The organism is Kitasatospora sp. NPDC058046 (assembly GCF_042885595.1).
Taxonomy (GTDB): Bacteria; Actinomycetota; Actinomycetes; order Streptomycetales; family Streptomycetaceae; genus Kitasatospora.
In genome coordinates this window covers 1-57,671 of the sequence record NZ_JBHVRS010000033.1, presented here as the reverse complement: position 1 = coordinate 57,671, position 57,671 = coordinate 1, and the positions used below count along the sequence as shown (strand labels likewise).

Annotated in this window: 44 protein-coding genes, 1 tRNA gene and 1 pseudogene (1 of these 46 running past the window's edge); 12 read left to right on the top strand and 34 right to left on the bottom strand. The window is 73.9% G+C overall.

The window, feature by feature from the left end; all coding sequences use genetic code 11:
- From ACFVU7_RS40770 to ACFVU7_RS40760, 3 genes are all read left to right on the top strand, one after another.
- A protein-coding gene (locus ACFVU7_RS40770; protein ID WP_388051280.1) for a helix-turn-helix domain-containing protein crosses the window boundary here: on the top strand, window positions 1–33 show its 3' end. It extends 276 nt beyond the left edge of the window; only the last 33 of its 309 coding nucleotides appear in the window; its start codon lies beyond the left edge, outside the window; its stop codon occupies window positions 31–33.
- Window positions 34–1,275 (top strand): tyrosine-type recombinase/integrase, encoded by a 1,242-nt coding sequence (locus tag ACFVU7_RS40765; protein WP_388051278.1) that lies wholly within the window; start codon window positions 34–36, stop codon window positions 1,273–1,275. It begins immediately after the preceding gene.
- Between the two features lie 460 nt (window positions 1,276–1,735).
- The gene (locus ACFVU7_RS40760) at window positions 1,736–3,247 is read left to right on the top strand and encodes a restriction endonuclease (protein ID WP_388051275.1); all 1,512 of its coding nucleotides are present in this window, start codon (window positions 1,736–1,738) and stop codon (window positions 3,245–3,247) included.
- Between the two features lie 101 nt (window positions 3,248–3,348).
- Here the strand turns inward: ACFVU7_RS40760 and ACFVU7_RS40755 are convergent, their stop codons facing one another.
- The 10 genes from ACFVU7_RS40755 to ACFVU7_RS40710 all read right to left on the bottom strand — a co-directional run bounded on the left by ACFVU7_RS40755 (window position 3,349) and on the right by ACFVU7_RS40710 (window position 15,529).
- Window positions 3,349–4,383 (bottom strand): hypothetical protein, encoded by a 1,035-nt coding sequence (locus ACFVU7_RS40755; protein WP_388051272.1) that lies wholly within the window; start codon window positions 4,381–4,383, stop codon window positions 3,349–3,351.
- Between the two features lie 97 nt (window positions 4,384–4,480).
- Window positions 4,481–6,145: a UvrD-helicase domain-containing protein gene (locus ACFVU7_RS40750; RefSeq protein WP_388051269.1), complete on the bottom strand. Its 1,665-nt coding sequence runs from the start codon at window positions 6,143–6,145 to the stop codon at window positions 4,481–4,483.
- Window positions 6,142–8,046 (bottom strand): hypothetical protein, encoded by a 1,905-nt coding sequence (locus ACFVU7_RS40745; RefSeq protein ID WP_388051266.1) that lies wholly within the window; start codon window positions 8,044–8,046, stop codon window positions 6,142–6,144. The genes ACFVU7_RS40750 and ACFVU7_RS40745 overlap by 4 nt, the downstream gene beginning before the upstream one ends.
- A gap of 103 nt (window positions 8,047–8,149) precedes the next feature.
- Window positions 8,150–9,433, bottom strand: a complete 1,284-nt coding sequence (locus ACFVU7_RS40740; protein WP_388051263.1) for a hypothetical protein — start codon at window positions 9,431–9,433, stop codon at window positions 8,150–8,152.
- Between the two features lie 495 nt (window positions 9,434–9,928).
- A tRNA-Pro gene (locus ACFVU7_RS40735) sits at window positions 9,929–10,002 on the bottom strand.
- Window positions 10,003–10,139: 137 nt separating this feature from the next.
- Entirely contained in the window at window positions 10,140–11,483 is a 1,344-nt protein-coding gene (locus ACFVU7_RS40730; protein WP_388051260.1) for an MFS transporter, read from the bottom strand.
- Window positions 11,484–11,610: 127 nt separating this feature from the next.
- The gene (locus tag ACFVU7_RS40725) at window positions 11,611–12,402 is read right to left on the bottom strand and encodes a DUF1684 domain-containing protein (protein WP_049658848.1); all 792 of its coding nucleotides are present in this window, start codon (window positions 12,400–12,402) and stop codon (window positions 11,611–11,613) included.
- A gap of 179 nt (window positions 12,403–12,581) precedes the next feature.
- A complete protein-coding gene (locus tag ACFVU7_RS40720; RefSeq protein WP_049658849.1) occupies window positions 12,582–13,451 on the bottom strand; it encodes an acyl-CoA thioesterase II in 870 nt (289 codons plus the stop codon).
- 187 nt (window positions 13,452–13,638) lie between these two features.
- Entirely contained in the window at window positions 13,639–14,328 is a 690-nt protein-coding gene (locus ACFVU7_RS40715; RefSeq protein WP_388051338.1) for an alpha-ketoglutarate-dependent dioxygenase AlkB family protein, read from the bottom strand.
- 376 nt (window positions 14,329–14,704) lie between these two features.
- Complete coding sequence (locus ACFVU7_RS40710) at window positions 14,705–15,529, bottom strand: transglycosylase family protein (protein WP_388051256.1); 825 nt, start codon at window positions 15,527–15,529, stop codon at window positions 14,705–14,707.
- 591 nt (window positions 15,530–16,120) lie between these two features.
- Here ACFVU7_RS40710 and ACFVU7_RS40705 point away from each other — a divergent pair.
- Both ACFVU7_RS40705 and ACFVU7_RS40700 read left to right on the top strand, forming a co-directional pair.
- Window positions 16,121–16,975 carry a hypothetical protein gene (locus ACFVU7_RS40705; RefSeq protein WP_074004696.1) on the top strand — a complete coding sequence of 285 codons (855 nt, stop codon included), beginning with the start codon at window positions 16,121–16,123 and terminating at the stop codon, window positions 16,973–16,975.
- Between the two features lie 281 nt (window positions 16,976–17,256).
- A complete protein-coding gene (locus ACFVU7_RS40700; protein ID WP_388051253.1) occupies window positions 17,257–18,075 on the top strand; it encodes a hypothetical protein in 819 nt (272 codons plus the stop codon).
- A gap of 138 nt (window positions 18,076–18,213) precedes the next feature.
- Here ACFVU7_RS40700 and der read toward each other — a convergent pair whose 3' ends face one another.
- The 3 genes from der to ACFVU7_RS40685 form a co-directional block, all read right to left on the bottom strand.
- Window positions 18,214–19,668: a ribosome biogenesis GTPase Der gene (gene der / locus ACFVU7_RS40695; RefSeq protein WP_049658414.1), complete on the bottom strand. Its 1,455-nt coding sequence runs from the start codon at window positions 19,666–19,668 to the stop codon at window positions 18,214–18,216.
- Window positions 19,669–19,899: 231 nt separating this feature from the next.
- Window positions 19,900–20,613, bottom strand: a complete 714-nt coding sequence (cmk, locus tag ACFVU7_RS40690) for a (d)CMP kinase (protein WP_049658412.1) — start codon at window positions 20,611–20,613, stop codon at window positions 19,900–19,902.
- Window positions 20,614–20,840: 227 nt separating this feature from the next.
- The gene (locus ACFVU7_RS40685) at window positions 20,841–21,926 is read right to left on the bottom strand and encodes a prephenate dehydrogenase (protein WP_049658411.1); all 1,086 of its coding nucleotides are present in this window, start codon (window positions 21,924–21,926) and stop codon (window positions 20,841–20,843) included.
- 336 nt (window positions 21,927–22,262) lie between these two features.
- Here ACFVU7_RS40685 and ACFVU7_RS40680 point away from each other — a divergent pair, with 336 nt between their 5' ends.
- Genes ACFVU7_RS40680 through ACFVU7_RS40670 form a run of 3 tightly spaced genes read left to right on the top strand, consistent with a single transcriptional unit; the run spans window position 22,263 to window position 26,499 of the window.
- On the top strand, window positions 22,263–24,512 hold the full coding sequence (locus ACFVU7_RS40680; RefSeq protein WP_388051250.1) for a mucoidy inhibitor MuiA family protein: 2,250 nt from the start codon (window positions 22,263–22,265) through the stop codon (window positions 24,510–24,512).
- Between the two features lie 3 nt (window positions 24,513–24,515).
- Window positions 24,516–26,081, top strand: coding sequence for a mucoidy inhibitor MuiA family protein (locus ACFVU7_RS40675; protein ID WP_388051248.1), 1,566 nt, complete (start codon window positions 24,516–24,518; stop codon window positions 26,079–26,081).
- 55 nt (window positions 26,082–26,136) lie between these two features.
- Complete coding sequence (locus ACFVU7_RS40670; RefSeq protein ID WP_049659481.1) at window positions 26,137–26,499, top strand: DUF952 domain-containing protein; 363 nt, start codon at window positions 26,137–26,139, stop codon at window positions 26,497–26,499.
- A gap of 18 nt (window positions 26,500–26,517) precedes the next feature.
- Here the strand turns inward: ACFVU7_RS40670 and ACFVU7_RS40665 are convergent, their stop codons facing one another.
- The 10 genes from ACFVU7_RS40665 to ACFVU7_RS40620 form a co-directional block, all read right to left on the bottom strand.
- The gene (locus ACFVU7_RS40665; protein WP_049659479.1) at window positions 26,518–27,525 is read right to left on the bottom strand and encodes a helix-turn-helix domain-containing protein; all 1,008 of its coding nucleotides are present in this window, start codon (window positions 27,523–27,525) and stop codon (window positions 26,518–26,520) included.
- 335 nt (window positions 27,526–27,860) lie between these two features.
- Window positions 27,861–29,141: a pseudouridine synthase gene (locus tag ACFVU7_RS40660; RefSeq protein ID WP_117490105.1), complete on the bottom strand. Its 1,281-nt coding sequence runs from the start codon at window positions 29,139–29,141 to the stop codon at window positions 27,861–27,863.
- A gap of 62 nt (window positions 29,142–29,203) precedes the next feature.
- Window positions 29,204–30,043 carry an SMC-Scp complex subunit ScpB gene (gene scpB, locus ACFVU7_RS40655; RefSeq protein ID WP_375875580.1) on the bottom strand — a complete coding sequence of 280 codons (840 nt, stop codon included), beginning with the start codon at window positions 30,041–30,043 and terminating at the stop codon, window positions 29,204–29,206.
- Window positions 30,040–30,957 carry a segregation and condensation protein A gene (locus ACFVU7_RS40650; protein WP_388051243.1) on the bottom strand — a complete coding sequence of 306 codons (918 nt, stop codon included), beginning with the start codon at window positions 30,955–30,957 and terminating at the stop codon, window positions 30,040–30,042. The genes scpB and ACFVU7_RS40650 overlap by 4 nt, the downstream gene beginning before the upstream one ends.
- Window positions 30,958–31,320: 363 nt before the next feature.
- Window positions 31,321–31,884 (bottom strand): hypothetical protein, encoded by a 564-nt coding sequence (locus tag ACFVU7_RS40645; protein WP_074004691.1) that lies wholly within the window; start codon window positions 31,882–31,884, stop codon window positions 31,321–31,323.
- A gap of 41 nt (window positions 31,885–31,925) precedes the next feature.
- Entirely contained in the window at window positions 31,926–32,993 is a 1,068-nt protein-coding gene (locus tag ACFVU7_RS40640; protein ID WP_369808367.1) for a ParA family protein, read from the bottom strand.
- Between the two features lie 425 nt (window positions 32,994–33,418).
- Entirely contained in the window at window positions 33,419–34,534 is a 1,116-nt protein-coding gene (ald, locus tag ACFVU7_RS40635) for an alanine dehydrogenase (RefSeq protein WP_049659955.1), read from the bottom strand.
- Between the two features lie 261 nt (window positions 34,535–34,795).
- On the bottom strand, window positions 34,796–36,994 hold the full coding sequence (locus ACFVU7_RS40630; protein WP_388051240.1) for a tetratricopeptide repeat protein: 2,199 nt from the start codon (window positions 36,992–36,994) through the stop codon (window positions 34,796–34,798).
- A 217-nt stretch (window positions 36,995–37,211) separates the two neighbouring features.
- Window positions 37,212–37,859 carry an NUDIX hydrolase gene (locus ACFVU7_RS40625; RefSeq protein ID WP_117490101.1) on the bottom strand — a complete coding sequence of 216 codons (648 nt, stop codon included), beginning with the start codon at window positions 37,857–37,859 and terminating at the stop codon, window positions 37,212–37,214.
- A gap of 95 nt (window positions 37,860–37,954) precedes the next feature.
- On the bottom strand, window positions 37,955–39,634 hold the full coding sequence (locus ACFVU7_RS40620; RefSeq protein ID WP_375875575.1) for a CTP synthase: 1,680 nt from the start codon (window positions 39,632–39,634) through the stop codon (window positions 37,955–37,957).
- 716 nt (window positions 39,635–40,350) lie between these two features.
- Between ACFVU7_RS40620 and ACFVU7_RS40615 the strand changes: the two genes are divergently transcribed.
- Window positions 40,351–42,348, top strand: a complete 1,998-nt coding sequence (locus ACFVU7_RS40615; RefSeq protein WP_388051237.1) for a glycoside hydrolase family 15 protein — start codon at window positions 40,351–40,353, stop codon at window positions 42,346–42,348.
- An 8-nt stretch (window positions 42,349–42,356) separates the two neighbouring features.
- Here the strand turns inward: ACFVU7_RS40615 and ACFVU7_RS40610 are convergent, their stop codons facing one another.
- From ACFVU7_RS40610 to ACFVU7_RS40600, 3 genes are all read right to left on the bottom strand, one after another.
- On the bottom strand, window positions 42,357–43,535 hold the full coding sequence (locus tag ACFVU7_RS40610) for a glycosyltransferase family 4 protein (RefSeq protein WP_181970711.1): 1,179 nt from the start codon (window positions 43,533–43,535) through the stop codon (window positions 42,357–42,359).
- Window positions 43,536–43,700: 165 nt separating this feature from the next.
- Entirely contained in the window at window positions 43,701–45,434 is a 1,734-nt protein-coding gene (gene recN, locus ACFVU7_RS40605; protein ID WP_198959457.1) for a DNA repair protein RecN, read from the bottom strand.
- An 88-nt stretch (window positions 45,435–45,522) separates the two neighbouring features.
- Window positions 45,523–46,221, bottom strand: a complete 699-nt coding sequence (locus ACFVU7_RS40600) for a hypothetical protein (protein WP_074004685.1) — start codon at window positions 46,219–46,221, stop codon at window positions 45,523–45,525.
- A 131-nt stretch (window positions 46,222–46,352) separates the two neighbouring features.
- Here ACFVU7_RS40600 and ACFVU7_RS40595 point away from each other — a divergent pair, with 131 nt between their 5' ends.
- Window positions 46,353–47,852, top strand: a complete 1,500-nt coding sequence (locus ACFVU7_RS40595; protein WP_375875572.1) for a PLP-dependent aminotransferase family protein — start codon at window positions 46,353–46,355, stop codon at window positions 47,850–47,852.
- Window positions 47,853–47,971: 119 nt separating this feature from the next.
- Here the strand turns inward: ACFVU7_RS40595 and ACFVU7_RS40590 are convergent, their stop codons facing one another.
- The 4 genes from ACFVU7_RS40590 to ACFVU7_RS40575 form a co-directional block, all read right to left on the bottom strand.
- Complete coding sequence (locus ACFVU7_RS40590; protein ID WP_049654720.1) at window positions 47,972–48,877, bottom strand: NAD kinase; 906 nt, start codon at window positions 48,875–48,877, stop codon at window positions 47,972–47,974.
- Window positions 48,878–48,970: 93 nt separating this feature from the next.
- Window positions 48,971–49,777, bottom strand: coding sequence for a TlyA family RNA methyltransferase (locus ACFVU7_RS40585; RefSeq protein WP_388051233.1), 807 nt, complete (start codon window positions 49,775–49,777; stop codon window positions 48,971–48,973).
- Between the two features lie 36 nt (window positions 49,778–49,813).
- Window positions 49,814–50,056: a hypothetical protein gene (locus ACFVU7_RS40580; protein WP_074004682.1), complete on the bottom strand. Its 243-nt coding sequence runs from the start codon at window positions 50,054–50,056 to the stop codon at window positions 49,814–49,816.
- Window positions 50,040–50,939, bottom strand: coding sequence for a hypothetical protein (locus ACFVU7_RS40575; RefSeq protein WP_388051230.1), 900 nt, complete (start codon window positions 50,937–50,939; stop codon window positions 50,040–50,042). The genes ACFVU7_RS40580 and ACFVU7_RS40575 overlap by 17 nt, the downstream gene beginning before the upstream one ends.
- Window positions 50,940–51,118: 179 nt before the next feature.
- Between ACFVU7_RS40575 and ACFVU7_RS40570 the strand changes: the two genes are divergently transcribed.
- Complete coding sequence (locus tag ACFVU7_RS40570; protein WP_388051227.1) at window positions 51,119–51,466, top strand: SCP2 sterol-binding domain-containing protein; 348 nt, start codon at window positions 51,119–51,121, stop codon at window positions 51,464–51,466.
- 36 nt (window positions 51,467–51,502) lie between these two features.
- On the opposite strand, the gene ACFVU7_RS40565 is transcribed toward ACFVU7_RS40570, so the two are convergent.
- Window positions 51,503–52,540 (bottom strand): HAD-IIA family hydrolase, encoded by a 1,038-nt coding sequence (locus tag ACFVU7_RS40565; protein WP_049654729.1) that lies wholly within the window; start codon window positions 52,538–52,540, stop codon window positions 51,503–51,505.
- A 143-nt stretch (window positions 52,541–52,683) separates the two neighbouring features.
- Window positions 52,684–53,382: a M48 family metallopeptidase gene (locus ACFVU7_RS40560; protein ID WP_107086519.1), complete on the bottom strand. Its 699-nt coding sequence runs from the start codon at window positions 53,380–53,382 to the stop codon at window positions 52,684–52,686.
- Window positions 53,383–53,474: 92 nt separating this feature from the next.
- On the opposite strand from ACFVU7_RS40560, the gene ACFVU7_RS40555 reads away from it, so the two are divergent.
- On the top strand, window positions 53,475–54,845 hold the full coding sequence (locus ACFVU7_RS40555) for a DUF1015 family protein (protein ID WP_082345921.1): 1,371 nt from the start codon (window positions 53,475–53,477) through the stop codon (window positions 54,843–54,845).
- A 119-nt stretch (window positions 54,846–54,964) separates the two neighbouring features.
- Here the strand turns inward: ACFVU7_RS40555 and ACFVU7_RS40550 are convergent, their stop codons facing one another.
- The gene (locus tag ACFVU7_RS40550; RefSeq protein WP_375877814.1) at window positions 54,965–55,849 is read right to left on the bottom strand and encodes a hypothetical protein; all 885 of its coding nucleotides are present in this window, start codon (window positions 55,847–55,849) and stop codon (window positions 54,965–54,967) included.
- A gap of 177 nt (window positions 55,850–56,026) precedes the next feature.
- Window positions 56,027–56,734: pseudogene (locus ACFVU7_RS40545) on the bottom strand (tetratricopeptide repeat protein); the annotation flags it as partial.
- Window positions 56,735–57,671: the final 937 nt, after the last annotated feature.

Below are 57,671 nucleotides of genomic sequence, written 5' to 3'. Positions count from 1 at the left end.
CAGAAGCGCACCGACCCATCCGAGGCAGCCTGAATGCCCGACCACACCCAGCTCATCCCCATGGGTGTCGACCTCACCGACGACATCGAGCACCGCCCCGACCGCCGCCCGCAGTTCCGCTACCGCGCCCGTGTGCGCTGGACGGACCCCAACGGCGGCGGCCGCAAGTCGGCTTCCTCCTCCCTCCCCACGGAGGAGGAAGCCAAGGCCTGGATCGCCCGCATGAAGCGGGCAGCAGCACGCGGCATCACCCCCAAGACCCTCACCATGACCCTCGCCGAGTACGGCGACGAGAACTGGGACCTGGCGATGCGCGGCCTGGAGACCACCACCCTCGACCCCTACACCGCCGGCTGGAAGCTGCGCGTCACCCCAGTCCTCGGCCACATACCCGTCACCAGCATCACCAACGGCATCACCGACCGGGCCCTGCACTCATGGATCGCCGACGGGCTCAGCATCTCCTCCGTCAAGAACAGCCTCGCCCCGCTCGTGCGCATCATGGAGCAAGCCGTCCGCGACGGCCTCATCGACTCCAACCCCTCCCGCATGAGCGGCTGGCAGCGTCTCTACAAGAGGGCCGAGGACGAACTCGACGATCCCCGATCCCTCGCCCTCGCCGACTGGGACGCCCTCGACGCACTCGCCAACGCCCTGGTCGAGCGCTCCCACAACCACTACCGCGGCTGGGGTGACATCGTCCGCTTCGCCGCCTGCACCGCCGCCCGCATCGGCGAAGTTTCCGGCGTCCGCGTCAAGGACATCAACCGCTTCGACTGGACCTGGGACCTGTGCCGCCAGACCACCACCGGCCCCGGCGGCCTCATCGACAAGGGCACCAAGGGCAAGCGGCGGCGCACCGTCCCCATCATCGAAGAGATCCGCGATCTCGTGAGCTGGCGCATGACCGTGGTCGGCAACGACCCCATGGCCCGCCTGTTCACCGGACCTCGCGGCGGACGCATCACCACCGCGATCCTGCGCGACGCCACCCACTGGGACGAAGTCGTCGTCGGCCTCGGCTACGAGTACCTGCGCCGACACGACCTCCGGCACACCGGCCTCACCTGGCTCGCCGACGCCGGTGTCCCCATCCACGTCCTCCAGAAGATCGCCGGGCACGGGCACATCACCACGACCCAGCGCTACCTCCACCCGGACAAGAGCTCCATCGAAAAGGCCGGCCAGACCCTCAGCAGGCACCTGTCGGCCGACCGGCACAACCCATCGGCGGCAGCAGAAGCGCCAGTGCGCCATCTGCGTCTCGTCCAGTAGGCGTCCTCACCCGGCATCCATCGGAAGTCCCCACTGACCAGCGCCGCACAGCAGCGATCCCGTCATCGTCAACCACCCTGCTATAGAAGTGGCTTGTGAAAGACGATGAAGAAGCTACGGAACCCTGGGTCCGGCTGCTGCGCCGCGAGCAGACGGCACGCAACATCCATGGCAGCCTCCGAGCCTCTGGAATCACCGTGCCACTGGACGCCGTCCTCGACCGGTGCAACCTCCCGGTGGAGACGCACGACGGTGGCTCTTCCCGGCTCCCGCCCGCATGAGCGTTCCATCTCCTCGGTGGTGCCCGCACGTTGCGCCCCAGTGTCGCTTGGTTCGGCCTTCGCTCGCACCGCGCGGCGGATTTCCGGTGGCCCCAGCCGGGTAGGGCTGCTGGCATATCGCGCAGGCAGCGCGGACCCCCATGCGGGTCCGCGTTGCCGTGGACCAGGGGGTGGACTGGGTGGCACGCCGGAAGACCGTGGCGGAAATCCTCGCCGAGGCGTACCGCTTGAAGCAGCAGGCGAGAGCCGCGCAGGCGCAGGGCGGTGCCCAACAGGCGACCGGCCACGCTGCCGCCCCGGCGGCTCACCCCCGCCCCAGGAAGCGGAAGGTGGACCCGGCCGTCGAACACGCCCTGCTCCTGGCCGTCGGCGAGAAGCACCTCCAACGCGAGGAGGCCGCCCGCGCCAAGGAAGCCGCCCGCGTGGAAGCCGAGTTGGCCAAGCGCCAGACGGCTCGCCGCCGGGAGGAGGAGGCGAAGAAGCGCGCGGACGCCCAGGCCTCGAAGGAAACCGAACGGCAAGCCCGGCAAGCCGAGACGGCCCGACTCAAGGCCCAGGCCGAGGAGAGCACCGCCGAGTGCAACCGACGCCGTGAGGAACTGGAATCAGTCCTGCTGCTGCGTCCCGAAGGCCTGGAGGCGTGGCACCCGCACGTCGAAGAGGCCTTCGCCCACGAGGGCCCTCAGGGCGTCGCCGAGCGGATCGAGGACCTGCTGCGGCGCTCTCCTGTCCCCCCGGGCTGCCGGACCGCGGCCCAGGCGGTCTACGTCCCCGAGGCCCAGCAGCTCCTGGTCGACGTCGAGCTACCCAACCACGAGATCGTCCCCTCGGTGGCCTCCTACCGCTACGTCGCGCAGCGTGCCGAGGTCGTCCCCCAGCCCGCCAAGCAAGCCGAGATCCACGAGGCCTACGCCCGACTGGTGGCCCGCCTGGCCCTGCGCGCGCTGGACGAGGCGTTCTCCGCCACCCCGGCCGCGTTCGTGGAGACCGTCATCCTCAACGGCCGCGTCAACACCACCGACCGGGCGACCGGCCAGACCGTCCGGGCCTGCGTCGTCAGCGTCGTCGCTGAGCGCAAGGACTTCGCCGAACTGGTCCTGGACGAGCCCCGGCTCGACCCGCAGCAGTGCCTCCACCGGCTCGGCGCCACCGTCTCCAAGCACCCCCACGACCTGGAACCGGTCACACCCGTCGTCGAGGCCGACCTATCCCGCTACCGCATCACCACCGACACCGCCGTGGTCGCCACCCTGGACAGCCGGCCCGACCTGCTCCAGATGAACCCCTACGACTTCGAACGCCTGGTACGCGAACTCTTCGAAGCCATGGGCTACGAGACCTGGCGCACCCAGGGCTCCCGCGACGACGGTGTGGACGCCGTCGCGACACTGACCGACCCAACCGGATCCACCGTCTTCGCTATCCAGGCCAAACGCTCCAAGAACGTGGTCCCGGTGAACACCGTCCGCGCCATGTCCGGCGTCATGCACGACAAAGACGCCGGCTACGGCATCGTCGTCACCACCTCGTGGTTCGGCAAGGACAGCTACGACTTCGCCCACCGTAACGGCCGCCTCCGCCTCATCAACGGTCGCAACCTCAAGTCCCTACTCGCCGAGCACCTGAACATCGACGCCCTGATCGGACTGCCCAAGGTCCCCCCGGGCTGGCAGGCCGGCGACCTCGTGTAGGCGCGGCCACGGGGCCGCCGAAGGTTGCGGCCGCCCCGCAGCCAGCAGCTGTAGCCCCTTTTTGTCACCAGCAGTTGACCGCTCGCCAGCGGAACAGCTGACTACAGGTAGACCACGACCAGACCGTCGACATGCTCGGCCAGCTGCGCAGGGACACCGTCGGCCGGGTTCCGCAGGGCTGCCTCGACGTAGTCGGGGAGCCCGGTGCGCAGGCCCCGCAACACATGCTCGAAGAACGAGCGGCCGAAGTGCCCCCGTGCTCCGGGCAGCGTGTCGAAGACCCGACCGCCGACTTCCGTCTGGTCGACGTGAACGTCTGGCAGGACCGCCGTCTCGAACGCGCCAGCCGCCTGCTGGGCGAGCTTGTCGGTCATGAACCGGGCGACCTTCCGCGCCCCGATTTGCCCCGGGGTCAGCAGCTCGCGCAGACCGTTCATGCCCTGGCCCAGCCGCATCCGGTAGTAGCGGATGAAGGCGGGGTCGTCGTTGGCGAGGCCTGGCGCGGTGAGCCTGCTGAGGGGCTCCGCGTGGTGGAAGACGTCCTCGATCGGATCGAAGCCGCCGAGGAAGGGCAGCTTGCTCGGCGGGGCCGTCGCGCGGAGCTTCGCGTTCTCGACCGTACGCTGTGCGTTGAGTGCGGGCAGGATCGTCACACCAGCACCCTGTCGCTGGTGGCACGAAACAACCTGGTGCCGCTTGGAGCATTTCATGGTGCTGCGGTAGGCGTCATCGCCGACGTAGAAGGTGTAGGCGGCCGGGACCTCGAAGTAGTCAGAGGACGCGAGGAGTTGGTCCATCTGCAGGCCGGTCCGGGTCTCGTGATGAAAGCCGATCTTCCACCCCCGGCCCTTGCGATGAATGACCTTGGCCTGGACAAGGCAGCCGAACGCCTCCCCGCCCCGGTCGACCCACCACCAGAGGTAATCCCCTCCGACCTGGCTCTCCTGCTTCTTCGAGAACTTCACGTAAGTGACCTCGGGCACCAGGCGGCTACACAGCAGCGTGGTGATGTACTCCTCTTCGAACATCACGTCCTGGGCGACCAGGAAGCCCATCTCCTTCTCGGCCGCAGCGGTAGCCCGCAGGAAGGCCCGGTGCACGGGCGGCAGGTAGGGAACGGGCTGCTCGGCACTCACTGACGCCTCCACGGACAAGGTACAAGCACTCTGTCACTCCCATGGTGCAGTCCGCCGCCATCGGCCGGCCGGGTGCCACTCCGGAAAGCCCGGTCGTTCATCGGAGGGCGGCCACCAGCGGCCTCCAGAGCGGGTGGGCCAGGTCGGGCACCACGAGGTGTGCGGTCTTCCTGGCCCGGGTCATCACGACGTACAGCAACTTGGAGCCGGTGGGGAAGGGCTCGCGTTCGGAGCCGTGGTACTCGTCGCTACCAAGCAGGAGGATCGTGGTGTCGGCTTCGCGGCCCTTGGTCTGGTGGAGGTTCATGACCTGGATGGGAGCGCGCCGGGCCGTGACCGTGCCGACAAGGGCGTCGTCACGGGCCCGGAGCATCTCTTGCTCAACCGCTACGACGTCTGTTCCGTCGGCCAACTTGCTTAGGGCAAAACGGGTTTGGCGGGCAGCCTGGAGCCAGGTCTCCTGCCCACGGGAGGCTCCGACCGTGCTGTAGGCGCTCGTGATCACCTCAGCGAGCCGCGTGATGTCAGGACGTTCCCCGTCTCTCACTGCTTCCTGCAGGTCGCGGGCCAGCCGCCTCAGCGCGTTCCGCAGAACGAGGTTGGTCGATGGGTCGAGCATCTGGTTGGCGAGCGGAACGCGGAACTTGTTGCCCTTGCGCTCAGTGGCCTGGACGTAGATGGCGAGCGCGCGCAGGACGTTGGAGTTCGGGAGGTTCAGGGCGAACTTGAGCAGGGCGAGCTGGGCGGCGAGGGCTTCGCCGTATGCCTCAGTGAGGCCGACGAGTTCGTGGGTCATGCCCTCGACGCGAAGCGCGTCGGAGAGGCTGAACGTGGCCTGGTTGGTGTGGGTGAAGATCGCGACCGTGTGGCCGTCCTTCCGGGCTGTCCGGACGAGGTCGATGACCTCGGGGTGTCCGTGCCCGGTGGTGTAGTCAGTGACGGAGATCCTGCCGGCGTCAGCGGCGGTGCGGATGGCGGGGTGCGCGAAGTCCCGCCGCAGGGCGGCTTCGGCGGCGGCCGGGAGTGTGCCGCTGGGGTCGCGGTAGCTGAGCGGCAGCAACGGGATCTTCTCGGCGCCGGGCAGGAGCATGGCGGTGGCGATCCGGGCATCGGCGTCGATCTTCTTGAATCCGGCGTAGATGCACTGGTTGGCGTCGCCTAGGAGGATGCGGCGTGCGGCCGGTGCGATGCGCTGGAGGAACTGCCACTCTTGATCGTCGGTGTCCTGGAACTCGTCGCAGATCACGAGCCCGTACCGACTGCTGTAGTGGTCCTGGACCTTTTCCAGTGCCAGCAACCGGTTCGCGGCCGGGAGCAGTTGGTCGTAGGTGAGCCCGGATCCGGATGCGGAGGCACCGAAGAGGCGTTGTGCCTCGCTCAGCACCGTCTGGGGTGCGGGGTAGCCGTGGTACTGGCCGAAACTGGTGATGATGCGCCAGGCGAAGCCGTGGAAGGTCGCTAGCTCCAGGCGCGGCGCCCAGGGGCCGATCACCCGGGAGGAGCGGTCCAGGATCTGGGCGACCGCGGTGCGGGAGAAGGAGAGGAAGAGGGCCCGCTCGGGGGCGGGCAGCTTCGTCCGCCGCCCGGATCGCTGAGCGGCCTGGCGCCGGAGTGCAAGCTTCTCGTCCGCTCCGTCGAGGTGGCGGCGGGCGGCGGCAACGGCGGTGGTGGTCTTTCCCGTCCCCGCTCCGCCGAGGACCACGAGCACCGGCGCGGTGCTGTCGATGACGTCGCGCTGCGCTCCCTGCGCTTCGTAGGTCACGCCGTGCCCCCGGTCGGTCGGGGAACGTCCGGCAGGTCGATCATGGCAGGGCCGCTGTAGGCGGGGGCCGCCGCACGGGCGATAGCGTCCAAAACCGCCTCCAGAAGAGGCGGATGGACCACGGGCTGCTCGTCGTCGTCCTCAGCTGCATTCTCCTCCGAATCCGCCGGTCCCGGCTGCAGTTCCTGGTAGAGGGCATCCAGGAACGGCTCGTGAAGGCCCTTCTTGTGGAGACGGTCGCAGAGCTTCGTGACAGTACCCTCGGTCGCTCCGCCGGCCAGGGGATCGGTCTCGCCGAAGGCTGTGAGGACTGAACTGGCCGCAGTCAGCTGCGGGAAGGCGATGCCGGCCGTCATCGCGCGTTCGATGGCGGTCTTCTCCGGCAGCCTGATCACTGCGTCGCACGCCTGCTGCACCTTGGCCACCTGGGCGTCGGTCTGCGGCCCCGGCTTGTCCCGGTCGATCACCCCGACGACGCGGAAGCCGAGCTGCTTGGCAAGGTCGGCGATCCGCGGAACTTGATCGATACCGCCGTCTCCTCCCGTTCCCGCCGCGACGAGGCGGACACCGCACGCGGACAGCGGCAGCTTGGCCGGCGGGTACCGGCGATTGGCGGCGGCGAGCACCGCGACATCGTGCGGACCTTCGGTGACCGCGACGGCCGGCGCGGTGATCGCGGGGAGCAGTTGCGTGTGGAGCTGGCGGTGGGCGATCAGTTCCTTGCGGTCGTTGACCTGCGGAAGCTGGTGGTGAGTACGGGCGCCGTTGTGGCGCACGAGGCGGACGACCTCAGTGGGCTCGAACGCGCGCGCCACGTCGGGCCGGCGGGTGGACAGCCAGGTCTGGCCGGAGCGGTTGCGGATGAGCGAGGCGAGGTGCTCGGCGGTTGCGGCGTCGAGCTGGTCGCCGAAGTCGTCGGCGAGCACGATCGCGCCGGGGACGTTCGCGAGGAGCATCGCTTCGGCCATGGAGAGGATCGCGGTGACGGTGCTGCCGTGGTTGGCCAGCGCCAGCGGCCCGGCGGTGTCCAGCCGAAGCGAGGCCCGGAGGGTACGCAGGAGAGCCGCGACCGAGCCGTCCTCCGCGAGGAAGCCGACGTCCGTGGCGGCGATCGGGGTGTCACCGAGGCGGGTGCCGGTGCCGCCGACCGCCAGCACGGCGTCGACCGCTTCCGTGATGGCGGGGTCCGCTGATAGGGCGGCCACCGCGTCGCCGACCGCGTCGCGGAGGACCTCGAAGGCTGCGGTGGCAGCCTTGGCGTCGCGCTCCTCGATGTACCGCCGCAGGTTTCCGCCAGCACGCAGCTGGAGTGGTACCCCGGCATTGAGGGTGATGACCGGGAGTTCTCGGCGGACGGCGGCCGGCACCCGGATGTACTGTCCGGTCTCTGGGTTGCTGCGGTCCGGATAGTAGACCGCGCTCTCCCACGTCTCGGCCTCGGTGTCGTAGCTGAGGCGGTAGGCGATGCGCACGCACTGGGGCGCGGTGGGGTCGGCGTCGTCGCTCTCAGCCGCGGCTCCGGACGGCTCCAGCGGCTGGAGGTGGCCGTCGACGAGCTGCTCGATGGCTGGGTCGAGGTCGGTCAGCGTGACCTCGACCTCCGCGAAGTCAGCCCGGACGAACGGCTCGGTCTGCCAGAGCACTACGCCGGGGCTGCTGTCGGCCGGGAGCACCATCTCGTCGTCCAGCGGGGCGTCCGTCTGCGCAGCGGGAGGCTCCTGATGGAGGTCGGAAAGGCGGGGGCTCTGCGCGGCGTCCGGGTCAAGCACGCGGGCCAGCGCCTCGACGATGTCGCTGCGGCCGGCGCGGGGGACTCCCGCCAGCACGACGTGGTCACGCGGACGCAAGTCGAGGGACTTCCAGCCCCGGAAGTTCGAGATCAGCAGGCGGGTAACTCGCACCACGCCATCATCGCGGACAACGGCCCACCCTGGCATCGCATTTAACGCACGAGGTGCCAGAACGGACGTTCGGGGTCGATCTGCCTGTACGGGCCGACCCGGCTTAGCCGAGGGCCTCCTCGGCGATGCGGCCCCAGCTGGGGCGCGGTTCGCCGACCGGGTGCACGAGCGTCAGCAGGCGACCTTCGAGGAACAGGTCCAGCCGGGTGCCCATCCCTGCCTCAAGACGCCTGCGCTGGGCCCGGAGGTCTACGGGGACACGCTCGCCAAGGACTCCGACCATTACCTCGTGGCGTGCGGGCCCGACGGCGTCCGCCCTGAGCCAGGTCCCGCGCACCGGCACGCCTTCGAGCGCACCCAGCGGGGCCTCGTCTCGGCTGAAGGCGCGGTCCATCGCCGCCTCGACCATCCGCTGGGCACGGTCAGCCCTTGTCCCGCCCGCGCTGGCTGCCGGGTCGGGGAAATCCGCCTCGAACTGCTCCAAGGGGGAGAGCGGGCCATCGACGCGGACCATGTCATGAGTGGTCCCGGTCGGCACCGGGTCGTCAGCCATCGTCATGCCCGGGGAGTCGGTGGCCGGTTCGTCCACGACGAAGGTCTGCCCGGGGCCGCGCTCCGGATCGGTCGCGTTCCGCCGGCGGGGTTCGGGGCGCGGAACACGGAAGTGCCAGGGCTGCTGGCTGCCGGGCTCCTCGATCCACCCGGTCTTCAGGCCGGCCGTGGCCGGGGAGTCCTCGGGCAGGAAGATGTCGACGTAGACGCCGCCTGTTCCGAGCCACACCCAGCTCATGAAGTAGTCGTGGTCGCCGTGCTTCACGGACCAGGTGGCGAGCTTCTGCAAGCGTTCCTTCTGCTGCGCGGTCCCCTTGACCGCCGGGAGCATCTGCTTGGCATCCCGGCGCCGGCCGCGCGCCTCGCCAGCGAGCGGGCCGGCGGCGAGGTCGTAGAGCAGGTCCGGGCGGACGCCTGTCCTGGCGTAGGTGCCCACGAGCTTGTCGGGCAGGACGTCGAAGCTGCTGAGCCCGTCCGTGCCGGACTTCCAGTCGAACAGGGTCTCGCTGGCGGCGCTCATGACGCCGAGCCCGGTGCACTCGCTGATGAAGCGTCGGATGTGGCCGGAGCTGGAGTCGAGGGCATCGCAGTCGACGCCGAGCGGCCCCGGTCCGGTATCCCCGCGCAAGTAGCTGGTCAGGAGGCTGATCTCGTGGTTGCGCACGCGCTGGTCGACGGTGCGGCGCAGGTCGCAGGCCAGGGCATTGATGTTGACGAGCGCAGCCAGCGCCACCGGGATCGGCCCCTGGCCGACCTCGACGGCCCGGACCGCCTCCGGCCCGTCGGGCCCCTTCTCGACCGCGAAGCGCCAGACCCTGGCGTGCACCGTACTCATGTGCGAAGCCTACGGCCGGCCTACGACAGCCCGACGGCCCGCCGGTGCCGCCCGCTTGTGGAGAGCGAACAACCGCGCAGAGGCGCGCCGGTGAGGCTGATTTCGGCCGACGGGCATGCGTTCCGGAACGGGAAAGGGCAGGCAGGCCCCCCTCTGGCCCCCGGTCGGATTCCTTCCGCGGCCCGGAGGGAATCCGCTTCCCGCGCGCGTCTGGTGTCATGGGGCGCGCTCGCGGAATCACCACGGGAATGTTCCGGGGAGGGTGTCCATACGGCTTTCCCAGCGGCCATTGTGGCCGGGAGGGGACGACTGGGCCTTCGGCCTGCGGCCCCCGGGAGCAGCTCCTCAGGACCCGCCTGGAGGGCGCCGGTCCCCAGCTGGTCCCCGACAAGATCGTTTAGGGATGTTCGCAGGTGACTCGCTCCCCTGACGGGGCGTCATACAAAAGGCCGTTGACCTGGGATTCCTCCCGGCCAACGGCCTTCCGACACAATGTCGGGACGACAGGATTTGAACCTGCGACCCCTTGACCCCCAGTCAAGTGCGCTACCAAGCTGCGCCACGTCCCGTGGTCTCGGTGCCTGCAGCGGGGCCTGGGGGGCTCTGCTGTGGGCTTCTCGACCTTGTCTCCGGTTGTCCCGGCGACGTGGAAAACAATACAGCACGTCGGGGGGTGCTCGCTGCCAGGTTCGGGGGGTGGGGTGGGTCAGGGGGTGGGGTGGCGGGCGTCGTAGGTGAGGAAGGCGGGGCGGCGGGCGGCGAGGAGGAGGACGGCGGCGACGCAGGCGAGGCCGCCGGTGATCACGGAGGTGGCGGGGTTGGTGAGGGCGGCGACGGTGCCGGACTCGAAGTCGCCGAGGCGGGGGCCGCCGGCGACGACCACGATGAAGATCCCCTGGAGGCGGCCGCGCATCTCGTCCGGGGCCGCGACCTGCATCATCGTGTTGCGGAAGATCATGCTGACGGTGTCGGCGCAGCCCGCGACCGCGAGCAGCAGGAGGCCGAGCCAGAGGTTGTGGAGGGCGCCGAAGGCCGCGATGGCCAGGCCCCAGGCGGCGACGGCGGCGAGGACGGCGACGCCCTGGCGGTGGACGCGGCCGACCCAGCCGGAGAAGAGCGCGCCGATCAGGGCGCCGACGGCCGGGGCGGAGACCAGCAGGCCGACGGTGCCGGCGTCGCCGCCGTAGAAGGTGACCGCGATGGCCGGGAAGAGGGCGCGCGGCATGCCGAAGACCATCGCGGCCAGGTCGGCGAGGAAGCTGGTGCGCAGGTTGGGCTGCTCGCGCAGGAAGCGGAGGCCGTCGAGGACGGAGGCGCGGCCCTTGCGCTCGCCGAGCGGCCGCATGGCGGGCAGGCGCCACATCGCGTAGAGGGTGCCGGTGAAGGCGACGGTGTCGACCAGGTAGGCGGCCTGGGATCCGTAGGCGCCGATGAGGACGCCGCCGAGCATCGGGCCGACGGTGAGGCCGAGGTTCATGCTGACGGTGTTCAGGGCGTTCGCCGCCGGGAGCTGGTGGCTGGGCACCAGGCGGGGGATCATCGCGGAGCGGGCGGGCGAGCTGATCGCGAAGAAGCCGGCCTGGACGGCGACGGCGGCGTACAGGACGGCGACCAGGCCGAGGCCGGCCAGCGCCTGCGCGGCCAGGGCGGCGGAGACGACCGCCAGACCGGCCGAGCCGAGCAGGCCCAGCCGGCGCCGGTCGACGGTGTCGGCGATCGCGCCGCCGTAGAGGCCGAAGGCGACCAGCGGGACGAGGGAGAAGATGCCGACCAGGCCGGTCGCGAAGGCGGAGCCGGTCAGGTCGTAGACCTGGACGGAGACGGCGACGGCCGTCATCTGCTGGCCTATGGAGGAGACGGCCTGCCCGGCCCAGACTCGGCGGTAGTCGGGGTGGTCGCGCAGCGGGCTGAGGTCGGCGAAGGCCCGCCGGTACCAGGGTGAGCCGGCGGTTGCCTCCGGCCCGGGTCCGTCCCCCGGTCCGGGTTCCGGTTCGGGTTCGGGATCAGCGGCGGAGGATGCGGGGGACGGGCCGGGCGCGGGGGACGGCATGGAATGTTGATTGTTCGACATAGTCCCTCATGCTCCGCTCCGCCCCCGGACGGCCCCGCACCGGGGCCGCCCCAGCGAAAGCCCCGCCCCTGCCCGCGACGCCCCGGCCCCACCCGCGAGGCCCCCGCTACCGGCTCAGCACCTGCCTCTCCCCCGCCTCCACCGCGAAGTCCAGCCGGTTGCCCGGCGGCGGGAACGGGCAGATGAAGTGGTCCGAGAAGGCGCACGGCGGCAGGTAGGCCCGGTTGAGGTCGAGGACGGTGCGGCCCTCGGCGTCGGGCGCGGGCAGGGTGATGAAGCGGAAGCGGTAGGTGTCGATGCCGCTGGTCGTGTCCGCGATCACGCCGCTGAGCCGATCGCCCGACCGGCTGACGGTCAGGGTGCGGTGCTCGCCCGCCACCGTGAAGGCGATCTGCCCGGAGACGGCCAGCGGGCGCTCCCGGCCGTCGGCGTTCGGGACGACGACCGACCGGGCGTCGTCGTCCTCGAACGGGGTGAAGACGGCGGGCACGGCCCACTCGGGCGCGTACGGGAAGGCGGAGATGCCCGCGAACGCCGTCCGGCGGGGTGCGGCCGGGTCGAAGACCCGCAGGGCCAGCTCGCCCTCGCGCTCGATCGGGACGAGCAGCAGGTCTCCCAGAACGGCGGTGTCGGCGGCCGGGTCGCTGTCCGGGCGCAGCAACGCCTCGCCGTCCACTGGCGCGTCGGCGCCGTCGACCGTGATGCCGTCGGACGCCGCCGCCCGGACCCGGACGCCCTCGGCGTCGGCCCACCAGCGCCCGGGCAGGCCGGGGATCTCGGCGGGCTCGGGCTCCAGCCAGTGCGTGCCGGTGAGTGCGAGCTGGCCGTGCTGCGCGCTCACCGACGCCGCCCGGCCGTCACTCCAGTGCTTCCAGTCCTCCGCGGCCGTCTCCGTCATCGGTCCACCCTCCCGGTCGGTCCGTGGACGGCCCGCCGTTCGGGCCGCCCGTCCTCCGTCATCCACAACACCGTCCGCGCGGACGGATCATTCCCGTCGGCCCGATGTCGCCGAAACCGCAACACGGCGGCAACGCGCCGACACCGGGCACAACACGGGGCACCACTCCGGCCACACACCTACCCCTCACGGCGCTTCAGCGGACGGAACAGCCCCTCCTGCACCACGGACACCACCAGCCGGCCGTGCCGGTCGAAGATCTGCCCGCGGGCCAGGCCGCGCGCGCCGTGCGCGATCGGGGACTCCTGCTGGTACAGCAGCCAGTCGTCCGCCCGGAACGGCTGGTGGAACCACATCGCGTGGTCGAGCGAGGCCATGTCGAAGCTCCGCTCGCCCCACAGCGGCTCGACCGGGGCGCGGACGGCGTCCAGCAGCGTCATGTCGCTGGCGTAGGTGAGGGCGCAGACGTGGATCAGCGGGTCGTCCGGCAGCGGGCCGTTGGTGCGCAGCCAGACGCCGCTGCGCGCCTCGACGCCCTCCAGCTCCTCCTTCGTCCAGCGCAGCCGGTCGACGTAGCGGATGTCGAAGGGCTGGCGGCGGCTGATGAACGGGGGCAGCTCGCCGAGCCGGGAGCCGACCTCGTCCAGGGCACTGGGCAGCTCCTCGGGGGCGGCGACGGGCGGCATCGGGTACTGGTGCTCGATGCCGGCCTCCTCGGGTCTGTGGAAGTCGGCGGTGAGGGCGAAGATCGACCGGCCGCCCTGGATGCCGAGCACCCGGCGGGTGGTGAAGGACCGGCCGTCACGGATCCGGTCGACCTGGTAGACGATCGGCACGCCGGGGACCCCGGGGCGCAGGAAGTAGGCGTGCAGCGAGTGGACGGGGCGCTCGTCGTCCACCGTGCGCCCCGCCGCGACCAGCGCCTGCCCGGCGACCTGGCCGCCGAACGTCCGTTGCAGCGCCTCCTCGGGGCTGCGCCCACGGAAGATGTTGAGTTCGATCTGCTCAAGGTCGAGCAGATCGACAAGGTCGTCGACGGGGGTACCCATGGGCACGTTTCCTCTCCGGACTCCGAACAATTCTCCAGCTCAATCGAATCCTTTGGCGACCCGGGTCATTCCCGCGCAGCGGTCCGGAACGCCCAGTTCACTCGAACGAGTAGGCGAGCCGACGAGCAGGTGACGGACGGGACGGCCCGGTCGGCCAGGAGGCCCCCACCGGCCGCACGACCTCCGGCTACGCCCCCAGCCCCGACTCCCGCACCGTGATGTTGAGCCGCCCGAGCAGCCCCAGCGCCGGATCGGCCATCCCCGGCAGCGTCCGCACCACCCCGTGGTACGCGAACCGGGCCGGGCCGCCGAACACCAGCAGGTCGCCGCTGCGCAGCTCCAGGTCCGTCCACGGCCGGGTCCTGGTCTCGGTGTTCCCGAGCCGGAAGACGCAGCCGTCGCCCAGCGAGAGCGAGACCACCGGCGCGTCCGCCCGCTCGTCGCGGTCCTGGTGGAGGCCCATCTTCGCGCCGTGCGCGTAGTGGTTGACGATCGCGATGTCCGGCGCGTACGACGCCGCCCCCGCGACCTCCCCCAGCGCGGCCCCGTACGCCTCGGCGACGGCCCTGCGCGCCAGGTCCCCGAGCAGCCGCGGGAACGGCTTGACGGGCGCGCCGTCCTCGGCGACCTCCCGGTACCCATACGGGTACCAGTGCAGGCCGAGGCTCACCATCCGGACCGACATCATCCCGCCGGTGGGCATCCGCACGGCGTGCAGACCGGCCGGCGGGCGGGCCCACTCCCGACAGGCGGTGACCAGGCGCCGCTGCGCGTCGAGGTCCAGCCAGCCGGGCAGCAGGACGGCGCCGGGGGCCGGCTCGGAGCGCTCGCGCGCGGCCGGGGACCCACCCGGATCACCGAACAGCTCGCCCTGGATCACCCCACCATCCTCCCGCACCGCGCCCGCCTGGGCCGACCCGCGCCCACTCGGGCCCAGCCCCGCGCCCAGCCCGGCCGCCGCCGACGGCGGGCGCACCCCCGCGCGACCCCGACTCCCGCCCGCGGGAACGCCGACGGCCGCTCCCCCGGCCGGCGGAGGAACCCGCGCGGCGGAGAAGCGGCCGTGAAAGCCGTGCACATCGGTACGCACATCCGTACGTCGACGCACCGACAGCCGACGCACCGACAGATCGGCGCATGAACAGATCGGCACATCGGCACCCGGTCGGGCACCGGCACGGTGAGCCCCGGGCAGCCGACGCCGGCCGCGCACGGGGCCTCACGTGCTCGAGGAGGCCTCAGCTGGGGAGACCTCAGATGCTGAGGGTCTGGCCCGGGAAGATCAGGTCCGGGTTGCCACCGATGACCTTGGCGTTGTTCTGGTACAGGTCGTGCCAGTCCAGGCCCTGCGCGGCGGCGATGGAGCTCAGGGTGTCACCGGCCTTGACGGTGTAGTCGCCCTTGGCGGCCGGCTTGGCGTCGTTCGAGCGGTTCCAGGACTTGGCGCCCTGGTCGGCCTTCGGCGCGGACTTCTGGGCGTCGGCCTTCGGGGCGGCAGCCTTCGGCGCGGACTTCTGGGCGTCGGCCTTCGGCGCGGCCTGAGCCTTCGGCGCGGCCTGGGCCTTGGGCGCGGCCTTCGGGGCCTCGGCCGGCTTGGCGGCGGGCTTCGGGGTCTGCGCCGGCTTGGCGGCGGTCGAGCCGGCGGCGGAGCCCGCCGAGGTGTCGACGGCGGCCGGGGCGCCGCCCTTGGTCAGGCCGGCCTTGACGGAGCAGACGGGCCAGGCGCCCGGGCCCTGCGAGGCGAGGACCTTCTCCGCGACGGCGATCTGCTGCGCCTTGGTGGCCTGGTTGGCCTGCGACGCGTAGGCGGTGCCACCGAACGCGGCCCAGGTGCTGGAGGTGAACTGCAGACCGCCGTAGAAACCGTTGCCGGTGTTGATGGCCCAGTTGCCGCCGCTCTCGCACTGGGCGACGGCGTCCCAGGTGGAGACGGAGGCGGCGGAGGCCGAGGTGGCCGTGACGAGGCCGGCCACCGGCAGGGCCGCGACAGCGGCGCCCGCCACGACAGCCATCCGAACGCGGTTGCGCTTGGTGGCGGTGGAGGTGGTGGCAGCGGCGGTCTCGTTACGGAAGGTCATGAGGTTCCTCTCGACAGCCCCGGGCGGGCATGCGGAACCAGACCCCGGGAAGGGCCGTGATCACTCGCTGCGTCCGTCGGGCGGCCGGGCACGTGTCGGACGTGCCGCTTGCCGCCCCGGCCACCCAGCCGCTCGCCGACGACGTGTTCGAGCGATCGCGTCGGCGGGCACCTGCCACGCCCGGCGGACCGGGGGGCTGTGCGTCGGGGGTGAACCCGGGTGGCGCTCGTTGCGCCGTCCAAGAAGCTACGAGCCGATCAACGGGGAATCCAAAACTTCGACGGTCTGCCCAGCTCAGCCAAGGGTTACCGGCGGTAACGACCATGCAATCATGCCCGAATTGTCCGCTTTAACCGTCGATTCCTAGATCAAACATCCGGACTCCGTGACTCACCTCACTGTTTGATTCCGGCAGTCCCGGCACCGACATCGACAGATTGCGACCACGAGAACACGCGGTGCGGTCGGATCCGAGGCAATTCACGTCAGCCTCCAGGGGCACCCGTGACGCCTGACACAAGGGCCCGTTGGGCATGGCGACCTCTCCGTGTCCGCCCCAGCACCCCATCCACACCCATCCGAGGAGACCCTGTGCCGCGCATGCTCGACGTCAGCGACGAGGTCCGGTCCGAGATCGGCGACGACGAAGCCGACCGCCTGCTAGGTGGCGACCGCGCCCCCGACGGCTACGAGTGCACCTCCTGCCGGACCCCCGGCGACACGCACGTGGAGCCCACCAGCACCGTGCTGTTCGTCGGCGACGAGACCGCCGTCCTCGCCTTCGCGCACGCCCGCTGCATCCCCTCCCAGGTCGTCCCGGTCTCCGAGGAGCAGCTGGCGGGCGCCGTCCGCAGCATCAGCCAGACCCAGCCCGGCGGCCCGGACCTCGCCGTCCCCGCCGCCGTGCCGAGCGCCCCCGCGCCGGCCCCGGCCGCGCCCGTCGGCCCGGCCCCGACCCAGCCGGCCGCCCCCGGCCAGGCCGCCATCCTCGGCATCACCTGCGGGCTGGTCCTGCACGGCAAGGTCGGGCACGCCTCGCTGGTGGTCGAGCCGACCGGACCGGTCGGCCGCCCCGGCAGCACCTCGGGCGAGGACGAGTTCCTCGACCTGCTCCAGGACGCCGGCTTCCAGCCCGTCACCGACCTCGACGAGACCCCGGACCAGCTGCCCGGCTGGTCCGTCCTGGTCGCGATGGGCAAGCTGCACGCGATCCTCCAGCCCGCCGCGGCCGGCGGCAGCACCGGCTGGTGGCAGGCGCACCAGCCGCTCCAGGTCACCGACGCCTGGCGGATGGCCGCGAGCCAGCTCTCCGAGGTGACGATGTACGCCGTGCCGGCCGGCATGGTCGGCCGGCAGCCCCGCGAGGACCTGCTGCGCCAGGCGCTGGAACGGGCGGTGGCGCTGGGCCAGGTGGTCGCCGCCTCCCTCCCGCTCGCCGGCACCTGATCCGGCTCCGCGCCCCGACCCGCCGGACGGCCGCCTCCCACCCCCACGGCAGCCGTCCGGCGGGCGCACGCCCGCGACACCCCGCCGCGCGCCATGCCCGGGAACACCCCGCCGCACCCCGCCCGCGCCCTGCGCTCCCCGCTCCACTCCGCCGTGCCCGCGTCCGCCCCGGCGTGCCCACACCCCGCCCGGCGCGCGCACCCGTTGCGCACTCCGGCGTGTAGGCGCACCCCCGCCCCCAGGGCCCGCATCCCCCGCCCCTCTCGCTCGTTGGCCCCTACGTGTACAGCTACGACGTCTCCGCGTCCCCCGGCCGGTCCGCCAGCGCCTCGCGCTCGATCCCGGGCATGCGCCCCTCGTACGACGCCGAGCACCCGCACTCCGCGACGCCGATCTACGACGAGCTGTACTCCGAGTACCGGCGCCTCTTCCGCGCCCTGCCCGGTGACCGCTCGAACGAGGAGGACCTGAAGTTCACCGGCTTCGCGGTCCGCGACAGCTACCCGCTGCACGGCGAGCAGCGCCCGTACCCGCCCCAGCAGCAGACCTTCCACACCCTCCCGGGCCAGACGCCGGGCCTCCCCCAGTTCATGCCGGGCTCCCAGCACCACGGCTCCGGCCCCACCGGCGGCCAGCAGCACAGCCACAGCGGGGGCCACACCGGCGCCCACGCCACTCCCCACAGCAACTCCCACACCGGCAACCACACCGGCGGAGGCCACCCCGGCACGCACGCCGGAAGCCGCACCGGCCGTCACACCAGCAGCGCCCACCCCGGCACCCACAGCACCGGCCACCACCACGGCCACCACCCCGAGTCCCCCACCGGCGACAACCTCGGCCCCGCCGCCCCGGCCCCCGTCCAGGACCAACCCGCCGTCCCCACCGCCCAGTTCACCGACGGTCAGGGCTGGGTCGCGGCCGGCTACCTGGGCGCGGCTCCGCACCCGATGCCGGTGCCCGCGCCCGCACCGCCGGCGCCGCCCGCGCCCTCCCCGGTGATGGGTACGGCCACCGGTCTCGCCCCCGCGCCGTCCAGCGGCGGCCGCCACCGCCAGATGCTCTCCCTCCCCCCGGGCCCCACCGTCGACCACCGCTGACACCCGGCCCGCACCCCGGACCGGCCCCGACCGGGAAACCCACCCCGGACACGCCGGAGGGCCCCGCCACCACCGTGGCGAGGCCCTCCGGCCGTCGGTCGGCGGACCGACCGGTCCTACCGACTGCTGCTGCTCCTACTACTTCTTCTTGCGCTTCTCCCGGACCCGCACCGAGATCGAGATCGGCGTCCCGACGAACCCGAACTCCTCGCGCAGCCGGCGCTCGATGAAGCGCCGGTAGCCGGCCTCCAGGAAGCCCGAGGCGAACAGCACGAAGCGCGGCGGACGGGTGCCCGCCTGGGTGCCGAACAGGACACGCGGCTGCTTGCCGCCGCGGATCGGGTGCGGGTGGGCGGCGACCAGCTCGCCGAGGAAGGCGTTCAGGCGCGCGGTCGGGATGCGGGTCTCCCAGCCCTCCAGCGCGGTCTCGATCGCCGGGACGAGCTTCTCCATGTGCCGGCCGGTCTTGGCCGAGACGTTGACCCGCGGGGCCCACTGCACCTGGACGAGGTCGCGCTCGATCTCGCGCTCCAGGTAGTAGCGGCGCTCCTCGTCGAGCTGGTCCCACTTGTTGTAGGCGACGACGACGGCGCGCCCGGCCTCGACGGCCATCGAGATGATCCGGGTGTCCTGCTCGGCGAGGGTCTCGCTGGCGTCGATCAGGACGACCGCGACCTCGGCCTTCTCCAGCGCGGAGGAGGTGCGCAGCGAGGCGTAGAAGTCGGCGCCGGCGGTCAGGTGGACCCGGCGGCGGATACCGGCGGTGTCCACGAACTTCCAGGTCTTGCCGCCGAGGTCGATCATCTCGTCGACCGGGTCACGGGTGGTGCCGGCCAGCTCGTTGACGACGACCCGCTCCTCGCCGGCGACCTTGTTCAGCAGGCTGGACTTGCCGACGTTGGGCCGGCCGATCAGCGCGATGCGGCGCGGGCCGCCGGGGGCGGCGTCGCCGAAGGTCTGCGGCGGGGCCTCGGGCAGCGCGTCCATGACGGCGTCCAGCAGGTCGCCGGAGCCGCGGCCGTGCAGGGCGGAGACCGGGTAAGGCTCGCCCAGGCCCAGCGACCACAGGTAGGCGGCCTCGGCCTCGGTGGAGGGGCCGTCGACCTTGTTGGCGCACAGGACGGTCGGCTTGCCGGCCCGGCGGATGATCTTGATCAGGGCCTCGTCGGTGTCGGTGGCGCCGACCTTGGCGTCCACCACGAACAGCACCGCGTCGGCCTGCTCGATGCCGAGCTCGGCCTGGGCGGCCACCATGGCGTCGATGCCGAGGACGTCGATCTCCCAGCCGCCGGTGTCGACCACCTTGAAGCGGCGGCCGTTCCAGCTGGCCTCGTACGTGACCCGGTCGCGGGTGACGCCCGGCTTGTCCTCGACGACGGCCTCGCGGCGGCCGATGATGCGGTTCACCAGGGTCGACTTGCCGACGTTCGGGCGGCCGACCACGGCCAGCACCGGCAGCCGGACGTGCGCGCCGCCGTCCTCGGCGTCGAAGCCGTCGAGGTCGATGCCCTCCTCGGCCGCGAGGGCCATGAACTCGGCGTAGTCGGCGGCGTCCAGCCCGCCGTGATCGGCGGTGTCGTGCTCTGCGGTCATGTTCGTCTGTTCCGTTTCCCGGCCCGGCCCTTCCCAGGGGCGTGCCGTGCGTACCTGCCCCGCTCGGGGCAGCGCGATGGTTTCCGCCGCGGCGCCTCGACGGCCCGCGGTTCGTTCAGTGGGTCGGACCGGCCTCCACGGCCGCTCCGGTACCCGGTCGATCAGCGCCGGTCCGATGTCCGGTCGGCCGATCAGTCGATCAGTCGGTCGGACCATCGGCCGATCGGTCGGTCAGACCGACGACAGCCCGGCCCGCTCCTCCACCAGCCCGGCGATCCGGTCGATCACCTGCTCCAGGGTGAGCTCGCTGGTGTCCACCAGCACCGCGTCCGCGGCCTGGGCCAGCGGGGCCGTCTCCCGCGAGGAGTCGGCGGCGTCGCGGCGCGCGAGGTCGGCGGCCATCGCGGTGATGGTCGCCTCGTCCACGCCCTTGGCGCGAAGCTCGGCCGCCCGGCGCGCGGCCCGGGCCTCCACGGAGGCGGTCAGGAAGACCTTGACGGTGGCCTGCGGGAACACCACGGTCCCCATGTCCCGGCCCTCGGCGACGATGCCGCGCTCGGCGACCTCGGCGCAGCCGCGCTGCAAGTCCACCAGCCGGGACCGTACGGCCGGCACCGCGGACACGGCGCTGACCTTGGCGGTCACCTCGGGGCCGCGGATCGGGCCGGACACGTCCTGGCCGTCCACCGTGATGGTGGGGCCGTCGGCGTCCGTCCCCGACACGATGACGGGCTTGCCGCACGCGACGGCCACCGCCTCCGGGTCCTCGACGTCGACCTCGTTGACCAGCATCCACCAGGTCATCGCCCGGTACATGGCGCCGGTGTCCAGGAAGCTCAGGCCCAGCCGGGCGGCGACCGCCCGCGAGACGGTCGACTTGCCGGAGCCGGAAGGTCCGTCGATGGCGACGACGACCGGGGCGTGCGCTCGGTCGGCAGTGTCCACGGGCGAACCTCTCTCTGAGCATGGGAGCCGGAGCCTGGGCAGGCGGACGGCCGGGGATGTCTCCCTCAAGGTTAATGGACCGCCGCCGTGACCCGCTCCGCCGCCGGTCGGCCGACCTCCGGGCCCGGGACCAGGCCCGAGACCAAGCCCGAAACCAGGCCCGACCGCCAGGCCCCTCCGACCCGCCCGGACCGGCCCCGCACCTCAGCCCCGCACGCCCCGCACCTTCAGTCCCGCACGCTCCAGCCGCTCGCCCGCAGCGCCTTGGTCAGCCGCTTCACCGCCGTCGGCGCCACCGACAGCTGGACGAAGCCGACCTGCTGCCCGGTCGAGTGCTCGATGACGACGTCCTCGATGTTGACCCCGGCCTCGCCGACCTCCCCGAACAGCCGGCCCAGCTCGCCCGGCTGGTCGCCCAGGACGACCGCCAGGGTCTCGTAGCGGGTAGGCGGCGCGCCGTGCTTGCCGGGGATGCGGGCCTGGCCGGTGTTGCCGCGCCGCATGACCGCCTCGATCCCGGCCGCGCCCACCCGCCGCTCGCCCTCCTCGTCGGCCTGCATGGCGCGCAGCGCGGTGACGGTCTCGCCGAGGTCGCGGGCGACCCCCTCCAGCACGTCGGCGACGGCGCCGGCGTTGGCGGAGAGGATGTCGACCCACATGCCGGGGTTGGAGGCGGCGATCCTGGTGACGTCGCGCACGCCCTGGCCGGAGAGCCTTATGGCGGTCTCGTCGGCGTTCTCCAGGCGGGCCGCGACCAGCGAGGAGACCAGCTGCGGGGCGTGCGAGACCAGGGCGACCGCCCGGTCGTGCTCGGCGGCGTCCATCACGATCGGCACCGCGCCGCAGAGCGCGACCAGCTCCAGCGCGGCGTTGAGCGTCTCGGTGTCGGTGTCCGCGGTCGGGGTGAGCACCCAGGGGCGGCCCTCGAAGATGTCGGCGCGGGCGGCCAGCGGGCCGGAGCGCTCGCGGCCGGCCATCGGGTGACTACCGATGTAGTGGACGGTGTCGCAGCCGAGCTCGGCGACCTCGCTGCCCGGGCCGGCCTTCACGCTGGCGACGTCGGTGTACCAGTGGGCCAGGTTGCGGCGCTGGCAGTCGGCGAGCACCTTGCCGACCAGCGCGGGCGGCACGGCGATGATCGCCAGGTCCACCGGGCCGTCGACCGGGTCGGTGATGCCCGCGCCGAGCGACTCGGCGGTGCGGGCCGCGTCCGGGTCGGCGTCCTCCAGGTGGACGGTCAGCCCGCGAGCGGTCAGGGCGAGCGCGGCGGAGGTGCCGATCAGTCCGGTGCCGACGACGACGGCAGTGCGCATGGCGGGTCGCTCTCCTCATCACGATTCTCGACAGGTGCCGGAACCGTCCGGGAGCACCCGCGCCCCATCCTCCCTCATCCGCCCCGCCCAAGTCCCCACCCGCCACCCGGCAACCACGGGGGCGGCCCCGGCAGCTTCCGGCACCGGCAACCGCCACGCGCCCGCCCCCGTCCCACACAGTGCACGCGCCGCACCCGGAAATCCTGCGACGTCCGCCCCGAAGCCGGGCAGACTGGCCGCCCGGGAAAGGGGAAGGCACGGGCGAGCACCGCGGGAACAGCAGGACAGCACGACGAGCGCCACGCGGCGGGCGACACGCGAACGAAGGGGTTGCGCATGGACGATCAGCACAGCGGCCGGAGCGGGCAGTCGAAACCGCCGGCCGTACCGGCCCACCCGTCGGTCCTGGACTCCGTCGTCGTGTACGCCGAGGGCGCGGTGTGCCGCCGGCGGGCGACCGTCCCGGTCCCGCCCGGCGGACGGCTGCGGCTGACCGGCCTGCCCGCCGCCCTGGACGGCCGCTCGCTACGCGCCCGGGTGCTCGCCGGACCGGCTGGCGCCGCCGTCACCGAGGCCCGGTTGGAGCTGCTCGCCGAACTCCGTGAACCGGACGAACTCCCGGAACTGAAGCGGGACTTGGACGAGGTCAACGAGCGCCGCAGCGCGCTCGGCGAACGCCTGCGACTGGTCCAGGCCTCGATCGCCGAGACCGCCGCGCTGCGCGCCGTCCCCCCGCAGCGCCGACGCGACGAACCGCTGCGCCGCACGCCCGCCGACGCCTGGCTGGAGCTCGCCGACTTCGTCGAGGAGCGGCTGGCCCGGCTCCAGGAGCGCGCCGAGGAGCTCACCTGGCAGCTGGAACTCGCCGACCACGAGCGCGACCTGGCCGCCGACCGGCTGGAGCGGGCGTCCACCGCCGACCGGACCGAACCGGTCGGCACCAGCACCACCGTCCTGCTCACCCTCACCACCGCGAGCACCCACCCCGACCAGGACCAGGGCCACGACCAGGACCAGGCCATGGAGCTGGAACTGGAGTACGGCGTCCCCGCCGCCCGCTGGGTCCCGGCCTACCGGCTGTCCTACCGGACCGGCGCCGACACGGCCCACCTGGTCCTGCGCGCCGCCGTCGCCCAGCGCACCGGCGAGGACTGGACGGGCGTGCGCCTCGCCCTGTCCACCGCCGACCTCGACCGCCGCACCGACCTGCCCCGGCTCGCCTCGCTGCGGATCGGCCGCAGCCAACCCGCCCCGCCGCCCTCCGGCTGGCGCGAGCCCCCGGCCGGCCTGGCCGACCTCTTCACCGGCTACGACGCGGCCGGCGCCGACCGACCCGCCCCGCGACGCGAGACCCCGATCGCGGTGTCGGCCGCCGTGGCGCCCCGCTCCGCCCGCCTCGGCGGCGTCCGTCCGGGCGGCTCCCGGGCCGAGGCCTTCGCGGCCGAGGAGCACTTCGCCCCCACCGTCCCGTACGGCGGAGGCGGCCTGCTGAACGCCGACCAGCCGATGCCCGCGCCACCCGGTGCCCCGATCGAGCCGGGCGCCCCGATCGCCCCCGGCGGCTTCGCCGGCTACGGCGCCCCGCCGCCCACCCCTTACCCGGTCGCCGCCGCCGCGCCGCCGCCGCAGGGCCCGGGCGGCTTCCCGCCCGGGGAGGCCCGCCGCCGCGTCGGCCACGCCGCCCCGCCCCCGCCGCCACCCGGCCTCGCCCCGGACGCCACCCTGCTCGACTACCCCGACCTCGTCCTGGCCGGCCCCGAGGAGCCCGCCGCCCGGCGCGGCACCCTGCACCCCCGCCCCGAACGGACCGGCCACATCACACGGCCCGCACAGTTCGAGCGATTCGAGTACGAGGAACCCGCCTGGACAGCACCCGGCGCCGGCAGCACCGCGCAGCTCCGCACCCTCGCCCTCCCCCGGCACGCCGTCCCGCCCCGCGAGTCGGCCGGCTCCTTCGACCACCGCTTCGACGCCGCCGCCCCCGCCGACATCCCGTCCGACGGCACCTGGCACACCGTCACCGTCGGTGAGATCCCGCTCGCCGTCCGCCCCGAGTACGTCACCGTCCCCGCCGTCGAGGAGAAGGTGTACGCGACCCTGGTGCTCGCCAACCGCACCGACCAGGCCGTCCTGGCGGGCCCGGCCGAGGTCACCGTGGACGACGAGTTCCTGCTCACCGCCGCCCTGCCCACGCTGGCCCCCGGCGGCACCCGTCGGCTGGGCATCGGTGTCGCCGAGAGCATCGAGGTGGCGCGCCGCACCGAGCTGCACGAGTCCACCACCGGCATGCTGAAGGGCAACAGCACCGTCCTCGACCACCGGGTGCACGTCCAGCTGGCCAACCGGCTCGGACGCGCTGTCACGGTGGAGGTCCGCGAGCGGGTGCCGGTCGGCTCCGACGCCGAGATCCGGATCGAGGAGCGGGCCGACTGGCACGCCCCGACCGTCTCCACGCCGGACTGCCCGCCCAGCACCCGGCTCTGGCGGGTCGACCTGCCGCCGGGCGGACGCACCGAACTGGACGGCGGCTACCTGATCAAGATCCCGGCCGGAAAGGCCATCGTCGGCGGAAACCGGAGGAACTGAGCGATGACCGTCGAGACCCGTCCCCTCCCCGTCACCCTTCCCCTCCCCGTCACCGCCGTGACCTGCCTGGAGGACCGCGGCCAGGTCGAGCGCGGCACGACGGTCGCGCTCGCCGCGGGCGTGCAGCGGCTGCGCCTCGGCCCGCTCACCGCCCTCGCCGTCGACCGCACCCTGCGCGTCGAGTCCGGCACCGACGGCGTCCGGGTGCTGGAGTCCCGGCTGGTGCGCGGCTGGGCCCCGCGCGCCCCGCTGCCGCCCGGCCCGGAGGACTCCGACCTGCGCCACCGGCTGCACCGGCTGGACGCCGAGAGCCGGCTGGCCGACCAGACCCGGGCCCGGCTGGAGGCCCGGCTGGCCCTGCTCGCCCAGCTCTCCGCGGACCTGCTGCGCGAGATCGGCGAGGCGGCCGGCCTCGGCGAGCTCGAACCCAACCGCTGGGCCCGGGAGCTCGACCGGGTGGACGCCGAGCGCGAGCGCTACGGCGAGGAGCTGCGCGCCACCCACTCCCGGCTGCGCCGCCTGGAGGAGGAGCGCTCGCAGGCCCTGACCGCCCTGGACGAGGCCGAGGAGGACCCGGCCGAGCTGACCGCCCACCTGGAGCTCACGGTCGAGGCGGCCCGGTCCGGCCCCGCCGAGCTGACCGTCTCCCACCTGGTGCCCTGCGCGCTGTGGCGGCCCTCCTACCGGGCGACCCTGGACGGCGGCGAGCTGCGCCTGGAGTCGGAGGCGGTGGTCTGGCAGCGCACCGGCGAGGACTGGACGAACGCCCGGCTCACCTTCTCCACCGCCCGCTCCGCCCTCGCCACCGCCCCGCCCGCGGTGGCCGAGGACGTCCTGGTGCTGCGCGAGCGCACCGACGAGGAGCGCCGCACGGTCGAGGTCGAGCTGCGCGAGGAGGCGGTCGCCGTCCTGGGCCCGGCTTCCCGGGTGCCGGGCGTGGACGACGGCGGCGAGGTCCGGGTGCTGCCCGCCCCCGCCCCCGCGACCGTGCCCTCCGACGGCCGCGCGCACCGGGTGCCGCTGGGCGCCTTCACCGGCCCGGCGGGCAGCGAGTACGCCTGCGCCCCGGAGCTGTCCCCGCTGGTCACCCAGGTGGTCCGGTTCCGCAACGCGGCCGGGCACCCGCTGCTGTCCGGCCCGGTCGAGCTGGTCCGCGGCAGCGGCTTCACCGGCCGCGGCGAGCTGCGCTTCACCGCCGCCGGTGCCGAGGCCGAGCTGTCCTTCGGCAGTTCGGACGGCTACCGGGTGGTGCGGGAGAGCGAGGAGCGCCAGGCCACCGCCGGCCTCACCGGCCGCCAGACCACCACCCGGACGGTCCGGCTGCACCTGTCCCGCTTCTCCGGCCCGGAGGAGCGGGACGAGCGGATCGTCACGGTGCGCGAGCGGGTGCCGGTCTCCGAGGTGTCGGCGGTCGAGGTGCGGCTGCGCAAGGAGGAGTGCTCCCCGGCGCCGGACTCCTTCGACGCCGAGGGGATCGTCCGCTGGGACGTCCCGCTCGCCCCCGGCGCCCGGCGCACCCTCACCCTGGTGTACGAGGTGTCCGCCTCCGCCAAGGTGGCCGGGCTCTGACCGCCGCGGGCGGCACCCCAGGACCAATCCGGAGACAACGGGTAGAAAAGGAACCATGATCCTCCACCTCGCCCCCCTGGACGACTGGCTGTCCGACCCCGGCCGCCCGTACGCCACCGCGTCGCTGCTCACCGACGGGTTCATCCACTGCTCGGCGGACGAGCGGACGGCGCTCGCGGTGGCCAACGCCTTCTTCTCCGACACCCCCGACCCGCTGATGGCGCTGCTGATCGAGGAGTCGCTGGTGGAGCCGATGGTGAAGTGGGAGGCCCCGCACGGCGCCCCGCCGCCGGGTGCCACTCCGGGCGTGCTGTTCCCGCACATCTACGGGCGGCTGAACCGCACCGCCGTGGTCGGCCTGGAGAAGGTCGAGCGCGGCCCGGACGGCCGCTGGGCCTCGCTCAGCCCCTGGAGCTGACGGGGCCTCCCGTCCCCGCTACAGCCACCCCCGCTCCCGGGCCGCCATCCCGGCCTGGAAGCGGGTGGTGGCGCCCAGCGAGCGCATCAGGCTCTGGAGGCGGCGCTGGGTGGTCCGGGCGCTCCAGCCGAGCGACCGGGCGATCGACTCGTCGGTGAGCCCGGCCGCCAGCAGGCCCAGCAGCTTGCGGTGGTCGGTCTCCGGCTCCGACCCGGCGTCCTCGGTGCCGACCGCCGCCTGGAGGCGGACGGCCCGCTCCCACTCCGCCTCGAACAGCGTGTCCAGCGCCTGGAGCAGCGCCGAGGGGTGGATCACGTACGCGGCGTCCAGCACGCTGTCGCCGACGCTGATCGGGATGATCGCCATCCGGTCGTCCGAGATGATCATCTTCATCGGCAGCGTCGGCCGGACCCGCGCCTCCTCGCCGTCCTCGACGCCGACCAGGATGTTCTTCTCCAGCCGCCCCGGCCAGGCCACCGCCTCCCGGTCGTAGACCGTCCGGAACTTCACGCCCTCGCGCAGCCGCCGCCGCTGCAGGGTCAACGGCGCCACCGGGTCCTGGATGTACGGCGGGCGGTCGAAGCCGCGCACCTGGTACTGGCTGGTCTCGGTGATGTGCTCCAGCCGCTGGGCGATCGCCTCGCCGCCGGTCAGCACCTCCACCGAGTGCGCCGGGTCGGTGTACCGCGAGGCCTCCCGGAAGGCGTCCATCAGCCGGTGCATCTCGGCCCGGGCGTAGCGCAGCTCCGACTCCCGGTGGCCGATCAGGGTGCCGATCGCGACGTCCGGGGGGACGGGCAGGTAGCGGTGCCGGTCCACCGGCGCCCGGGTGGCCATGCCCTGCTGCGCCAACCGGTCCAGGGCCCGCACGCTCTGCTGGAACGTCAGCCCGCAGCTCTCCGCCAGCTCCTCCGCCGTGGACTGCGGGCTGGCCACCAGGGCCGCGTAGACCTGCCCGTCCGGCTCCGCCAGTCCCAGCGCGCCGAGGGCCTGTCCGCCGGCCCGCCCCAGTGCTGCATCGGACACGACGCCCTCTCCCCCTGCTCGCCCGTTTCCGTCGGCCGCTCCCGCCCCGACCCGCGCACCCCGTGCTGGCGCACTCCCGCCACCGGGCGGGGCGGCGCTCCGGTGGCCATCCTCGGCCACGGATCATGGCGCTGACAAGGCCGTGACCAGCGGTTGCGTCCCGGCTCACACGACCCGTCCGAAACGTGGACATCCACCCCCGGACATCCCCACAGCACATCCGCACCGGGCGTCCGCGCACGGACGCCCGCACGCCGACCCGACCCCGCCGCGGGAACGCCGGAGCCCCCGGCCGCAGCACGTGCGACCGGGGGCTCCGGTGGAGCGGACGGGGCCTACAGGCCGACCTCGCGCATCAGCTGGCCGACCTCCGGGTTGGTCAGGCGGCGCAGCCAGCCCGACTTCTGGTCGCCCAGGGCGATCGGGCCGAAGTGGGTGCGCACCAGCTTCTCGACCGGGAAGCCGGCCTCGGCCAGCATCCGGCGGACGATGTGCTTGCGGCCCTCGTGCAGGGTCACCTCGACCATGTAGTTCTTGCCGATGTTGGAGATGACCTTGAAGCTGTCGGCGCGCGCGTAGCCGTCCTCCAGCTCCACGCCCTGGGCCAGCCGCTTGCCCAGGTCGCGCGGGATCGGGCCCTGGATCGCGGCCAGGTAGGTCTTGGTCACGCCGTAGCGCGGGTGGGTGAGGCGGTGGGCCAGCTCACCGTGGTTGGTGAGCAGGATGATGCCCTCGGTCTCGGTGTCCAGGCGGCCGACGTGGAACAGCCGGGTCTCCCGGTTGGTCACGTAGTCGCCCAGGCACTGGCGGCCGTCCGGGTCCTCCATGGTGGAGACCACGCCGGCCGGCTTGTTCAGCGCGAAGAACAGGTACGACTGGGTGGCGACGGTCAGGCCGTCCACCTTGATCTCGTCGTTCTGCGGGTCGACCCGCTTGCCCTGCTCGGTGACGCGCTTGCCGTTGACCTCGACCCGGCCCTGCTCGATCAGCTCCTCGCAGGCGCGGCGGCTGCCGATGCCGGCCCGGGCCAGCACCTTCTGGAGGCGCTCGCCCTCGGGCTCGCCGAAGGTCTTGGGCAGCTTGACGGCCGGCTTGTCGTGCCGGGCGAGGACGGCGTCCTCGATCTTGGCCTGGAGCTCGCGGGAGCGCTGCGGCTGACGGCGCGGGTCGCCCGGGGCGCCCTGGCCCTCACGGCGCGGGCGCGGGGCCGGGCTGGGGCGCCGGCCGGCGTAGCCGCCGCGGGCCGGGGTGGCGTTGGGGCCGCCGCCGTACTCGGGGCGGTCGTACCGGCGCTCCTCGGGCCGCAGCGGGCGGTCCGGGTAGCGGCGGTCGTCCCGACGGTCGTCCCGACGGCGGTCGTCGCGCCGATCGTCACGGCCGAACGAGCCGCCGCGCGAACCCGCGCTCGAACCCGAGCCCGAACCGCCACGGCCGCCCCCGTACGAGGAGCCGCCACCGCTGCCGCCGTACGAACCCCCACGCGAGCCCGAGCCGCCGCGGCTACCGCCGCCGCCGCTGCCGCTGCCGTAGGAGGAGCCGCCGCCCCGGCCCCCGCCCTGTCCGCCGCGACCGCTACCGCCGCCGCTGCTGTTCCTGCCGTTGCCACTGCTACGCATCAAAGTGTCCGTACGTCGTTCCGTCTGGGATGTGCGGTCGTTTCGGCCGACCTCACCGCCCCCTACCGATCGGGCCCGGCCCGACCGGCCTCGCCACTGCCGTCCGCGGCCTGCGCGGCAGCGGCGGCGACCGCCTCCGCGATCATCGTGCCCTCCAGGGACTCCGCTTCCACGTCGTCGACCTCGGGCAGGAAGGGAGCGAGCTCCGGCAGCTCGTCCAGGCCGCGGAGCCCCATCCGTTCCAGGAAGTAGTTCGTCGTCCGATACAGGATCGCACCTGTTTCGGGCTCGGATCCGGCCTCTTCCACCAGTCCTCGCTGTACCAGGGTACGCATCACGCCGTCACAGTTCACACCACGGACGGCGGAAACCCGGGATCTGGACACCGGCTGCCGGTAGGCGATCACCGCCAGGGTCTCCAGTGCGGCCTGGCTGAGCCGGGCCTGCCGGCCGTCCAGGAGGAAGCGGTCGACGGCCGCGGAACAGGTGTCCCGGCTGTAGAACCGCCAGCCGCCCGCGACCAGCCGCAGGTCGAAACCGCGGCCCTGGGCCGTGTACTCGGCGGACAGCTCGCGCAGCGCGGCCGCCACCTCGGCCCGGGGCCGCTCCAGCACGCCGGCCAGCCGTTCCTCCGCCACCGGCTCGTCGACGACCATCAGCACGGCCTCCAGGTCGGCCCGCAGCCCGGCGTCGTCGGGCCCCTCGGCACCGGAGGCCGGCGGGGCCGACTTCTGGTGCACGACGACCGCCCCGGCCGGCTCCACCGGCCCGACCGGCCCCGCGGGCTCCACCGGGTCCGGCAGCAGCGCGAAGGCCGGCTCCAGCCACTCCTCGGCCCTCGGCCGCCCCGGCATCCCCAGCGGGCGCCGCACCGGCCGCCCGCCCTCGTCCCGTCCGCTCATCGCCGCCGACCCTCCTCGACCCCGCCGTCTCCACCGACCCCGCCGTCTCCACCGGCCTCACCGGCCGGCCGGTCGAACTCGTCCGTCACCTCGACCGCGCTCCGCCCCTCCTCGGCCACCCAGCGCACCAGCAGCTCGCCGAGCGCCTCCGGCTGCTCGAAGGCGAGCACCCGTTCCCGGTACAGCTCCAGCAGCGCCAGGAAGCGGGCGACCACCACCAGGTCGTCCGGCGCGTCCTCCACCAGCCGCCGGAACGAGGCCTCGCCCAGCTCGGTGAGCAGCCCCACCACCAGGGAGGCCTGCTCCCGCACGCTCACCGGCGGGGTGTGGATGTGGTCCACGTACACGACCGGCGCGGGCCTGGGCTCCATCGCCCTGGCCGCCAGCTCGGCCAGCCGCCGCGGCCCGATGCCGAGGACGACCTCCGGCAGCAGCTCCGCGTGCCGGGGCTCCAGGGCGGCGGTCCGGGGCCGGCGCAGCAGCTCGGCCGCCCAGCGTTCGCCGAACAGCGCCGCCGCCCGCTTGTACGCCCGGTACTGGAGCAGCCGCGCGAACAGCAGGTCACGGGCCTCCAGCAGGGCCAGGTCGGCCTCGTCCTCGACCTCCGCCACCGGCAGCAGCCGGGCGGCCTTGAGGTCGAGCAGGGTGGCGGCCACCACCAGGAACTCGGTCGCCGCGTCCAGGTCCCAGTCGGGGCCCATCGCCCGGATGTGCGCCATGAACTCGTCGGTCACGGTGGCCAGCGCCACCTCGGTGACGTCCATCCGGTGCTTGGCGATCAGGCTGAGCAGCAGGTCGAAGGGGCCTTCGAAGTTGTCCAGCCGTACCCGGAAGCCGCCCCGCGACTCGTTCTCGGTCGCGCTCGCGGCTGTGGTGGCGGTGACGGTGGCGGCTGGTCCGGCGGTTCTGGGCATGACGGTCCATCTTCACCCGTCCCCGCCTCCGGTCCGGCCCCGGGGCCGACCGACACGCCGTGCCACCCGCGCCCCGGACCGGCGCCCGCCCGGCGCTCACCGGCCCGTACGAGCCCCTCCGCACGCACCCGTCCCGTCGAACAGGCCACGGTGGGTCCCCCGGGCCCCGGGAACGCCCCTGCGGCGCCCGACACGGCCCTCCGGCACCCGGGACGTCGCCGGCCCTCCGGCCCGCGTCCCGCGGGCCTCCTGCCGCCCTTGCGGCGCCCTGCGGCGCCCGACACGGCTCCGGCGGCCTCCCCACGCCGGGCCCGCGGCCCCCCTCGACGCCCGGCGCAACCGCCGACCGCCCTTCCGCGCCGCCTACCGGCCGCGCAGCCGCCGCACCAGGATCGAGGCCTCGCCCCGCTGCTCCAGGTCCGCCAGGACGACCGCGATGGCCTCCCGGACGATCCGCCCGCGGTCCACGGCCAGGCCGTGCTCGCCGCGCAGCACCAGCCGGGCGTGCTCCAGGTCCATGAGCTCCTCGGCGGACACGTACACCGTGATCTTCTCGTCGTGCCGCTCGCGCCCGCTGGGCCGGCGCGGCGCGCGGCCGCGCGGCCGGGCACGGCCGGCGGCACCGGACGGCTCCTCGGCGGCGCCCTGGTGGGTGCGGGCCGCCGGGGCGGCACTGCGGCCGCCCTGGACGGCCTGTCCGGCCGCGGCGACGCCTGCGGCGGGCCCGACGCCCGCTCCGGACCGCTGCGCGGGCGCCGGCACCGAGGCGCCCGCCTGCTGCTCCGGCGTCACCTGCCGGTCGTCCTGGGCGCCCTGGGCGGCCTCGGTGCCCTCGGCGCCGTCCGGTCGGCCGTTGACGGTCCGCGCGGTCTCCGGTCTGGATGCCTCGGCGGCCGGACGCGGCGCGAGGGAGGGCGACAGCGCCATCCCTCCCGTGGTCCGGAACAGCTCGTCGGCACCCGGGAGACTCACTCGGCGGGGCGGCACCGGTCGAGCACCTCCCTGGCGAGCTGGCGGTAGGCGGCGGCACCGACCGAGTTGGTCGCGTACGTCGTGATGGGCTCGCCGGCGACGGTGGTCTCCGGGAAGCGCACGGTCCGCCCGATGACGGTGTGGAAGACGTGCTCGCCGAACGCCTCGACGACGCGCGCCAGCACCTCGCGGCTGTGCACGGTGCGCGAGTCGTACATGGTGGCCAGGATGCCGTCCAGGCGCAGGTCGGGGTTGAGCCGCTCGCAGACCTTCTCGATGGTCTCGGTCAGCAGCGCGACACCGCGCAGCGCGAAGAACTCGCACTCCAGCGGGACGATCACGCTGTGAGCGGCCGTCAGCGCATTGACCGTCAGCAGGCCCAGCGAGGGCTGGCAGTCGATGATGACGTAGTCGTAGTCGGGCAGCAGCGGCTTCAGGGCGCGCGCCAGCGCGGACTCCCGGGCCACCTCGCTGACCAGCTGCACCTCGGCGGCGGAGAGGTCGATGTTGGAGGGCAGCAGGTCCATCCCCGGGACCGCCGTCTTCAGCAGCACCTCGTCGGCCGTCAGGCCCCGCTCCATGAGCAGGTTGTAGACGGTGACGTCGAGCTCCATCGGGTTGACGCCGAGGCCGACCGAGAGCGCGCCCTGCGGGTCGAAGTCGACGAGCAGCACCCGGCGGCCGTACTCGGCCAGCGCCGCGCCCAGGTTGATGGTCGACGTGGTCTTGCCGACGCCGCCCTTCTGGTTGCACATGGCGATGATCTGGGCGGGGCCGTGCTCGGCGACCGGCGCGGGGATCGGGAAGTACGGCAGCGGACGGCCGGTCGGGCCGACCCGCTCGCGGCGCTGGCGCGCGGCGTCGGGGGCCAGCGTGGCGGCGTACTCCGGGTCCGGCTCGTACTCGGCGTCCGGGTCGTCGTAGGCGCCGTAGGCGAACTCGCCGTAGGCCAGGCCGTAGGCCGCCAAGTCGGCGTCGTGATCGGTCACCGTGGTCACCTGTGCTGTGTTCTGGCGTGCTTCGAAAGTACGGAGTGCGACCGAGCCGACCTCGGCCGAGCCCACGGAGGGCTGCCGGGCCCCGGGCTCCTCACTCGGCTGGCCGGCGGTGAGCGCCGCCAGTCCTGGCTGACCACCCCCGGGAGCAATTGTCGACTCATTCACAAGTCGTCTTACCTCCTTGGGCATCCAGGACTCTATGTCGATTCGTCAGCGTGGCAGCATGCCGACGGTTTGCGACTCTAGGCCGTTCAAGGCGTTCGCAGCAACACAATCCACGGTAGTGGGCAGGATGTGTCGACTATCGAGCGGGCTGCTGTCAAGGGATGAGCGGGTCACCGGCCCCAACGTTTCTGCGGGCGGGTGACGTGACCGACAGATATTGACGACAGAGCGACCTACCCGATCCACCCGCCGTTCACGGGCACGGCGAAGCCCCCGGCCCGAAGGGATCGGGTCGGGGGCGAACGACCGCCGGGCGGTCAGGGGGTTCAGGCGAGCACGCTCTCCAGGGAGACCGACTCCAGGCCGAAGGCCTCGGCCACGGCCGGGAAGGTGATCTGGCCCTCGTGCACGTTCAGGCCCTTGGCGAGCGCGGCGTCGCGGCGCAGCGCGTCCTTCCAGCCGCGGTTGGCCAGCTCCAGCACGTACGGCATGGTGGCGTTGGTCAGCGCGTAGGTGGAGGTGTTCGGGACGGCACCCGGCATGTTGGCCACGCAGTAGAAGACCGAGTTGTGGACCTTGAAGGTCGGGTCGTCGTGCGTGGTGGCGTGCGAGTCCTCGAAGCAGCCGCCCTGGTCGATGGCGATGTCGACGAGCACGGAGCCCGGCTTCATGCGGGAGACCAGCTCGTTGGTGACCAGCTTCGGGGCCTTGGCGCCCGGGATCAGCACGGCGCCGACCACCAGGTCGGCCTCCAGGACGGCCTTCTCCAGCTCGAAGGAGTTCGAGACGATGGTCTTGACCTTGGTGCCGAAGATGCGGTCGGCCTCGCGCAGCTTGTTGATGTCGCGGTCCAGCAGGGTCACCTCGTAACCCATGCCGACGGCGATGGTGGCCGCGTGCCAGCCGGAGACGCCGCCACCGATGACGACGGCCTTGGCCGGGTGGGTGCCGGGCACGCCGCCCGGCAGGGTGCCGCGGCCGCCGGCCGGACGCATCAGGTGGTACGAGCCGACCTGCGGGGCCAGGCGGCCCGCGACCTCGGACATCGGGGCGAGCAGCGGCAGCGCGCCGTTCGACAGCTGCACGGTCTCGTACGCGATGGCGGTGGTGCCCGAGGCGATCAGCGCGTCGGTGCCGGCCCGGTCGGCCGCCAGGTGGAGGTACGTGAAGAGGGTCTGGCCCTTGCGCAGCCGGTGGTACTCGGAGGCGATGGGCTCCTTGACCTTCAGCAGCAGGTCGGCGGTGGCCCACACCTCGTCGGCGGTGGGGAGGATGGTGGCGCCGGCGGCCACGTACTCCTCGTTCGGGATCGAGGAGCCGACACCGGCGTTGTCCTCGATGTAGACCTCGTGTCCGTTGCGGACCAGCTCATGCACGCCGGCGGGCGTGATGGCCACGCGGTACTCGTGGTTCTTGACCTCGCGGGGGATGCCGACCTTCACGGCTAAACACGTCCTCTTGCCATGGGGGTCCCGACCGGAGAAGACCGGTGGGCGACGCGCACGTGGGGAAGCCTCCGGGACAGCCCGGGGCCGGGATCGCTGCGCGACTGAGTTCGAGTGTAATGAAGCCCAGGCGGCGTGTCAGCCTTCCAAAGTGAATAAATTTTCCGAACACATTGGCAGATTCGTAGGCTTCCCCTGCGACTTACCCACCAAAGACGTCGTAACCGGGCACTTCCGACAATACCTCCGAAAGGCCCATCACCACCCGGCGTCGACGCGTTCCCGCAGGTCCGCGAGGGCGCCCCCGACGGCCTCCAGGCCCCGCTCGTCGCCCAGCCGGCGCAGCACCGCGAGCGCGGCCCGGTACTCCCGGTCGGCCTCGTCGAAGCGGCGCTGCGCGGTGTGCGCCTCGGCCACCCGGGCGAGCAGCCGGGCCTCGGCCGCGTGGTCCCCGAGCGCCTGCCGCAGGCCGAGCGCCCGGCCGTACCAGTCGGCGGCCCGCACCGCGTCGCCGAGCGCCCGGTGGCAGTTGGCGGCGCTCTCCAGGGCCCGGGCGCAGAGCGGTTCGTCGTCGGCCCTCCGGGCGTGCTCCAGGGCGGTCCGGTAGTGGGCGGCGGCCTGCTCCCAGCGACCCGCCGAGGCCTGGAGGTCGCCCAGGTTGAGCAGCGCGGCCGAGGCCCGGCGGGGCCGGCCGTTGCGCTCGGCGACGGTCAGCACCAGCTCGTGCAGCCGGTAGAGGTCGGTGGGGGCGGCGGCTCCGGTCAGCGGCAGGGCCCGCAGCAGCGCGGTGACCAGCCGCCCGGCCGATCCGTCCAGGTCGCCCTGGCCGATCGCGTCGGCCACCGCGCCGAGCAGCAGCTCCCGCTCGCCGAGCAGCCACTCGCGGGCGTGCGCGGCCGAGCGCAGCCGCAGCGGGGCGGGCAGCGGGTCCTGACCGGAGCCCGGGCCGGCCGCCGGGTCGAGCAGCGCGCGGGCCGACTCGGTGAGCCGGACCAGCCGCTCCAGCAGCCGGGCCCGGGCCAGCTCGGTCTCGGTGGGCCGGTCCTCCTGCTCGCGCAGCCGGACCAGTCGGGGGTAGAGCCGCCCGGGCACCCGGTAGCGCGGGGTGCCGTCGGCGGTCGGCGCCTCCTCGCCGAGCAGCTCCCGCTCGGCCAGCGCGGCCAGCGTCGCGGCCGCGTCCGGCACCGGGCAGCCGACCAGGGCGGAGGCGGTGCGCGGGTCGGCGGTCTGCGCCGGGGCCAGGGTGAGGGTGCGCAGCATCCGCGCCTGGGCGGCCGGCAGCCCGCGGTACAGCAGGCTGAACGCGCCGAGCAGCGGATCGTTGTCGGGGACGGGCACCGGCTCGGCCGGCTCCGGGCCGGGCTTCACCCAGGCCGCCGGGTCACCGGCCGACTCGGTCACCGCGGCGGCGGCCGCGGCGGGCTCACCGGCCCGGCCCTCCCCCGGCTTCCCCGGGGCCGCCTTCCCCGAGGGGCCCCGAACGGCGGCCCCGCCCGGCCCGGCGGCTCCGGCCGCTCCGGCGGGCCCGGCCGAAGGGGCACCGGAGGCCTTGGCCGCCCGCTCCCCCTCCTTCTTCTTCGGTGCCCTCCCCTTCTCCTTCTCCTTCTCCTTCGACGAAGCAACCGCGGCGGCCTCGCCGCCCGCGGCCGGCTCCGCGACGGCCCCCGTGACCGCCGTCTCCTCCCCCACCACCCGGTTGAGCTCGCGCGCCGCCTCCGTGACCGCGATCTTCGGGTTCCCGCGCAGCCACCCCGCCATCAGCCGCAGCGCGGCCGGTCGGGAGGCGCAGGCCTCGGCGAGGTCCGCCCCGCCGACCGGGTCGCAGGAGATCCGGGTGCCGCCGACCAGGTCGGCCAGCAGCTCGCCGGAGGCCTGCCGGTCCAGCCCGCCGAGGATCACCGGGTCGATGTCCTCGATCCCGGTGAGCGGCCCGGCCGTGGTGGCGAGCACCAGGCAGCCCGGTTCGTCGGCGAGCAGCGGCCACACCTGCCCGGCGTCCCGGACGTCGTCCAGGACGAGCAGCACCCGCAGCCCGGCGAGCGCCTCGCGCAGCGCCACGCAGCCCGGCTCGTCCCGCCCGTCCTCGCCCGTCCCGGGCAGCGGCACGGCGGTCTGCGGGTCGAGCTGCTCCAGCAGCAGCCGGGCGGCCCGGGCGGGCGGCACCCGGCCGCCGTCCGGGGCGGACAGCCGGACGAACAGCACGCCGTCCGGGTAGTCGGCGGCGACGGTACGGGCGAAGCGGGCGGCCAGTACGGTCCGTCCGGAGCCGGGGCGCCCGGCCAGCACCAGCACCGGGCAGCGCCCGCTCGCCGGGCGGGCGGCGGCCGCCCGCAGCGCGGCCAGTTCGGCGCGCCGCCCGACGAACAGCGTGGGCGCGGCCGGCAGCCGCTCCAGGCCCGGGACGGCCCCGGCGGGCGCGCCGGGGCCGGGGTCCATCGTCGCCGTCTTCCTCGCCACCCGTGCCACTCCCGACGTCATCCCGCGCTCGGCATCCGACACCCGGCTTCCGGTGCCCGGCCTCCGGAGTTCAGCGGAGGCGGCCCGGGACGGGCGCCCTGTCTGCGAAGCGTAGTTCGACCGTCCGGCTCAGCCGAGGTGACATCCGGTCGTACGAATCCGCAAATCACCCCAACGACTCAACGACCGGCGGCCGGCCGTCCCCCGAGCGGCCGACTCAGGCCTCGAAGGGGCGGGCCGGCCAGGGCGAGTCCGCCGGGCGCAGCGCGTCCAGTCCGTCCGGGCCGGTGAGCGCGGCGTGCACGGCGAGGGTGCCGGTGACCAGGGTCGGGTTGTGCAGCTTCCCGGCCTGGATCAGCCGGATCAGCTCCGGTACCGGCACCCAGGCGACCTCGATCTCCTGCTCCTCGCCCTGGGCCGCGTAGCGCTCGCCCTCGGCCGGCGCCAGGTCGGTGGCGAGGAACATCCGCAGCGCCTCGTCGGTGCCGCCCGGGGAGGTGTAGTAGTCGGCGAGGATCCGCCAGGTGCCGGCCTTGCAGTACGCCTCCTCGTACAGCTCGCGCTGCGCGGCGTGCCACGGGTTCTCGCCGGGCACGTCGAGCAGGCCGGCGGGCAGCTCCCACAGCCGCTGGCGCACCGGGTGGCGGTACTGGCGCAGCACCAGCACCCGCTGCTCGTCGTCCAGGGCGAGCACCGAGACCGAGCCGGGGTGGGTCTGGTAGTCGCGGCGGGCCCAGCTGCCGTCGGGCATCCGGACCTCCTCGCTGCGGACCCCGGTGACCTTGCCCTGGAAGGGCGTCCCGCCGGCCCGGACCTCCCACTCCTCGGCCACGTCGGCGATCCCCTGGCGGCTCTGCTCGTCCATCGCTCTCCCCTTTTCGTCAGTACGACACAATCTAACGCCGAACGGCGGCCCCGCGGGAATCGCGGGGCCGCCGTTCGGTGAACGACCGGGGAGGACTACTCGGAGACCGCGGTCTTGATCTCGATGGCCGCCTTGACCAGGCCCGCGAACAGCGGGTGCGGGCGGGTCGGGCGGGACTTCAGCTCCGGGTGGGCCTGGGTGGCCACCAGGTAGGGGTGCACCTCGCGCGGGTACTCGACGTACTCGACCAGGTCGCCCTTGGGAGAGAGGCCGGAGAACTCCAGGCCGGTCTTCTCCAGGTCCGCGCGGTAGGCGTTGTTGACCTCGTAGCGGTGGCGGTGGCGCTCCTCGACGTACTGCTCGCCGCCGTAGACCTCACGCACGATCGAGCCCTCGGCGAGCTTGGCCGGGTACAGGCCCAGGCGCATGGTGCCGCCCAGGTCGCCCTTGCCGTCGACGATGGCCAGCTGCTCGGCCATCGTGGAGACGACCGGGTGCTTGGCGGCGGCGTCGAACTCGGTGGAGTTGGCCTCGGGCAGGCCGGCCAGGTTGCGGGCCGCCTCGATGACCACGCACTGCAGGCCCAGGCACAGGCCCAGCAGCGGCACCTTGTTCTCGCGGGCGAAGGTGATCGCGCCGACCTTGCCGTTGACGCCGCGGTCGCCGAAGCCGCCGGGGATGCAGATCGCGTCGACGTCGCCGAGCTGCGCCCGGGCGCCCTCGGGGGTCTCGCAGTCGTCCGAGGTGACCCACTTGATCTCGACCCGGGCGTTGTTGGCGAAGCCGCCGGCGCGCAGCGCCTCGGTCACCGACAGGTACGCGTCCGGCAGGTCGATGTACTTTCCGACCAGGGCGACCTTGACGATGTGCTGCGGCTCGTGGACGCGGCGCAGCAGGTCGTCCCAGGTGGTCCAGTCGACGTCGCGGAACGGCAGGTCCAGACGGCGCACCACGTACGCGTCCAGGCCCTCGCCGTGCAGCACCTTGGGGATGTCGTAGATCGACTTGGCGTCGATGGCCGCGACCACGGCCTCCTCGTCCACGTCGCACATCAGCGAGATCTTGCGCTTGATCGCCTGCGGGACCTCGCGGTCGGCGCGCAGCACGATCGCGTCGGGCTGGATGCCGATGTTGCGCAGCGCGGCGACGGAGTGCTGGGTGGGCTTGGTCTTCAGCTCGCCCGAGGGGCCGATGTACGGCAGCAGGGAGACGTGCACGAAGAACACGTTGTCCCGGCCGACCTCGTGGCGGACCTGGCGGACGGCCTCCAGGAACGGCAGCGACTCGATGTCGCCGACGGTGCCGCCGACCTCGGTGATCACGACATCGACGTCCTCGGTCGCCATCCGGCGGATCCGGGACTTGATCTCGTTGGTGATGTGCGGGATGACCTGGACGGTGTCGCCCAGGTACTCGCCGCGGCGCTCCTTGGCGATGACCGTCGAGTACACCTGGCCGGTGGTGACGTTCGCCGAGCCGTGCAGGTTGGTGTCCAGGAACCGCTCGTAGTGACCGATGTCCAGGTCGGTCTCGGCGCCGTCGTCGGTGACGAACACCTCACCGTGCTGGAACGGGTTCATGGTGCCCGGGTCCACGTTGAGGTAGGGGTCGAGCTTCTGCATCGTCACGCGCAGGCCGCGGGCCTTGAGCAGCGCGCCGAGGCTGGAGGCGGTCAGCCCCTTTCCGAGCGAAGAGGCGACACCCCCGGTGACGAAGAGGTGCTTGGTCGTCACGGCGCGGCCGTTCGCTGCCTTGCCGGAATGGGGCTGTGCCAAGAGGGGGCTCCCGTGGGTCGCGTGTCGAAGCAGACGTGGGCGGGAGGCTCGGGGTTCGCCGTGACGGGAGGCCGGCTCGGTGCGCGGCGCTCACTGGGTCGTCGGTTCGGCTGGTCCGGGGCGTTTGATCCCGCCGGTCCACGGGATACCAGGGTATCAGTGACGCGACCCGGACGCCGATCGAGGCACGCGCACCGCGCCGGGAGCGCGCGCGGGGCGCACGACCGGCGCATCACACGCCACAGGTTTCACACCGGTCGCACAACCCGCCGGACCGGGCCAGAGCGCGGTGTCCGTCCGGACCATCCCGGCTCCCCCTGCCGGGCCAGGCGGAGGTGATCCTTCCGGACCATCCTGCGCCGCGCCCTCGCGATGCACGGCATTTCCGCCGAATTGCGGCGCCACACCGGGCTGCGTCCGCGTGCTTCGCCCCTTTCGTCCGTCGTAAGCTGCTCGGACGCATCGCCGACAGCACGAGCACGCGGAGGGCGTGGGAGGGTCAGGACACTCCCGGTCCCCGATGCGCGACCGGACCTCCCCGTATTCCCGCTCATCCCCACCCACTCCAGGGGCTCGACCGAGCCCCGCGGACACTCCAGCAAGGCCCGCCACCACCCCCGGCAGGCCGGACGTCCCGGGGTGGACCTCCGGCCCCGCAGACCGCTCGCTCCCTCCGCTCGCCGATGCCCTGACCACATTGCGAACTGGAGATCCACGTGGCCGGCCGTATCGAGGACTACGCACTCATCGGGGACATGCAGACCGCTGCCCTGGTCAGCAGGGACGGGGCGGTGGACTGGCTCTGCCTTCCCCGCTTCGACTCGCCGGCCGTGTTCGCCGGCCTGCTCGGCACCGATGAACACGGTTTCTGGCGGATCGGCCCGGCCGAGGCCGTCGTCACCTCGGTCCCCCTCCCCGCGACGGCCCCGGCCCCCTCGCCCGCACGGGTCCGCATCGCCGAGACCGCCGACCTGCGGGTGCCCCCTCCCACCGCCGCCGCCCCGGCCGTGCCCGCCGACCGCCGCCGCTACCGGGGCGACTCGCTGATCCTGGAGCAGGAGTGGGACACCCAGGGCGGCACCGTCCGGGTGATCGACTTCATGCCGCCGCGCCCGCTGGCCGGCAAGGACGCCGTCCCCCAGGTGATCCGGATCGTCGAGGGCGTCTCCGGCACCGTGCGGATGCGCTCCGCACTGCGGATGCGCTTCTCCTACGGCCGGGTGGTCCCCTGGGTGCACCGCGTCGAGCAGGCCGACGGCGGCCACCGCACCGTCGCCGTGGCCGGCCCCGACTCGGTCTGGCTGGACGGCAGGGCCGAGACCTACGGCCGCGACCTCACCACCTACGCCGACTTCACCGTGACCGCCGGGGAACGGATCGCCTTCGCCCTCACCTGGCAGGCCTCCCACCTCGACGCGCCCAAGCCCCCGGACGCCGAGGGCATGCTCGACGCCACCGCCGACTTCTGGCACGACTGGGCCGACCAGTGCACCTACCAGGGCCCCTACCGCGAAGCCGTGATCCGCTCCCTGATCACCCTCAAGGGCCTCACCTACGCCCCCACCGGCGGCATCGTCGCCGCCCCCACCACCTCCCTCCCCGAGGACATCGGCGGCGAACGCAACTGGGACTACCGCTACACCTGGCTGCGCGACGCCGCCATCACCCTCTCCTCCCTGCTGCGCACCGGCTACCGAGACGAGGCCAAGGCCTGGCGCGAATGGCTCCTGCGCGCCGTCGCCGGCGACCCCGAGAACCTCCAGATCATGTACGGCATCGCCGGCGAGCGCGAGCTCACCGAGTCCTCCCTCGACTGGCTGCCCGGCTACGAGGGCTCCCAGCCCGTCCGCATCGGCAACGGCGCCGCCGGACAACTCCAACTCGACGTCTACGGCGAGGTCGTCGAAGCCCTCCACCTCGCCCACATGACCGGCCTCGTCCGCAACGACCACGCCCACCAGCTCCAACTGCGCCTGATCGACTACCTCGAGGACCACTGGCAGAACCCCGACGAGGGCATCTGGGAGGTCCGCGGCCCCCGCCGCCACTTCGTCCACTCCAAGGTCATGGCCTGGGTCGCCGTCGACCGCACCATCAAGCTCCTGGAGCAGACCCCCGAGGACGAGCCCACCGGCGGCCACCTGGAGCGCTGGCGCGCGCTGCGCGACACCATCCACGCCGACGTCTGCGAGAAGGGCTACGACCCGGAGCGCAACACCTTCACCCAGTACTACGGCGGCAAGGAACTGGACGCCTCGCTGCTGCTGATCCCCCAGGTCGGCTTCCTGCCCGCCGACGACAAGCGCGTCATCGGCACCATCGAGGCGATCCAGCGCGAACTGTCCACCGAGGACGGCTTCGTGCTGCGCTACCCGACCCACGACGAGTCGGGCAACAACGTGGACGGCCTCTCCGGCCACGAGGGCGCCTTCCTGGCCTGCTCGTTCTGGCTGGCCGACGACCTCGCCATGATCGGCCGGGTCCAGGAGGCCCGCGAGCTGTTCGACCGGCTGCTCGCGCTGCGCAACGACGTCGGCCTGCTCGCCGAGGAGTGGGACCCGCGCCTCAAGCGCCAGGTCGGCAACTTCCCGCAGGCCTTCAGCCACGTCCCGCTGATCGACACCGCCCTGCGGCTGACCGCCTGCGGCGCGGCGTACCTGTCCGCCCAGCCGGACGGGCCGGCCACCGACCGGGCCGAGCGGGCCACGCTCTAGGTCCGCCCCTAGCCGCGCTGCACCAGCTCGTCGTAGGTGCTGAGCACCTGGGCGACGGTGGCGGCCTCGTCCGGCCAGGTGTCGGCCTGCTGCCGGCCGGCCGCCACCTGCCGCTCGCGGCGGGCCGGGTCGACCAGCAGGGCGCGCACCGCGCGGCCGAGCGCCGCCGGGTCGCCGGGGGGCACCAGCTCGGCGGCGTCCCCGACCAGTTCGGGGATGCCGCCGACGGCGGTGGCGACCACCGGCACGCCGGCCCGCATCGCCTCCTGCACCACCAGCGAGCGGGCCTCCCAGCGGCTGGGGACCACCACCACGTCGGCGGCGGCCAGCAGGTCGGGCACGTCCGTCCGGTAGCCGAGCAGCCGCACCGGCAGCTTCTCCGCGGCCGCCCGCTCGCGCAGCGCGCCCGCCTCCGGGCCGTCCCCGGCGAGCAGCACGAGCGGCTCCGGGTCCAGCGCGGACAGCTCCCGGGTGGCGTCCAGCAGCAGCCCGAAGGCCTTCTGCGGGACGAGCCGGCCGACCGCCAGCACCAGCGGACGGTCCGGGCCGTCGCCGAGCAGCGCGGCGCGCGCCTCGGCGCGGCCGAGCAGGCCCTCGGGCATCGGCGGCGCCGCGACCGGGCCCAGCCGGGCGTCGGTGGCGCCCAGTTCGCGGGCCCGGGCGACCAGGTCGGAGGAGGCGCCGAGGACCAGGTCGGCGGCGCGCGCCACCCGGCGCTCCATCAGCCGCTGCAGCCGGCGCTCCATGCCGGTGGCCAGCAGCGCGTGGTGTGAGGTGACCACCAGCGGGGTCTCGGGGCGCAGGCCCGGGAAGCGGCCCGCGGTGCGCAGCGCCAGGTCGGACAGCAGCCCGGCGCGCAGCCCGTGGGCGTGCACCACGTCGGCGCCGGTGAAGGCCCGGCGCAGCTCGCCGATCGCGGTGGCGTCGCTGCGGGCTCCCGCGGTGGGGGTGATGTCGACGGTGTGGAACCTGGCGCCCGTACGGGAGAAGCCGAACAGCGCGTCCGTGCCGGCCGGCGCGCAGACCGTGACGTTCACCCCGTGTGCGACCAGGCCCTGGGCCAGGGAGCGCACGTGCGCACCGATGCCGCCGGTGCTGGCGGCCAGGACGAGTACCACGTGCAGCTGCCCCGGTTCGGGGACGGCCGCGGTGGCCCGGGCGGCGGAATGGTCCACGTCGTCTCGCATCCGACTCGATCAGGTTCGCGCGCCGCTTCGCGAGGATTGCCCGCCCGGCGGCGCTCGGGGCTGGGAAGCCAGTGTCCAGCCGCCACGATGCCAGGTCGGCGGCCCTCTTGGACAGTCGGCGCCACGGGGGCGCGTCGCCGACGTCCGGGGGGCCGCCGGCCCCGGCTAGCGGCGGCGCGGGGCCCGGGCCGCGGCCAGCAGTTCCTCGGCGTGGGCGCGGCCCAGTTCCGAGTCCTCCAGGCCGGCCAGCATCCGGGAGAGTTCGCGCACCCGCTCCTCGTCGTTCAGCACCTTGACACCGCTGCGGGTCACGGTGCCGTCGTTGGTCTTCTCCACCACCAGGTGCCGGTCGGCGAACGCGGCGACCTGCGGGAGGTGGGTGACGACCACGACCTGGGCGGACTCCGCGAGCTTGGCCAGCCGGCGGCCGATCTCGACCGCCGCCTTGCCACCGACGCCCGCGTCCACCTCGTCGAACAGGTAGGTGGGGACGGGGTCGGCGCCCGCGAAGACCACCTCGACGGCGAGCATCACGCGCGACAGCTCACCGCCGGAGGCGCCCTTGGCGATCGGGCGCGGCTGGGCGCCGGGGTGCGGGGCGAGCAGCACCTCGACCTCGTCCACGCCGTGCGGTCCGTACGCGACGGTGCGCCCGCCGACCTCGATCCCGGCCAGGTCGTCTACCTGGCCGATCGCGAAGGTCACCCGGGCGTGCGGCATGGCCAGTTCGGCGAGTTCGGCGGAGACCGCGTCGGCGAACCGCCCGGCCGCGGCGTACCGGGCCTGCGACACCTCGGCGGCCAGCTCGGCCAGCTCGGCCCGCAGCTCGCTCTCCCGGGCGCCGAGCTCGTCGATCCGGTCGTCGTCGCCGTCGAGCTCGGCGAGCCGCACCGCACTGGCCTCGGCCCAGGCGATCACCTCGGCGAGCGAGTTCTCCTCGCCGCCGTACTTGCGCAGCAGCTGGGCCAGGACGGCCCGGCGGTCCTCGACGGCGGCCAGGCGCACCGGGTCGGCGTCCAGGTCGTCCGCGTAGCCGGCCAGGTCGCCGGCCACGTCGGCGAGCAGGTAGCCGACCTCGTTGAGGCGGTCGGCCAGGGCGGCCAGCCGCTCGTCGTGGTGGCGAACCGCGTCCAGGGCCCGGCGGGACTGGGCGAGCAGGGTGCCCGCGTCCAGCGCCTCCGGGTCGACCGGGTCGCCGGCCAGCGCCGCGTGGGCGAGGGTCGCGGCGGAGGACAGCGCGTCGGCGTGGCCGAGCCGCTCGGCCTCGGCGGCCAGCTCGGCGTCCTCGCCGGCCACCGGCTCGGCGGCGGCGATCTCGTCCAGGCCGAAGCGCAGCAGGTCGGCCTCCTGGGCGCGCTCGCGGGCCCGGGTGGTCAGCTCCTCCAGGGTCGCGGAGACCTCGCGCAGGACGCGGTAGGTCTCCCGGTAGCGGGCCAGCGGCCCGGCCACCGAGGCGCCCGCGTACCGGTCCAGCGCGCCGCGCTGGCGGGCCGGGCGCAGCAGGCGCTGCTGGTCGGTCTGGCCGTGCACGGCGATCAGGTCCTCGCCGAGTTCGGCGAGCAGCCCGACCGGGACGGACCGGCCGCCGACGTGCGCCCGGGAGCGGCCCTCGGCGGAGACGGTCCGGCTGATCAGCAGCGCGCCGTCGTCCAGTTCGGCCCCGGCCTCGAGCGCGCGGACCGCCGCCGGGGAGCCGGGGGGCAGCTCCAGGCGGCCCTCCACGACGGCGCGTCCGGTGCCGTTGCGCACCAGGCCCGGGTCGGCGCGTCCCCCCAGCAGCAGGCCGAGGCTGGTCACGACCATGGTCTTCCCGGCGCCGGTCTCACCGGTCACGGCGGTGAAGCCGGGGGCGAGTTCGACCACCGCGTCGTCGATGACCCCAAGATCCCGTATCCGCATCTCGTCCAACACGGAGACGACCTTACGAGGTTCCGCCCCCGGCGCGCGACGAGCGACAACGGCGCGCGGCAACTCCGTGCCCGGAAGTTCATCCCTTCCGGGCGTCCTCGGCGGGCACCGGGACGGTGCACCAGGGCAGCAGGAGCTGCACCAGCGGGCCGATGGCCAGCGCGTACGCGACGGTGCCGGCCCCGGCGGTGCCGCCGAGCAGCAGCCCGGCGGTGAGGACCGTCACCTCGATGCCGGTGCGGATCAGCCGCAGCGAGCGGCCGGTGCGCCGGTGCAGGCCGGTCATCAGGCCGTCGCGCGGGCCGGGGCCGAGCCGGGCGCCGATGTAGAGGCCGCTGGCCAGCCCGTTGAGGGCGATCGCCGCGGCCGTCAGCGCGATCCTGGCGGGCAGGGCGCCGGGGCCGTCGACGACCCGCAGGGTGAGGTCCATGGCCGCGCCGATCACCAGCACGTTGGCGACGGTGCCCAGGCCCGGGCGCTGGCGCAGCGGGATCCACAGCAGCAGGACGAGGGCGCCGCAGATCGTCACCCAGGTACCGACGGAGAGGCCGATGGTGCGCTGCAGGCCCTGGTGCAGGACGTCCCAGGGGTCGAGGCCGAGGCCGGCGCGGAGCATCAGCGCCATGCTCACGCCGTACAGGGCGAGGCCGACAAACAGCTGCGGTATCCGGCGGCCGAGGGCGTGGGTGTCGCCGAACACCCGGACGGCGAGCGTCCGCCCGGCGGCCGGTCCGGGTCTGGTGGGGGTGGCTGATCCTGGTGTGGTCGTGGTGGCCAAGGCCTGCTCCTGCGGTGGTGCTGCACCACCGGGGCGCCCGGTGGTGGCGGCCGGCATGGCCGCCCTGCCATGATGGCCAGTCCAAAGCTGCCCGCTCCAGGGCCAATCCCGAGCAAGTGGACTTTTCAGCCATGGTCGACTGGCACACCACCGTCACCCCGCCCGCACTCGCGCGGCTGCTCACCACCGCCCGGCTCCCCGAGCCGGCCGCCGCCCGCCGCCCCGCCTACCGCACCCTGGCCGGACAGATCCGGCTGCTGGTCACCGAGGGCCGGCTGCCGGTCGGCGCCCGGCTGCCCGCCGAACGCGAGCTGGCCACCGCACTGGCGATGAGCCGCACCACCGTCGCCACCGCGTACGAGACCCTGCGCGGCGACGGCTACCTGCGCAGCCGGCGCGGCGCGGGCAGCTGGACCGCCCTGCCCGAGGGCGCGCCGCCGCCCGGCGAGGCCCTGCACCCCGTCCCGCCGGACGAGCAGGGCCGCATCCTCGACCTCGGCGTCGCCGCCCCGCCCGCCCCCCAGCCCTGGGTCGGCCAGGCCGCCGCCCGGGCCGTCGAACAGCTGCCGTACTACGCCGCCGGGCACGGCCACTACCCCACCGGCGTCCCGGTGCTGCGCGAGGCCGTCGCCCGCCGCTTCACCGAGCGCGGACTGCCCACCACCCCCGACCAGATCCTGATCACCACCGGCGCGATGGGCGGCCTGCACCTGCTCCAGCGGGCGCTGGTCGGCCGCGGCGACCGGGTCGCCGTCGAGGCGCCCAGCTACGCCCACACCCTCCAGGCGCTGCGGCTGGCCGGCGCCCGTCTGGTCCCGGTGCCGTACACCTGGACGCCGCGGCCCACCTGGGACCTCGACGAGTGGCGGCGGGTGCTGCGCGGGGCCGGCCCCCGGGTCGCGTACGTGATCCCGGACTTCCACAACCCGACCGGCGCGCTGATCGACGAGGAGCAGCGCCGCGAACTGCTGGCCGCCGCCAGGGCCGCCGGGAGCATCGTGCTGGCCGACGAGACCACCGCCGAACTCGGCTGGGGCGTACCGCCGTCCACGCCGCTGCCGCGCCCGACGGCGGCCCTGGACCGCGCCGCCCAGGTGGTCACCGTCGGCTCGGCGGGCAAACTGCTCTGGGGCGGCCTGCGGATCGGCTGGGTCCGGGCCGCGCCCGCGCTGGTACGCCGGCTGGCCACCGAACGGGTCTACAGCGACGTCGGCACCCCGGTGCTGGACCAGCTGATCGCCGCCGAGCTGCTGGGCGATCCGCTGCCCGACGTGCGGGAGCACCAGCTGACCCGGCTGCGGGCCACCGCGCGGGCCTTCGCCGCCGCCCTGCCCGAACGGCTGCCCGGGTGGAGCTTCACCATGCCGTCGGGCGGGCTCTCACTGTGGGTCTCCACCGACGGCCTGTCCGGCGCGGCGCTGGCCCGGGCCGGGGAGCGCAGCGGGGTCCGGATCGCCTCCGGCAACCGCTTCGGTTCGGACGGCGCCTTCGAGCACCACATCCGCCTCCCGGTCACCGTGCCCGCCGCGACCGTCCCCGCCGCCGTCGAACGCCTCGCCGACCTGGCCGCCCAGGCAGCGGCCGGCGGACGCCTCGAACCGGCGGACGAGTCCCAGCCGCTGGCGGTCTGACGGCCGCGCGGCGGGGCAAGTCCCTTGGCGCGCGGGAACTTTGGCGCGTTCGCGCGGGCCGCGGCCGGACGAACCGCGTCTGTACGGGCCGCGGTCGGCCGTGCCGCGGCCGACCGCGGCTACTGGTGGTCGGCCCGGCCGCGCCAACCCGTCACCGGCAGCGCGAACTTGGCCACCAGCCGGTCGGTGAACGGCGCCCGGTGCAGTCTGGCCAGCCGCACCGGCGTCCGGCCCCGGCGGACCTCCACCCGCGCCCCGGCGGGCAGTTCGACCGAACGCCGCCCGTCGCACCAGAGCACCCCGTGCGGGGTCTTGGGCTGCACCTCGACCGCCAGCACCGACTCCGGCGAGGTCACCAGCGGGCGGGCGAACAGCGCGTGCGCGGAGATCGGCACCATCAGCAGCGCCTCCACCTCCGGCCACACCACCGGCCCGCCGCCGGAGAACGCGTACGCGGTGGACCCGGTCGGCGTCGCGCACACCACGCCGTCGCAGCCGAAGTTGGAGACCGGACGGCCGTCCACCTCGGTCACCACCTCCAGCATCCGCTCCCGGGACGCCTTCTCGATCGAGGCCTCGTTCAGCGCCCAGTCCTCGTGCACCACGTCGCCGTTGGTGCGGACGATGACGTCGATCGTCATCCGCTCCTCGACCTCGTAGTCGGCGTCGACCACCCGCTCGACGACCACGGCCAGGTCGTCCCGCTCGGCCTCGGCGAGGAAGCCCACCCGGCCCAGGTTGATCCCGAGCATCGGCAGCCCGTGGGAGCGCGCCAGCTCCGCCCCGCGCAGCAGCGTCCCGTCCCCGCCGGCCACCAGGATCAGCTCGCAGCCGTCCGCCGCCCCGGGGCCCTCGGTGACCTTCTCGACGCCCTCCGGCAGGTCCAGGTCCACCGCCTCGGCTTCCAGCAGTCTGATCCGGAGCCCCACCTTCAGCAGCCCGTGCACCAGGGCCTCGACGCTGCGCAGCGCCGTCTCCCGGCCGGTGTGCGCGATCAGGAAGACCGTACGTTCTTCATCGCTCATGCCGCTGCCCTCTCCCTAACGCCTGCCGGGTCGCCCTTGGTCCCGGGGCGGCCGCGCCATACGACATGACGGGCCGGACGCTCGCAAGGCACCCTACCGGGGCCCCTCCGCCACGGCCCGGTCCGCGTCCGCGGGGTCCAGCCGCGGAGCGTCACGGCGCAGCCAGAGGAAGTACTCGACGTTGCCGGACGGCCCCGGCAGGGGGCTCGCGGTGACCGCGCGCACGCCCAGCCCGAGCTCCCACGCCTGCCCCGCGACCTGGCGCACCATCTCGGCGCGCAGCTGCGGGCTGCGCACCACCCCGCCGCTGCCCAGCCGCTCCTTGCCGATCTCGAACTGGGGCTTGACCATCAGCACCAGGTCCGCGTCCTCGGCCGCGCAGGAGGCGAGGGCCGGGAGCACCAGGCCGAGCGAGATGAACGACAGGTCGCCCACCACCAGGTCGACCCGGGTGCCGCCGATCAGCTCCGGCGTCAGCTCGCGCACATTGGTGCGGTCCATCACGGTGACCCGCTCGTCGCTCTGCAGCGACCAGGCGAGCTGCCCGTAGCCGACGTCCACCGCCAGCACGTGCGCGGCGCCGGCCCGCAGCAGCACGTCGGTGAACCCGCCGGTGGACGCGCCCGCGTCCAGCGCCCGGCGGCCCTCGACGACCAGGCCCTGCGGCACGAAGGCCGCGAACGCGCCGGCGAGCTTGTGGCCGCCGCGCGAGACGTAGTCGGGGTCGTTCTCGTCCTTCGCCACCACGACCGCCGCCGAGGTCTCCACCTGGGTGGCCGACTTGGTCGCGGTGGCGCCGCCGACCGTCACCCGGCCGGCGGCGATCAGCTCGGACGCGTGCTCACGCGATCGGGCCAGCTTGCGGCGGACCAATTCCGCGTCGAGTCGACGTCGTGCCACTGCCACTGGTGTTTCAGCTCCTACGGATCCTGCGGGTCATTCCTGGTCGAGCGCGGCCAGTGTGTCGACGAGCCGCTGGTGAACATCTTCGTACACCGCGACGTGTGCCTCGGCGGGGACCCCGTCCAGGGCCTCCAGCCGGGCCAGTCCGGCGTCCACCCCGGGGTGGCCGGTGGGGAGCAGCTCGACGCCGAGCGGCTCGGCGGGGAGCACCGCGTCGAGCGGTGCCGGCGGCCCGGCGTGCCGGACGGACCGGGGCGGTTCACTCGTCTCGGGCATCGGGCTTCTTCGCGTCGTCGGACTTCTTCGGGTCGCCGGGCTTCTTCGTGCTGGTGGCCTTGCGGACCGTGGTCTTCCTGGTCGCCGCACGCTTCGCGGGCGTCCCGGGCTCGGTTCCGGCCTCGGCCTGCCGGGGGGTGGCGGACTTCTTGACGGTCGTCGTCCGCTTCGCGGCGGCCTTCCCTGCCTGCGTCGTCTTGGCCGACGTCTTCTTCGCCGGGGTGGCCTTCTTCACCTCGGTGGGCTTCTTCGCCGTGCTCTTCTCGGCGGCGGCCTTCCCGGCAGAGCTCTTCCCGGCGGCGCTCTCCTCCGCCGCGGGCTCCTCCCGCGGGGCCGGGGCGACCGCGGAAACCCGCGGGACGGACGAGACGGGCGGGACCGGCGGGTCGACCTCGACCGGCTCGTCCACCTCCACCCGCTCGGCGACTATCGGCTCACCCACCGTCCGGGCGGCCGACCGCTCCTCCTCGGCCTCCCACCCGCGCCCGAAGAGGTCGCCGGCCCGCGGCGCCGGCACCGGCTCCTCGGCCCCGTACGCCCCCGGCCCGGACGCGGCCGCCGGGGCCTCCTCCTCGACCTCGCGCAGCTTGGTCTCCAGGTACGCCAGCACCACGCCGACCTTGGTCACCTGGTCGCCGACCCTCTCGAAGACCTTCTCCGCCTCGTTGCGCGCCACGCCGACGGCCAGGTCCACCCCGGCCCGCCCGGCGGTGACCGCCTCCCCGGCGAGGGTCTGCAGGGTCTCCACCGACGGCGGGAACTGGCCGCCCAGCCTGCGCTCGACCCCGGCGACGTCGACCCCGGCCTTCTCCAGGATCGAGCTCGCCGTCCCGACGACCAGCTTGCCGACCTCCTCGACCACTCCGGCGGCGGTCTCCACCACTCCCCGAACCGTCCTCGGCAGCATCCGGGTGCCTCCCAATCGCCTCTGGGCGTCGCTCCGTCGCCCTCAGTACCCGGGCGCCGTTCCGGGCACCCCACCGACGACGCTACCGCCAAAACCCGCCTGAGGTACCGTGGCCCGCAGTCAGCACCGTAGCGACCGGGGGAGGGAGCCGGCCCGTGGCGAACGCCGAGGAGTGCCGGGAGGCGCTGGAGCAGCTCAGCCGGAACATGACGAAGTCCACCGGCGACGTCCGCAAGGCCGCGGCCCTCGACCGCTCGCTCAGCTGCCGGATCACCGACCTCGACCTGACCTTCACCGGGCGGCTGCGCGACGGCCGGATCCAGGACGTGGTGGTGGCCCCCGGCGCCCCAACCGGGAAGGCGGAGATCCGGCTCACCATGAGCAGCGACGACCTGGTCGCGCTGGTCGGCGGGCGGCTCAACTTCGGCTCCGCGTGGGCGAGCGGCCGGGTCAGGCTGGAGGCGGGCTTCCGCGACCTGCTGCGGCTGCGCACCCTGCTCTGACCCCGGCCGCCGTACCCGCCGACCGCCGGACCGTCCTCAGAACCCCAGGTCGGCCAGCGCCTTCCGGCCGTCCACCGGCGCGCCGCCCGCGTCCAGCACCGTCCACGCGGCCGCGCACAGCGCCCGCAGGCCGTCCCAGCGGTCCCCGGCCCCGGACAGCCGCAGCACCCCGGCCTCGACGCCCGCGACCCAGCCGCCGCACCCGAAGCCGCCGTCCACCGGCGTCACCGCCGGGTGCGGGACGAGCAGTCCGCGCAGGTCCGCCGCCAGGTAGGTCGGCCGGTGCTCGACCGGGGCCGCCAGCAGCAGCTCCGGGGTGGTCACGCCGGTGAACACCAGCAGGCTGTCCACCCCGCCGTTGAACGCGCCCTCGATGTCGGTGTCCAGCCGGTCCCCGACCACCAGCGGCCGCTCCGCGCCGGTGCGCAGCACGGTCTCCCGGTGCATCGGCGGCAGCGGCTTGCCCGCCACCTCCGGCTCCACCCCGGTCGCCGCCCGCACGGCCGCCACCAGGGTGCCGTTGCCGGGCGCGATGCCGCGGGCCCTCGGCACCGTCAGGTCCAGGTTGGACGCCACCCAGGGCAGGCCGCTCTGCACCGCGTACGCGGCCTCCGCGAGGTCCGTCCACCCCACCGAGGGGTCGAAGCCCTGGACCACCGCGAGCGGCCCGTCGGCCAGCGAGCGGACCGCGACCAGCCCCAGCTCGGCCAGCGCCTCCTCCAGCCCGAGACCGCCCACCACCAGCACCTTCGAGCCGGCCGGCACCTTCTCGGCGACCAGCCGGGCGGCGGCCTGGGCCGAGTTGATCACGTCGGCCGGCTCGGCCGGGACGCCCAGCTCGGTCAGGTGCTCGGCGACCACCCTCGGCGGGCGGGAGGCGTTGTTGGTCACGTACGCGAGCCGCATCCCGGCCGTCCGGGCCGCGTCCAGGGCGTCCACCGCGTGCTCGATCGCGTGCGCGCCGGCGTAGACCACGCCGTCCAGGTCGAGCAGCGCGGTGTCGTACGCGTCGGTCAGCGGCCGCTCGCTGCCTCCGGGGGCGGTCCGTCGCACGGGGGTGGCCGTCTCGGTCATGGCTGCGCTACCTCATTCACTGCGTCGTCGTTCACTGCGTCGTCCGTGTCGCACGTCCTCGTGCGTCAGGGTGTCAGGGCGTCCGGTACGGCCTCCGGCCCAGCGCCCGGTACGGCGTCCGGCCGGGTCGCGGCGCCCACCGGTCAGGCGGCGCCGTCGGCACCGGCGGTGCCCGCCGTTCCGCCGGCCGGGCCCTCGGCGCCCGCCGGGGGCTCCACGTACCCGGGGGCTCCCGGCAGCAGCGGGCCGTACGCCCCGGCGCGGGCCGCCAGGGTCGCCCTGGTCTGCCGCAACGCCTGCCGGTAGTGGTCGGACTCCGGCCGCATCGCCACGGCCAGCGCCAGGTGCTCGGCGGAGGTCTCGAAGTCGCCCAGCCGGGCCGCCGAGACGCCCCATCCGAACTGAGCGTAGTCGTCCGCCGGATCCGCGAGCGCCACGGCACGGAAGTTCGCCAGCGCCGCCGCGTACGAGCCCGCGTCGAACTGGGCCCGCGCCAGCGCCTCCCGGATGCTGCGCGAGTGCGGCTCGGCCGCCACCGCCCGGGCGAGCAGCTGCTCGGCGGCCGCCGGGTGCCCCTGCGCCAGCAGCTGGGCGCCCCGGCGGAACCAGTCGTAGACGTCCCCGGTGGGCTCCCCGGAGCGGCTCTGCCGCGGCACCCCGCCGGTCTCCGTACCCGCCTCCGAGCCGCCCTCCGAACCGACCGGCACCGCGCCGGCCGTCGAACCGTCGCCCGGCACGCGGCCCGGCACGCCGTCGGCCGGAGCGTCCCCGCGGGTGGCACCGACCGGCCCGCCCGACTCGGCCGGGCCGCCGCCGTCCACCCGTTCCTGCCCGTCGTCCATGCCGTACCTCGCCCTCGGTCGCACACCCGCCCCACAGATCGGCACGGGTATTCCGATCTCTCAACAACGCGTACCCGGTTACGATGCCCAGAATGAGCACACCCAGTGCAGAAGACGGAGTCGAGACTCCCGAGGGCGGCCCCGGCGATCCCGGGCACGTCGCCACCGCCGGCCTGTCCCTGTCCCCCTTCCGCGGCCTGCGCTACGTCCCCGACCGGGTCGGCACCCTGGCCGCCGTGACGTCCCCGCCGTACGACGTCGTGGACCCGGGCCGCCGGCTCGACCTGGAGACCGCTGACCCGCACAACGTGGTCCGGCTGATCCTGCCCAGGCCCGAGCCCGAGGACGCCGGCGACCGCCCCGACCGCGACACCCGCTACCGGCACGCCGCCCGGCTGCTGGCCGCCTGGCAGCGCGAGGGCGTCCTGGCCGCCGACCCCGAGCCCGCGATCTACGTCTACGAGCAGCGGCTCCCGGCCACCGCCGACTCCCCCGAGCTGCTCCAGCGCGGCCTGATCGGCGCCCTCGCGGTGAGCGGTCGGGAGGGCGGCGTGGTGCTCCCGCACGAGGACGTGATGCCCCGGCCGGTCGCCGACCGGGTCGGCCTGATGCGCACCACCCGGGCCAACCTGGAACCGCTGCTGCTCACCTACCGGGGCGGCGGCGGCGCCTCCGGCGTGATCGAGCGGACGGTCGAACGCGAGCCGCTGCTCTCCACCGCCACCAGCGACGGCACCCACCACCGCCTGTGGGCGGTCACCGCCCCGGCCGAGATCGCCGAGATCAGCCGCGACCTGGCCACCTGCCGGGCGCTGATCGCCGACGGCCACCACCGCTGGGAGATGTACCTCCGCCTCCAGCGCGAGCACCGCCACCTGCCGCGCAGCCCCTGGGACCGCGGCATGGTGCTCCTGGTGGACACCGCCCGCTACCCGCTGCGGGTCCGTGCCATCCACCGCGTGCTGTACCGGCTGCCGGTGGCCGAGGCGCTGGAGCGGCTCGGCGACCAGTGGAAGGTCAAGGAGGTCCCCGGGCCGCTGTCCGCCGCGCTCCAGGCCCTCGCCGAGCAGAAGCGGCACGGCGGCAACGGCTTCGTCCTGACCGGCGGCGACGGCGTCTACTGGCTGCTCGGCGAGCCCGAGGAGTCCCTGCTCGACGCCACCGTGCCGCACGGCCGGCCCGAGGAGTGGCGCCACCTGGACGCCACCGTCCTGCACGCCACCCTGCTGGACCGCACCTGGCACGTCCCCGACGGCCCGGACGACATCGGCTACCTGCACACCGCCGTGGCCGCCGAACAGGAGGCCGCGCGCACCGGCGGCACCGCCGTCCTGCTGCACCCGGTCCGGGAGTCCGTGGTACGACGGCTGGCCGAGCAGGGCGTCACCATGCCGCGCAAGTCCACCTCCTTCGGGCCGAAGCCGGCCACCGGGCTGGTGCTGCGCAACCTCGCGCTGGGCTGACACCGCCCGGGGCTGACACCTCGGCCGGCCCGGACACGGGCCGGAACGCCGTGAGGCCCTGCCGTTCCCGGAGTTTCCCGGGGAACGGCAGGGCCTCACGGCGTTTGCCTGGGAGCTGCTCAGCTCTTGTCGGCGTCGGCGTCGGCCTTGGCGGCCTTCGACTCCTCGGCCTCGGCGGCCTCGGCCTGCTGGGCGCGCTCGGGGACGACGCCGTCGAAGTCGTCGTCGATCTCGAGGTCGTCCTCGTCGTAGAACTCCTCGACGTCCTCCTCGTCCTCGAAGATCACGCGGTCCTCGGAGTGGTCGCCGCCACCGCGCTTCTTCTGCACCGGGGCGTCCGTCGACTCGGCCTCGTCCTCGGCCAGCTCCGGGTCGAGCGTGTCGGTGAACTCCACGCCGTCGATCTCGGCCAGCCGCTCCGAGGCGTTGGTGGTGCCGTCGGTGTCGGCCTCGGCGGCCTTGGCGAACCAGTCACGGGCCTCGTCGGCCCGGCCGGCCGCGATCAGGGCCTCGGCGTAGGCGTAGCGCAGACGCGCGGTCCACGGCTGAACGGAGTTGGAGGCCAGCTCCGGGCTCTGCAGCGTCACCACGGCGGCGTCGAACTGCTCCATGTCGGCGCGGGCACCGGCCGCCACCAGGCGCATCTCGACCTGGCCGGCCTTGTCCAGCTGCTTCACCTCGGGCTCGCCGGCCATCGCCAGCGCCCGCTCCGGACGGCCCAGACCGCGCTCGCAGTCGGCCATCACCGGCCACAGGTCCGCCCGGCCGGTCATCCGACGGGCGGCGCGGAACTCGGTCAGCGCCTCGGAGTAGCGCTGCGTCATGTACGAGGCGAAACCGGCCGCCTCACGGACGGCCGCCACGCGGGAGGCCAGACGGAGCGCGATGCGCGAGTACTGGTAGGCCTCCTCCGCCTCGCCGTCGAGCAGGCGGGCCACCATCACCAGGTTGCGGGCGACGTCGTCCGCGAGGGTCTTGGGCAGGCTCTTGAGCTCCTGGCGCACGTCCGCGTCCAGCTCGTAGCCGGTGACGTCCTCCGGGATCGGCAGACGCTTGACGGGCTCGTAGTTGCCCCGGCGGTCGTCGTACTCCCGGCGGTCGCCGCCGCGCTCGTCCCGGTCACGGCGGTAGCCGCCACCCGACGGGCGGTCGTCACGGCGGAAGCCACCGCGGTCGCCACCACGGTCGTCGCGGCGGAAGCCGCCACGGTCGCCACCGCGGTCATCGCGGTTGAAACCGCCCGAGGGGCGGTCGTCACGACGGAAGCCACCGCCGGCCGGACGGTCACCACGGTCGCGGTTGAAACCGCCACCCGACGGACGGTCGTCACGACGCGGACGGTCGTCACGGTCGTCACGACGGAAACCGCTCGGGCGGTCGTCACGGCGGAAGCCACCGCGGTCGCCGCCACGGTCATCGCGGTTGAAACCGCCGGAGGGGCGGTCGTCACGGCGGAAGCCGCCACGGTCGCCACTGCGGTCATCGCGGTTGAAGCCACCCGAGGGGCGGTCGTCACGGCGGAAGCCACCGCCGGCCGGACGGTCACCACGGTCGCGGTTGAAACCGCCACCCGACGGACGGTCGTCACGACGGAAACCACCACGGTCGCCACCACGGTCATCGCGGTTGAAACCGCCGGAGGGGCGGTCGTCACGGCGGAAGCCGCCACGGTCGCCACCGCGGTCGTCACGGTTGAAGCCACCCGAGGGGCGGTCATCGCGGCGGAAGCCACCGCCGGCCGGACGGTCACCACGGTCGCGGTTGAAACCGCCACCCGACGGACGGTCGTCACGACGGAAACCGCCACGGTCGCCACCACGGTCGTCACGGTTGAAACCGCCGGAGGGGCGGTCGTCACGACGCGGACGGTCGTCACGGTCGTCCCGACGGAAACCACCGGACGGGCGGTCATCGCGGCGGAAGCCGCCACCGGAGGGGCGGTCGTCGCGACGGAAACCGCCGCCGGAGGGGCGGTCGTCACGGCGGAAGCCACCGCCGGCCGGACGGTCGCCACGGTCGCGGTTGAAACCGCCACCCGACGGACGGTCGTCACGGCGGAAGCCGCCACGGTCGCCACCGCGGTCGTCACGGTTGAAGCCACCCGAGGGGCGGTCGTCACGGCGGAAGCCACCGCCGGCCGGACGGTCACCGCGGTCGCGGTTGAAACCGCCACCCGACGGACGGTCGTCACGACGGAAACCGCCGCGCTCGCCGCCACGGTCGTCACGGTTGAAACCGCCCGACGGACGGTCGCCGCGGTCGCGGTTGTACCCGCCGGTGGGGCGGTCGTCACGGCGGAAGCCGCCACGGTCGCCACCGCGGTCGTCGCGGTCGCGGCCGTACCCGCCGCCCGACGGACGGTCGTCACGACGCGGACGGTCGTCACGGTCGTCGCGACGGTAGCCGCCGGAGGGGCGGTCATCGCGGCGGAAGCCACCGCGGTCGCCGCCACGGTCGTTGGACCAGCCCCCGCGGGACCGGGGCTCGTAGCCTCGGCCGTCGTCCGATCGACGCTCGGGACGGTCCTGGGGCTGGTTCGACATCGTGGTGACTCCTTCTGCTGCTTCAGCTACACCGCGGGCGGAGCATGCGACTCCACCACCGCCACGCGGCTTCGACGCCGGCCTGCTGGCCCGCGTACCTTCTCCATTGTCCGACATGCCGGGACCCTCCGCGTCTGGGCGGAAGTCCCGCTTTTGCCGATCTTCTTCACGTTCGCAAAACACAAAAAGGCCGCGGCCCCAGCGAGTCGCTGGGGCCGCGGCCTTGAATAATTGTTCGGCGGCGTCCTACTCTCCCACAGGGTCCCCCCTGCAGTACCAACGG

Bases quoted from the DNA above. Each gene is read 5' to 3' on its own strand.
- ACFVU7_RS40765 (WP_388051278.1), top strand. From the start codon at position 34: ATGCCCGACCACACCCAGCTCATCCCCATGGGTGTCGACCTCACCGAC.
- ACFVU7_RS40740 (WP_388051263.1), bottom strand. From the start codon at position 9,433: ATGAGTACGGTGCACGCCAGGGTCTGGCGCTTCGCGGTCGAGAAGGGG.
- ACFVU7_RS40730 (WP_388051260.1), bottom strand. From the start codon at position 11,483: ATGCCGTCCCCCGCGCCCGGCCCGTCCCCCGCATCCTCCGCCGCTGAT.
- ACFVU7_RS40725 (WP_049658848.1), bottom strand. From the start codon at position 12,402: ATGACGGAGACGGCCGCGGAGGACTGGAAGCACTGGAGTGACGGCCGG.
- ACFVU7_RS40720 (WP_049658849.1), bottom strand. From the start codon at position 13,451: ATGGGTACCCCCGTCGACGACCTTGTCGATCTGCTCGACCTTGAGCAG.
- ACFVU7_RS40710 (WP_388051256.1), bottom strand. From the start codon at position 15,529: ATGACCTTCCGTAACGAGACCGCCGCTGCCACCACCTCCACCGCCACC.
- der (WP_049658414.1), bottom strand. From the start codon at position 19,668: ATGACCGCAGAGCACGACACCGCCGATCACGGCGGGCTGGACGCCGCC.
- ACFVU7_RS40685 (WP_049658411.1), bottom strand. From the start codon at position 21,926: ATGCGCACTGCCGTCGTCGTCGGCACCGGACTGATCGGCACCTCCGCC.
- ACFVU7_RS40680 (WP_388051250.1), top strand. From the start codon at position 22,263: ATGGACGATCAGCACAGCGGCCGGAGCGGGCAGTCGAAACCGCCGGCC.
- ACFVU7_RS40675 (WP_388051248.1), top strand. From the start codon at position 24,516: ATGACCGTCGAGACCCGTCCCCTCCCCGTCACCCTTCCCCTCCCCGTC.
- ACFVU7_RS40670 (WP_049659481.1), top strand. From the start codon at position 26,137: ATGATCCTCCACCTCGCCCCCCTGGACGACTGGCTGTCCGACCCCGGC.
- ACFVU7_RS40660 (WP_117490105.1), bottom strand. From the start codon at position 29,141: ATGCGTAGCAGTGGCAACGGCAGGAACAGCAGCGGCGGCGGTAGCGGT.
- scpB (WP_375875580.1), bottom strand. From the start codon at position 30,043: ATGAGCGGACGGGACGAGGGCGGGCGGCCGGTGCGGCGCCCGCTGGGG.
- ACFVU7_RS40650 (WP_388051243.1), bottom strand. From the start codon at position 30,957: ATGCCCAGAACCGCCGGACCAGCCGCCACCGTCACCGCCACCACAGCC.
- ACFVU7_RS40645 (WP_074004691.1), bottom strand. From the start codon at position 31,884: ATGGCGCTGTCGCCCTCCCTCGCGCCGCGTCCGGCCGCCGAGGCATCC.
- ACFVU7_RS40625 (WP_117490101.1), bottom strand. From the start codon at position 37,859: ATGGACGAGCAGAGCCGCCAGGGGATCGCCGACGTGGCCGAGGAGTGG.
- ACFVU7_RS40610 (WP_181970711.1), bottom strand. From the start codon at position 43,535: ATGCGAGACGACGTGGACCATTCCGCCGCCCGGGCCACCGCGGCCGTC.
- recN (WP_198959457.1), bottom strand. From the start codon at position 45,434: ATGCGGATACGGGATCTTGGGGTCATCGACGACGCGGTGGTCGAACTC.
- ACFVU7_RS40595 (WP_375875572.1), top strand. From the start codon at position 46,353: ATGGTCGACTGGCACACCACCGTCACCCCGCCCGCACTCGCGCGGCTG.
- ACFVU7_RS40590 (WP_049654720.1), bottom strand. From the start codon at position 48,877: ATGAGCGATGAAGAACGTACGGTCTTCCTGATCGCGCACACCGGCCGG.
- ACFVU7_RS40580 (WP_074004682.1), bottom strand. From the start codon at position 50,056: ATGCCCGAGACGAGTGAACCGCCCCGGTCCGTCCGGCACGCCGGGCCG.
- ACFVU7_RS40565 (WP_049654729.1), bottom strand. From the start codon at position 52,540: ATGACCGAGACGGCCACCCCCGTGCGACGGACCGCCCCCGGAGGCAGC.
- ACFVU7_RS40560 (WP_107086519.1), bottom strand. From the start codon at position 53,382: ATGGACGACGGGCAGGAACGGGTGGACGGCGGCGGCCCGGCCGAGTCG.
- ACFVU7_RS40555 (WP_082345921.1), top strand. From the start codon at position 53,475: ATGAGCACACCCAGTGCAGAAGACGGAGTCGAGACTCCCGAGGGCGGC.